At 46.0% G+C, this 48,847-nt stretch carries 19 protein-coding genes and 3 pseudogenes; 7 read left to right on the forward strand and 15 right to left on the reverse strand.

Features of this window, described 5'->3' with window-relative positions; genetic code table 11:
- Positions 1-323 precede the first annotated feature (323 nt).
- From AC4II3_RS06280 to AC4II3_RS06340, 13 genes and pseudogenes are all read right to left on the reverse strand, one after another.
- Positions 324-2,684 carry a pentapeptide repeat-containing protein gene (locus AC4II3_RS06280; protein ID WP_488006359.1) on the reverse strand — a complete coding sequence of 787 codons (2,361 nt, stop codon included), beginning with the start codon at positions 2,682-2,684 and terminating at the stop codon, positions 324-326.
- 19 nt (positions 2,685-2,703) lie between these two features.
- Positions 2,704-3,753: a DUF1822 family protein gene (locus AC4II3_RS06285; RefSeq protein WP_488006357.1), complete on the reverse strand. Its 1,050-nt coding sequence runs from the start codon at positions 3,751-3,753 to the stop codon at positions 2,704-2,706.
- A 163-nt stretch (positions 3,754-3,916) separates the two neighbouring features.
- Entirely contained in the window at positions 3,917-4,669 is a 753-nt protein-coding gene (locus AC4II3_RS06290) for a hypothetical protein (protein WP_488006355.1), read from the reverse strand.
- A 283-nt stretch (positions 4,670-4,952) separates the two neighbouring features.
- On the reverse strand, positions 4,953-5,306 hold the full coding sequence (locus AC4II3_RS06295; protein WP_488006353.1) for a ribbon-helix-helix protein, CopG family: 354 nt from the start codon (positions 5,304-5,306) through the stop codon (positions 4,953-4,955).
- A 693-nt stretch (positions 5,307-5,999) separates the two neighbouring features.
- Entirely contained in the window at positions 6,000-7,091 is a 1,092-nt protein-coding gene (hrcA, locus tag AC4II3_RS06300; protein WP_488006351.1) for a heat-inducible transcriptional repressor HrcA, read from the reverse strand.
- Positions 7,092-7,468: 377 nt separating this feature from the next.
- The gene (locus AC4II3_RS06305; protein WP_488006349.1) at positions 7,469-7,828 is read right to left on the reverse strand and encodes a rhodanese-like domain-containing protein; all 360 of its coding nucleotides are present in this window, start codon (positions 7,826-7,828) and stop codon (positions 7,469-7,471) included.
- Positions 7,829-8,194: 366 nt separating this feature from the next.
- Positions 8,195-16,891 (reverse strand): RHS repeat-associated core domain-containing protein, encoded by an 8,697-nt coding sequence (locus AC4II3_RS06310; RefSeq protein ID WP_488006347.1) that lies wholly within the window; start codon positions 16,889-16,891, stop codon positions 8,195-8,197.
- Between the two features lie 114 nt (positions 16,892-17,005).
- Positions 17,006-25,780 (reverse strand): RHS repeat-associated core domain-containing protein, encoded by an 8,775-nt coding sequence (locus AC4II3_RS06315; protein ID WP_488006346.1) that lies wholly within the window; start codon positions 25,778-25,780, stop codon positions 17,006-17,008.
- Between the two features lie 111 nt (positions 25,781-25,891).
- Entirely contained in the window at positions 25,892-33,928 is an 8,037-nt protein-coding gene (locus tag AC4II3_RS06320; protein ID WP_488006344.1) for an RHS repeat-associated core domain-containing protein, read from the reverse strand.
- A 29-nt stretch (positions 33,929-33,957) separates the two neighbouring features.
- On the reverse strand, positions 33,958-36,828 hold the full coding sequence (locus AC4II3_RS06325; protein WP_488006342.1) for a LamG-like jellyroll fold domain-containing protein: 2,871 nt from the start codon (positions 36,826-36,828) through the stop codon (positions 33,958-33,960).
- Between the two features lie 384 nt (positions 36,829-37,212).
- Positions 37,213-37,308 (reverse strand): annotated as a pseudogene (locus tag AC4II3_RS06330) (IS1 family transposase); the annotation flags it as partial.
- Positions 37,309-37,441: 133 nt separating this feature from the next.
- Entirely contained in the window at positions 37,442-37,627 is a 186-nt protein-coding gene (locus AC4II3_RS06335; RefSeq protein WP_488006340.1) for a transposase, read from the reverse strand.
- 222 nt (positions 37,628-37,849) lie between these two features.
- A pseudogene (locus AC4II3_RS06340) lies at positions 37,850-38,640 on the reverse strand (ISL3 family transposase).
- 352 nt (positions 38,641-38,992) lie between these two features.
- On the opposite strand from AC4II3_RS06340, the pseudogene tnpC reads away from it, so the two are divergent.
- The 3 genes and pseudogenes from tnpC to cysE all read left to right on the forward strand — a co-directional run bounded on the left by tnpC (position 38,993) and on the right by cysE (position 43,074).
- Positions 38,993-40,525, forward strand: a pseudogene (gene tnpC, locus AC4II3_RS06345) (IS66 family transposase).
- Between the two features lie 1,206 nt (positions 40,526-41,731).
- Complete coding sequence (locus AC4II3_RS06350; RefSeq protein ID WP_488006338.1) at positions 41,732-42,199, forward strand: hypothetical protein; 468 nt, start codon at positions 41,732-41,734, stop codon at positions 42,197-42,199.
- 110 nt (positions 42,200-42,309) lie between these two features.
- Positions 42,310-43,074, forward strand: coding sequence for a serine O-acetyltransferase (gene cysE, locus AC4II3_RS06355; RefSeq protein WP_488006336.1), 765 nt, complete (start codon positions 42,310-42,312; stop codon positions 43,072-43,074).
- Positions 43,075-43,156: 82 nt separating this feature from the next.
- Here the strand turns inward: cysE and AC4II3_RS06360 are convergent, their stop codons facing one another.
- Complete coding sequence (locus tag AC4II3_RS06360) at positions 43,157-43,741, reverse strand: Npun_F5749 family FMN-dependent PPOX-type flavoprotein (RefSeq protein ID WP_488006334.1); 585 nt, start codon at positions 43,739-43,741, stop codon at positions 43,157-43,159.
- A 166-nt stretch (positions 43,742-43,907) separates the two neighbouring features.
- Between AC4II3_RS06360 and AC4II3_RS06365 the strand changes: the two genes are divergently transcribed.
- Positions 43,908-44,126 carry a ssl0294 family protein gene (locus AC4II3_RS06365; RefSeq protein ID WP_488006332.1) on the forward strand — a complete coding sequence of 73 codons (219 nt, stop codon included), beginning with the start codon at positions 43,908-43,910 and terminating at the stop codon, positions 44,124-44,126.
- Between the two features lie 328 nt (positions 44,127-44,454).
- Complete coding sequence (gene rbp / locus AC4II3_RS06370) at positions 44,455-44,736, forward strand: RNA-binding regulator (RefSeq protein ID WP_488006330.1); 282 nt, start codon at positions 44,455-44,457, stop codon at positions 44,734-44,736.
- Between the two features lie 152 nt (positions 44,737-44,888).
- Here the strand turns inward: rbp and AC4II3_RS06375 are convergent, their stop codons facing one another.
- Positions 44,889-45,971, reverse strand: coding sequence for an ATP-dependent 6-phosphofructokinase (locus AC4II3_RS06375; protein WP_488006328.1), 1,083 nt, complete (start codon positions 45,969-45,971; stop codon positions 44,889-44,891).
- A gap of 268 nt (positions 45,972-46,239) precedes the next feature.
- Between AC4II3_RS06375 and fbp the strand changes: the two genes are divergently transcribed.
- Together fbp and tal are read left to right on the forward strand one after the other, a co-directional pair.
- Positions 46,240-47,319 (forward strand): class 1 fructose-bisphosphatase, encoded by a 1,080-nt coding sequence (fbp, locus tag AC4II3_RS06380; protein WP_488006326.1) that lies wholly within the window; start codon positions 46,240-46,242, stop codon positions 47,317-47,319.
- Between the two features lie 153 nt (positions 47,320-47,472).
- The gene (tal, locus tag AC4II3_RS06385) at positions 47,473-48,627 is read left to right on the forward strand and encodes a transaldolase (protein WP_488006324.1); all 1,155 of its coding nucleotides are present in this window, start codon (positions 47,473-47,475) and stop codon (positions 48,625-48,627) included.
- The last annotated feature ends 220 nt before the right edge of the window (positions 48,628-48,847 follow it).

Here is a 48,847-nt window from a genome sequence, read left to right on the forward strand (position 1 = left end):
TAGGAGAAGCGTTGTTAGATTTTGAAACCGAAGTGGATTTGACCAATTGGTTGAATCAGCCTTAGTGGTGCGTTACGGGGCGGACTATCTCAACCCTGGCTACAAGGTTGAAGATGAAGGCAAGTCCGCCCCTAACGCACCCTACGCTCTTGCTTGAAAAAGTTATTAGAATTTTTTACATTAACCAAAATACTTATATAGTTTATTCTCTCTTGCCTATTGCTAGCATGCCTATTGCCTAAAGTGATATATTCACAACTAAAATTAAAATACGACTAACTGGAACAATCTTATCTATTATCAACCTTACACTATACGTCACACTATAAATCTCTCCAACCCTCAATCGTTGCCATTAAAATATTCACAAGGGGGTGGTCTATAGCTTCCTTGAAGGCATCAACTCCTCCAGCTTCCAAGGCATTAATAACCTTTGCTTTCAGGGTAGGATTACTGTTGATTTCTTCAGCAGCCTCAGCGACAACTGTTAATTTTTCAATTTCGGTTGTGGTTGGGTTGGTTTGTGAGAGTTGCTTTAAGAGTTGCTGAATCTCTGCTGCTGCCTCTGCCAAATTTTGTTTTTCGGTTGGGGCATAGTAGTGCTGAGTGCCAACTATTTGGCTGTCATTAGCTGTTCCCGCGTAAGCAAAACCGATTGAAGAATTGCTCTGGTCTATGTTGAATGTACGCTCTTCTGACATAGGTTGATTGTCTACTTTGGCTGCGAAATCAATAGCATTATGAATAGGTCTGTTAGCCTGGAGCTTAATGATTTCAACTAGGTCCGCACTTTGATGACGATAAATCTGTATTTGTTCATCCTTAGCCTTTAATTCAGCTAGATATCTTTCCTTGAATATTTGAAGTGATAACTCATAGTTATGAATGAAATCATTTTCAATTTCAGCTTTGTTGAACTCCCTAGGTGTGTTTATGCGAATCACGATAGTACCATCTCCCTTATTCTCAATAGATTGAATTGCTAACTCCTGTGCCCCGCTTTCAACTTTTAGCTTCTCGAATGAGGGAATAAATACCTGCCAGTTAACTCCATTAATGAAAATCAAATCAAGCGTTTCTAAAACTTTTTTAAATAACTTAGTAAATTCTCCTGGAGCAAAGTTACCGGTATGGGGACGGCGCTCTTGTTTAGAATCTCGTAGATAAACATAATAACAAATTATCCCATCAAGATTTGTGGCACGATTGATATTCCAGTCTTGTATACAAGCCCCAGTCAATAATGCTTGTTCAAAGTTAGTATTCAACCCTTGAACTGCCGTTAGATTAGCTCCAGTCAGATTGGCTTGACTGAGATTAGCTTCACTGAGATTAGCTTCACTGAGATTAGCTCCAGTCAGATTAGCGTGACTGAGATTAGCTTGACTGAAATTAGCTTGACTAAGATTAGCTCCACTAAGATTAACGTTACTAAGATTAGCTCCCCTAAGATTGGCTCCAGTTAAATTTATTTTGATTAGGTCTGGAACTAACTCAGTGTTTCTTTCCCTCCACTGATTCCAAGCTTCTAGTCTTTTTTGATATAAAATCAGGTCTTCGTTGTTGGCTTGCTGCTGAGTGATAAAGCTAATTGGAGCAAGATCATTCCAAGTGGGAGGCAATTCTGCTGGATTCTGGAACAAAACTGGCAACCAACTAGCACAGGGAAAATCATTCTCTAATCCTTGCAGTTGTTCCCGTGCTTCCCTTACTGCAATATATAAAGAGTTCCCCCTTGAAAATGAATTGAAAAATTCCTTTAAAAACTTCTGAGCAACTCGATCAGTTACTAGCTCTCGCATAACAATAACTTGCGGGATATGCAATTCAGCTAAACTTTGTGCTAAACCTAGACCATCACAAGAGTTAAAAATAGCTATTTTTAATCCCCGTTCAATTGAGGCTTTGAAAGCATTTTTTAAATCACTAATTTTCAATCTATCTGTTTGGTTAGTATAAATATAGCCGCTCTTGCCATCTCCTTGGCTGTAACTATGCCCAGAAAAAAAGAGGATATCCCAGCCTTTTTCATCCCATAATGCCCTATCTAATTCTAGGCGTGACGGCTCAACCAGAAACGTAATTTCTGTATTAGGTAAATGTTCTAGTAATTCTCGGTCTGTTTCAAGATTAATTCCATCACTGTTTCCCAAAACAGCTAAAATTCTCACCCTATCCTTGATAATAGAAGAGACGGTGCGCTTAACTCTATCATAGGTTAATTCCGCCAAAGCAACCTCAGCATACCGGTAAAAATCAAAAATTTCCCACAGATGCCAGGGGATTAGTCGTAATTGAATATCTTTCACTTGGATAAGTACGCGAATTTCGTCAGAAGGACTTAAATTTTGCATAAATCCCTCTTTGATGACACGAAAATCTTCAGAATTAAGCCAACTATTTAGACTTTTTACCAAGTTTTTGGATAATTGTCGAAACTGATCTCTACTGATGATAGAAGTGTTTATCTCTGATTTCTTCTTCAAAGCGCGTACAGAAAAACCTAGGTTTTGGTATATTAAATGCCAGCGCTTATGGAGTTTGGCAAATTCTGGTATTGGAGCCAATTTTCCTAGTTTTTCTATTACTGTAAAAGTGCGATAATCTCCAATTTTTATAGTAGCTGAACAACCAGTTTCAAGGGTTCCCTCTCCTAAATTTATTACAACTAATTTTTTAGCCATTTTGTATATTATAAAAAAACTAAACCATAAACAATTCTGTCAAACTGAAATTACCACCATAGTCTATTTTAACACTGAATTTATCTCCATAATCAGCACTAAACCTTAGCTGGATGCCAAGATCACCAAGTTGTGATTGTGCTTCTATAAACGTTTCATCTGAGTCATCAAGTAAAATCATCTTGGTATTTTCTTGTAAATCGTTTAGGTTGCTGATCGCATATAGCTGTAGGCGAATATCTACTTCATTATTAGTTTCTCTAGCTACATGGACGACTAAAGCCATCTGGCATCCATTATCCCAGGTAATTTTTTTAACTCGATGGACTCCTTTGATGTGCTTAAGAGCATATCTATAAGAAGGTTGTACTGTGTCTAAAATCTCGTGCCATGGATGCCAATTTTGTTGCTCCGCCTCACGAAAGTCATTGCCCAACCAATTGTTCAATTTTATTGGCTTCTGATCAATTTCAGTCTGCCAGGTATTGAGCACTGACGTTTCAGGTTCTACCTTTAGCTCATCAATTGGCTCATGAAGAAGCAAGGAGTCTTCTAATGGCTGACGCTCTAACACTTGTTTGGAAGTTTCAGGTTCTACCTTTAGCTCATCAATTGACTCAGAAAGAAGAAAGGAGTCTTCTAATAGCTGACGTTCTAAGACTTGTTTGACTGACAAAACTGGAAAAGTAGAGCCCATAGAATTTAATTGTTGAGCATTTAAGGTTACAAAGGCTTCCAGATTATTAGCGATTGCACAACCCACCTCTTCAGCAACTTCAAAACCTGTAAGCTCTATAAGGTCGTATAATCGATCTTTCTCTAAGATGGTGTAATCGAGAGAGCATTCCTTTAGGATTCCCTTTACCAGAGAGAAAATTTCTCTAGCATCTTTTTCGCTTCTTATGATTTTGGCGTAATAAAAGAATTTAGCCATAGTCGCTTTGGCAACATAGCCCTCGATTCGTTGGGATTCAATAATTTCCAACAACTTTAGCGTCTGTTCCAAAAACGGATCTTGCTTGATCAGAAGACACATCAAGACACTTAAACTTACCAAAATCCTCATCATTGAACATCAATAGCAGTTCTCAAATGAATAAACTACAGTGAACACACCCAGTGAACACACCCAGTGAATCTTGGTTACACCAACAGCTCATTCTCAGCTGACCACCTAATCAGGAATGGCGGCTATTCAAGTCAAAACTGCTGTATGCATCTTGTAACTAAATTTAGTAGTCTCTGAATTTAGAGTCTTTCGGAATTTCAGGGTTGACTGAGGACTGTTGATCTTTTAGGAGCTTACGCAATCGCGCTGATTTAGACCCCTTTGATAGAGAAGACCGAGGTTTACGGTTGCTTGGATCTTGATCCAGCACCTGGTTTAGATTTTCGTTCATCTTCATCAATAACTCTTCCAATTCATCCAGACGCCTCTCTACATTGGAGTCAGTCTCAGGTACAACGGACATTTCAGTTTCTACCTTTGGCTCATAAATTGGCTCAGGAAAAAGCAAGGAGTCTTCAATTCGCTCAGGAAAAAGCAAGGAGTCTTCTAATGGCTGACGCTTTAACACTTGTTTGACTGACAAAACTGGAAAAGTAGAGCCCATAGAATTTAATTGTTCAGCATTTAAGGTTACCAAGGCTTCCAGATGATTAGCAATTGTACAAACCAGCTCTTGAGCAACTTCAATACCTGTAACCTTTATAAGGTTGTACAATTTATCTTTCTCTAAGATGGTGTAATTCAAAGGGCATTCCTTTAGGATTCCCTTTACCATAGAGACAATTTCTATAGCATCTGTTTCGCTCCTGCAGTTTTTGGCCTCACACAAGAATTTCTCCAGAGTCACTTTGGCAACATAGCCCTCGATTCGCTGGGATTTAATGATTTTCAATAGCTTTCTAGTTTCTTCCAAGAACGGCTCTTTCTCGATCAGGAGAGGAATCAAGGCACTTAAACCTATCACAACCTTCATCATGATTGAACATCTATAGCAGTTTTCAAATTAGTAGACTACAGTGAACACACCCAGTGAATGTTGGTTATACCAACAGCTCACTCTCAGCTTACCCCCTAATCAGGGATGGGGGCTATTCAAGTCAAAACTGTTGAGGCATCTTGTTACTAAATTTAGTAGTCCCTGAATTTAGAGTCTCTCGGAATCTCGGGTTTGACTGAGGACTGTTGATCTTTTAAAACCTACGCAATTGCTCTGCGTTAGACCCTTTTGATACAGAAGACCGAGGTTTACGGCTGCTTGGCTACTGATCCAACACCTGGTTTAGATTCTCCTTCATCTCCATGAATAACTCTTGCAATTCATCCAGACGCCTCTCGACATTGGAGTCTGTCTTAGGTACCGGGGAACCTCCCAGGGATTGAGTAACTCCTTGAATCGCAAGTGCGAGATCAGTAACATTGGTTTGTTTTCTGAGGTTCTCAACGGAGGCTTCTACTACTGTTAAACGCTCTTCTACTGAGTCATCGGTTTCCAAACCCTGTCTGAGCAGTCTGTTGATTAACTCTGTCACTGAAATGCCCATCTCCTCAGCGCGCTCTTTGAGGGCTTGTGCTAGGTCTTCAGATAGTCTGAAGCTAACGAGTTTCCTAGACATAACAATTTATTCACATTAACTAGTGATATACGTATTATAGCTTTTTTGGAGGCTAGTGATATACGTATTATAGCTTTTTTGGACGCTAGTGTGATCAGAAATTACTATGATATGGTTCCCATAACCCAGTTAATCTAGGTATTTAGGCTATTTTGAAAAAAATAGCCCCTAGGTCAGCCTGTCTGCTAGTGGCAAAATTAGCTATACGTATGATATACAAAAGATATATGTACATCACTTAAGGGGCCAAAATGAAACGTGCCACTCTCAGGAACCATTTCAGAAGAGCGAAAACTCCGATAGCGGTACTAAGCGCAATACTTGTCGGAGCTAACGCTGGGATTCAGATTTGGCTAAATTTAGATTTAAACAGTCAAATCCAGGAGATTATCAACAAAATCTCATCATATTGGGGCTTATTCTGAAACAAGCAGGAAAGATACGGACTTTCCTGAAGATCTACCTCCTAAACTCTGAAGAAGCTACAAAAATCTGTGACTTGCCCAGCCAGTGGCAAAGGGAATGGGTCGATTTGGGTGCATCTCTAGCTATGGTCCCTGTTTTAGGCAAGCAAATGAGTTGGGACTTAGAAATTTTTCAAGTCCCGTTGGGTATAGTAATTAGAATAATTTGGACAAAGAGCTCGAGGTCGCATTACCGATCAACGTCTTGCTGTTACCGTAACACTTCCCTTTACGCTGGTTGACTCAAGGCTTCCGTTAGATAATCTGCCGCTGCTTCCACTAATGCGATCGCATTTTCATAAATCATGCGAGTTGGTCCAATAATCCCTACACTTCCCACTGGGACTTTATCTTGCTGATAGTTAGCAGACACCAAGGTACAGCCACGCATCGGTTCCAAGGAATTCTCTGCACCAATCCTAATTTTCACACGAGACTTAAATTCCAACTCTTCCGGTACTTTAAAGATTACTGACCACAATTGCTCCTGTTCCTCTTCCAACAGATGCAGCAAGTCTAGAGTCTGGTCGATTTCCGAAAATTCTGGTTGACGCAACACCTCTGAGATGCCACGAATCATAATCGGGCTGGACTTAGGTACTACAGTGCGACGGGTCAACTCAGTTAATAAATTGCTTAAAAAATCCGCATAGCGGACAAATTCTCGGTCTAATTCACTCCAATCTAATGTCTCCAATTCCGTGAGAGTTCGCCCTCGCAGCTTACTATTCAAAAAGTTAGATAATATTTTTAACTCCCGCTCCACAATCGACTCATCAACGGTATTATCATCTTCTGAGTGGGGCAGATTCATCAATACCGACTGAGTTTCATAACTATCGGTAACTATAATCAACATCACCTGCCCTAGCTCTAGGTGCATCAACTGTAGATGGCGCAGGCGAGTAGTGCGATTGTCAGGGAAAGTAATTAAAGCAATATATCCACTGACCGTTGCCAGAATTTGAGCAGCATCCCTTAGCAACACCTCAAACTTAGCTTCCTCCCAGTTCAACTTGTCTGCCAGTAAATTTTCAACATACTGACTCAAGGTTTCTGACGGTTGAATCAGCTGGTCAACATAGGTTCGATAACCTGAATCAGAAGGAACCCTACCTGCAGAAGTGTGCGGTTGATATAGTAGTCCAACTTTTTCCAACATACTCATGCAAGAACGAATCGTCGCTGGACTGACACTCAGGTCATATTCTTGAACCAAGGCTTTAGAACCAACCGGTTCCGCCGTGGCAATATAGTGACGAATAGTCGCCCAGAGAATATGTTGTTGCCGACTTGTTAAACTTAATTGTTGGCGAGACATTTTGAACCAAAGCTGAACTTAATTTTAAAGGGAAAAAAGTCTAAATTAGAGGGAGGAGTTACCATTTAAGGTTATCAAACATACTAAAAATGGAATGTTGGCTAAAAGCTGGGTTTAGTTAAGCCTGCTTTAGTCCAAAATAGTAGGGCTGATAATTAGATATCCCAATCAATCACCAAAAATCAGGGTTGGTTTTGGTGCAGGTTGGAAGTATCTGGGATTTATCCATAGGTATGGCAGGATCTGCTGACCCAAGGATTAAGTTGGTTATTAATACATTTGCTCTAAGAATATTTGCTCTAAGAACATTTGCTCTAAGAACATTTGTTCTAAGATAGCAGAATAAACTCATAGCAGTAGTTAGCAGTGACCTGCAATTAGTAACGAGGAATGCTATGATCAACTATGATTGAGTATGCGTCAATACCCCCAGCTACATTTTTGACATTGGTGAACCCCTGACTGATTAACCACTGACACATCTGAGCCGAGCGCATACCATGATGGCACATGACCATGGTTTCAACGGTGGGGTCAAAGCGAGTAGAGATTTCCCCAGACCACTGAGCAAATTCACTCAAAGGCAGAATTTCAAAGCGTTCTATAGAAGCGATCGCAACTTCTTGCCGTTCTCGGACATCAATAAGCTGTAACTGCTCCGGGGAATCTGCCATCTGCCTTGCCAGTTGTTCAACACTGATTTCAACAAGAGGTTGATCAAACGATTGAGCGACCATAGGACGGAAATAGCTGTAACGCGCTTGTTTTCTTAGTTTTGACCTTTATTCTACCTCTAGTAATCCCAATTTCATTTATTTCCCCGACAGGTGATGGAGTGATCGGGTGCAGGGCTATTTCATTCTAAATAGGTCTTTGAGTGTGTTTTGGCTAAAACCAGCCCGACGCTGGGCTTGAGCCATGTTTTGAACTAAATGAGTGACGCATTTAGTTCAAGATTGAGTCAAAACTCCAGTTATATCATGTCCGGTTGAATACTTATACTTTGGGGAAAACAAGGCAGAGGGAAGAAGGCATAAGGTAGAAGTAAAGGAGTAAGGTTTCAAGGGTAATGGTTTTTTATAACTAATTATCCGAACATGATATTACCAAGGATAATAGTCTTCCGGATCGTTCGCCATATTCAAGAAATATTCTCCCTTGGGTGTTTTCCCGGGCTGATAAGAGTATCGGTATTCCAAGGCTCTAAAATTAATTTTTGCCAATTCAAACCAGTTCTTATTAAGTAAGTCATTACGCAACACTTCCCCCCAGCCCGGTTGCGGAGCCGATTGATAGATATCATTTGGATCAAAGGTAAAGACATACACTTCCTCCATACCCGGTTCCGCCACTGGTGAAATATTGAGACCGTAAACCTTTTGCAGTACATAAACCGCATATAGTGCCGAAATTCCCTGGGGCTTGTAGTGTCCTGAAGCACTATCGATCGTAATAACCTGTCCGTTCTGATCAATTTTAAACCAACCTGCTGCAAAAATCGGCGCTCCACCCCCGAGTTGAGAGTGGTTACGGATTTGTTCAAAGCCGTATTTACCCCTGCCGTCTGCCTCGAAACTTTTGTTAAGACAGATTGTCGGTAAGTACCGGAATTCGTGATTGGTATCTAAGGTATAAATGTACCAGCCCTGCTTCAACAGTTGACCGTCCTTACCAAGTGGTCGTCCATCACTTGTGGTATTGGTGAACCGGAAAGCCGCGTAATTGTTTAAGTCATAAGACCGCCATTTCAGGAAATCATCCAGTACGGAACCGCGTTTGACGTCTTGTGGTTCGATGCGTAAATCCTGACGAATTTGCTGGAGTTCAGCGTCCACTTTTTGGAGTTCATCTTGAGGAGGTTTCGGTTTGTAAGAACCAGACGATAGCCATGTGCGACGGTGCAAGATGACCGACAAACCCAATACCGCTAGACCCAAACTCCACCCGACTATTGTCCTGCAACTAATTCGGCCTGAGGGATCGATGAAGTTCACAGGGTTGTTCCCGGTGTAGCTATAGGGCGAGGGGAATTGGCTCGCCGGGTCGGGGGCGAAGAAGCGTCCGAGTTGGGGGTCATACATCCGTGCCCGATAATTGTAAAGTCCGGAAACCGCATCAAATTCTTGACCCGTATAGCGATAGGGGATGCTGCTATTTGAGGAAGTTCGCATGCTACCGCCAAAAGGCAGGTAATCATAGGAGGCAGTGATTTGACCTGATTCACCATTTACCACTCCCCTCACAGAACCCAAATGATCTGAAATCAAATAGAAGACATTGTCCCCACCCTTGTAGGCAATCATTTTTCCTCGACTGCCATAGATGTAGTAGGTCACCACATCCGCTTGACCGCTCTGTTTAAGGATCTCCATCAAGGGTAAATCATTGGTACCATGGAGGTACAATAAAGAGGAAAGTTCCTTGTTGCCTGAATCTTGGCACTTCGCCCAGGTACGGCGATTATTGCCGCCGTAATTATAGGTCAAGGAATATCCGTTACTCATAGCGATAGACGCAGTTAACTGGGTTACCGGGTCGTAGGCAATGCGATCGATTTCGAGGGACAACGATTGGGTGACATTACCATTCGTGTCGTATTGAAAGGTAACATTTTCAACTGTTTGGGTGGAAGTAAGGCTCACCTCATCCAAGTAAATATCAGGTCCGGTGTCACTACCTGATGCGGGTATTAGATAATTAATACATTCCAAAGTGACGTAATTTAAGTCCTCATTCAAACCAAGGTCAGATCGTAGCGCAGGGAGGTTGATTGGCTGGCTCATTTGCGACCAGTTTTCGCTAGTATCTTCCACAGCGGCCACAAGGATAGACAGGATTTGTCCCGTATCGGTGTAAAAACCAACATACCAACCCGCTTGACCATATCCTTGTGAAAAGCCAGCACTTGTTTTGATTTTGTAGGATAGAGAATAGGTGCCGTTGGGGTCTAGGTAAGTACTCAGTTTTAGACGCTCATAGTGCCCTAAACTTCCTCCTGCTAGTTTCAAGACTTTGCCCTGTTGACCATCGTCCACCACAGCAGACATGGAAGGACCACCATTGTTGCTGCCCCAGCACCATCCCGAAGCACAGGTGGGCGAGGTAGTCAGGGTTTCAAAGTTAAGGCTGTTATTAACTGTGGTAGAGACCTTGGAGACTTGGTTGTTCTGAGGAGGTTTGCTTGCTGTTTCCCGATAAGAATAGACTTCTTTGGTCAGTCCCCTTTGCAGACGGACAATGTTTCCATTGTTATCGTATCCCGCCTGATTATCATAACCAAAGCTGAATGTCCAAGCATTGTTTTGGTTATTGTTGGCGGATGTGAGTCGGCTCAAATGGTCGTAGGCATAGTCATACTTGAAGTTAGTCGGAGGAGATGACCATTTGTCAGGCTTGAAAGTATTTTGGATGCCAGTGATATTTCCGTTGTAACGGGGATTGGGTTGCGAATCGCCATAGTAACTCAAAGTCTGATTGAAATAAGGGTCATCCATGCTTTCAAGCCAGCCTTGGAAGTTGTAGGAAAATAACCGGTTAAAGCTATTGGGCGAGACCTGTCCCTGTGGATTGCCCTTGCCATTGTTCAAACTTTCTGTGGTGATGTTGCCCATTGGGTCGTAGGTATAGGCAGCATAGTATTTTTCCCCCGCATCAGCGAGATGAGACGGGTCAATGACTTCGGTTCCGGTTAAGGGATCGCCGACGGATGCCAATTGGCCTAAGCGATTATAGTAATAGCCGACTTGGAATTTCTGACCACCTGCCACGTGTGGGTAAGTGATTTTGATAACCCTGTCGAGATTGTCGTACTTATAATCGGTAAGATAGGTTTCACTGCCGAAGTTTACGACCTTATTTGTTTTCTGAACAATATTGCCACTGCTGTCATAGGAATAGGTCTCTACATCCGCGCCCGATGGGTTGTTATTAATCTGGACAATGGCGAGCCGTCCCAGCAGATTCTTTTCAGTCGGTCGGTTGGAGTCAGTGTCGTAGATGAACCTTTGGTACCACTTACCGGCAGCATAATTCGGACTAGTGTTGTCTTCCGGATGTGGCCATTCTTGATTGTTAGCCTTTGCCTTGAGGGCAGCACCGTTCGTTCCCCATTGGTAGTTACTGTCCTGGATATATCCCCGTTCTGTTTCACGCCCTAATTTATCGTATTGAATGTATAGAATTCGCTGAGGTATTTGAGCCGCACCGTTAGCATCTAGAATAAACCGTGGCCGATCGGCATTATCGTAAATGAATTGGGTAGTATGGGAATCAGGAGTGGTTCTGGAAATTAGCAACTTACGAAAATCGTAGGTTTGGGATTCCGTCCAATCAGACGCTTGAGAACCGTCCGGTGGATTGAAGTAGTTGGGTTGCTTCAAGGTCGTCAACAGACCAGCCCCATTGTATTCATAAAAAGTTGTTTGGTAGGAGCCATTTTCCAACAGCGTACGTCGAGCAATCATGTTGCCTGCTTGATCTGTTAAGATATAGGTTGGCACACCGTTTTGATCGGTCACTTTCTCCAGGTAGTAATGCTTCTGAGAGCCGGAAGGGAGAAGATCTTTCATGACACTGCCGTCACCGGCGGCAGTATTGCTCATGTAGTCATAACTCACCGTGAATTGAGTTGCATCGGCGTTCTTTTCCCTTGGCATAATCTGTGCCGTGATCCGAGAAAGAGGTGAAGTCTCATAGTGGATGGTGGTATAGTCATAGACTCCTGATGCCCCGTCGAGATAGTTTTGCTTGGTGAGCGGTTGACCTTGAGGATCGACCAAGTAAGTTCCTTGGTTACCTTCTAACAAAGCTGCTTGATTGTTGTTTTCCCCAACTCCCGGAGATGCAATTTTCAAAGAAGAAGTCAAGGGATTACGCTCATACTCAGGTCGCCCCAGTGCATCCAAGAAGGTTCCTGAACCGTCGGCGGGGTAATTCCCAGTCGGGATAGTATCATATCCCTGATAACCAACGGCCTGAATAACGCTACCGATTCCAGATAGGAAGGAAACCCCTAGTTGGGGGTTATTGAGCACAATCAGGTCATCAAACGCGCCTGCTTGTTTCAGGGTCAATACCGGTTTGCCTATGTTAGCTGCTGCTGCATTCCTTCGGTATTGATAGCAGAAGAGTTGGATGCCATTGACATAAAACATCGCAAACCCTTCGATAATCACTAAAACCCAATTTTCGCCGAAGCCGATCCCATGGCTTTCCGCTTTATTTTGAAGTTGGCCGTTTTCCATTTGGGCCAAACGCCACAGCTTGGCGTTGCCATCCCAGTAAACAAAGAGGTCTCCGTTACCAATGCCCGCAGTGCCTCCATCATCCGTTTCGACCACCACCCGCACGGCGAAGTTAGTGAATGCGAACAGGTTCAGAGTTGCAGTACCACCCAGAGGATGATTAGAAGGCGGGTTAGGTGGAGAATAGGTGAGTTGGCCGCCAGTGATGTTCCATGGGCCATCAGTGAAGCTCCAGTCTGAAGTATTTCCGTCATGGAAATCGTAATAGACGCTGTCGCTAGTTGTGACTAGTCGCAAGACACTGTTGGGGAAATCGGGGACAAACCGGTCTGAACTTGTCAAGGTACGGGATAATGCGGGTACAATCAGCGACTTCACCTTTTCCTGAGGACCCACTTGAGCGATAAGCCGCTGATAGCTGTCGTACAGATAACCGATGGTTTCCCCGTTGTTGCTTAGGGTGGCGGAGGTTCGTAAGGAATCAGGATCATAAACTGTAGCAGCAAAGGTTCCATTGACAGGAGAGAAACGCAGATTATCGACTAGTGTATACTTATTGGTGTTTTGGTTATAGGCGCGAATAACAATATTTAAGTTGACATTATTTAAGTTGACATTAGTAGGAAGCCCATTCCGTAAACTTACAAGATCTATGGTCTGTTGCACATAAATCCACTGATTCTTAGTATTTCCGATATCCAAATTCATTGTTGTACCCACTTGGGCACCGGTATCGACCCGATAAATATTGATCTCCCAGCGAGCCTGACCGTTTACTGGGTCAAAGCCGGATTCCGATTTGACCCAGCTGGAAAATACGTAAGAGCGGTCTTGGCTATTTGGCTGGAACTGTCGAATCGGTCCGATTTTTTGACCTGGGAATGCAGATAATTTCAGGCTGCGAGTGCCTGTGTGATAATCCAGGGTTGTAATGTTTTCGGTTAAGGTTCCATTTGAGGATGAAAACCCCCATCCCTGATCAGTTTCATAAGGTTCAAAATCATAATAATTTCCCTCTTGTGCTGAAGTGTCGCAATGATTGAAACGGGCAACGGGCAACCACCCTGACTTCCCATAAATTGTAGAGGCAACGACTCCGTCCACGTTGGTGTTCTTTGCCACTAGCCCGGTGGCTGTTCTTGCTAGAACCCTATGGGTATTGAGCCAATCCGAGCCAGGAGCCCTACTCCCGTTCCAGTCAGTAAAGGTTGCCCCAGCGGACAACGCCTCAAATGACTGCCAGGGTGCCCACTGCCCTGGTCCATGTCCCCATTCTTCCTTCCATGTCGTCACCGATATAGCTGTCACTTCCGGGGCTTGACCTGTGACTTCAGTTTTTTCAGTAGTTTGAATGATAGGTGCTAACAGGTTAAGAGTTCGAACTCTGTTGTATTCTTCCCACCAGTACTTAAATTCCTGAACTAAAAATTCCTGGATGCCAGCACAGTTGTAGTTTTGGGAACGAATTCGAATGACTAAACCCGTTTCGGCAGCGTAAGAGTAAGTTATGGGGCTAATAACGTTGTCTAGCATCGGCACATCTTTTATCAACCGCGTGTAGGTGCCGTTGCCATTTTGTCCCAGAGACTTAGTGAATATTTGCCAATATTTTTCAACTGAGGACTGCTTGGTTCCGCCGTGATCAAACACCTGCTCGGCGTACATCATGCCTTTGACGAGACTGTAGTACTCTTGGGTATTAGTCCCAGACGGAAATAGCAAAGCGGGTGTCTCGTCTGGCGTTAGACCGTTAAAGAAGTAAGTTTCGGTATAACCATAGGTGTTGAAGTTTGCGGCTTCACTGCCCTGAATTGTGGTGACTTTGTTAAACTGTGGTATGTAACCAAAGGCTCCAACCGTGGCATTGGCTTTGTCGTATTGGTAACCGGTGGTCACTGTTTGGTAGCCATCGTTAACCAAGATGCCAGTCACACCATATCCGTTTTGATTACCAGAGGTGGCTTCGGTTACCACGCGGTGGAGATTCAGCACCGACCCAGGGGTATCAAACGTGCCAGTATAGGTGACAAAAGCATTTAGACCCACCAAGGTTTCGGGTGGGTGTCCGTCGATATAGATCTTATTTCCGGTCAGCGTAATCGCTGCTTGTGTATTGGCGATACCACCGTTTTTGAGGGTATAAATGAAAGTATCCGCACCGTTTTGATAGATTAGATACCGGGATGCTAATAATTGTAGACTGGCGAGATCAGACCCTGTGGGTGGATTGGGTATGGTCAATTGATCTGAGAAAGAACCGTCAGGATTCCAATAGTAGACTTTGTTGTTAAATAGCACGAAGTTACTAGGAGCATTGTGGGTTCGGGGGGCGATCGCTCCCACTTCTCCATTGGTCCCAGTGGTACTCATTCCAGGGGGAACTGACCAACTTCCGGTATTTGGGTCATAAGCCACTAGATCATAGGTGTAGGTATTGGGAGCGCTGTTTTGCCAAACCCGCAGTACTCGATCGTAACCATAGGAAATCGATCGCAGTGCCTGTACGTTAGTGTAATTAATTTCTGTGAGATTCTTGGTTTGCCAGCAGAGACCGTCAAATCGAAACACAACTTGCCCCAGTGCAATGGTGCTCCCATGAATGACGGGAGCAGAACCGTTTTGCGATGTACCAACCTTGCCCAAGTTGTACGAGAACAATTCTGTAAAATCTCGATTCCACCAAAAGACCCGATATTGGGATTCCGTCACTTCTCCTGTGGTGGACATGCTTTCTTCCACGACGAAGGTTGGGCCTGCATAGAGATTCAACCCGGTTAAACCCGCAACCAATCGCGTCCGTGAAAAACCGTAAGCCTGCCAAGTTCCCAGCTCATCTAGGACGAAAAGGGAGATGTGCATAGGGTCACTTGTTTCAACCTCGGCAGTTCCCAGAACGGTCAACAGGTTGTATTTTGCAGTTGCTGCAAAGCGAGCGGGAGAAGCTCCTGCGGAAAGTTGCACCGAGTCGTCTGCCCAAGTCACACCATTCCAGCGGTAACGAAAGAGTTTCCCACTAGTTTGGCCCAATACACCGAGATAGCGATCGCCCGCCACCACTTGGGTCGGTTCACCTACGGCAAAATCGGTCGTAAAATAGTTCACCATATTCTGCCCAGAACCCACTTGGGGTTGAATCCATTCCCCCGCCTGATTGGGATTTTGGTGGTACAGGTAGATGTGTTGGCTGTTCTGAATTGCAAAGAAACCGTCCACGGCCAACAAAACAGCAGCATTGTAGGCATTAGCGTTAGTAACAGCCATGCTGCCCAGGTCTTTGAACAACCAGCGACCGTCCCAAGTATAGGCTCTCACGTTCAACGTGTTGTCGCTGCCGTACCACAGCACAACTGTATAGTCCGAGGCAAAAGCAAAGCGAGGCTGGCTATAGGTCACACCGCTTTTAGAGGGCTGCTCCATCGTCCTATTGCGACTGGACAAACCCAGCGTTTGTTCGCTGTAATGGTAGGTGATCGTGCCGCCTTCCGGCAGGGTTACGGTATTGATGGCACCGTAGAGGGCATGGGTAGTCCGATTGTAGATGTTGGTCGCATCTACTCCATCGGTACTGTTCTGGCCGTAATAGGTGAACTTGTATGCAGGCAAGGTATACCCGCCAGGGTTCTCACGGTAAATCGAGGTTAGCAATCGCTTTTTAAGCTTGCCTTGGCCAATGAAGGCAGTGCCGCCCGCAGCATCCTGATAACCAAATTTTACGGTTTCCAGCAAGGTGTTGGTTGCACTTTTGACAGTGATGGACTGGAGGTAACGGGTTTCGTAACGAGACTGATAGGCGTTGGGTGCCGAGGGGTTGGTGTGGGGATCTTGGTACTCGTCCGCTTCTTTTTCGCCATAGTTAAAGCTGAGAGACTCGCCTGTTACACCAATGACTTTGCTGAGGTAAGCAGCTTGGGTGTAGGAAAAGGGTGGGTTTTCAGTTTGGGAATGGGGTTTGACATCTTGACTGACGATTTCGTAGTGAAACTCTATCCTGTCGCCCCAACGATTTGTAATGGCATTGAGGTTCCAAGCCAATACAATTGCCGATTGTCCCTTAGTTTGGGTTGAGGAATCGATCCAATTGTCCCAAGCAATGCCCCATTGCAGGCTGTTGTTGACACTCTTCAGATTGCCGTAAAGGTAAGTGTCGCCATTCTCTCGGACAATCGTCCAGAGTTCTTGAGTAGGGTTATAGAGGATCTTCCAAAAGGAATAGTTGCGAGTCTCAAAAATCCAACTGCCATCGGTGTCAGTGCCAGTACGCACCAGCAGGCTGCTGGTTTCTCCGCCCAACAGGTAAAAGGTGTCGTCGGACAGGTTGGCGCTGTTTTGGCGATCTACGACAATGGTTTCAAAGGGCAATGTCCAGCCTAACCCTAGCACACCCGTGGGGGCGTCCAGGTTCCAAGTGGTAACAGTTTGGCGTACTTGGCTGTTGTAAAAGATGGAAAGATCCAAATTCAAGCCGTTCCGGCCCGGTCGGGTGATGAGATTGACCGGAAATCCGGAGGAACCGGTGAAAAGATTAACGCTATTTTGCAATGCATCTGATTGTATCATTATCAGTTCCTAATGAAATCCAGCATTTCTCAAAGATTTGCAAAACTCCATACTTTCAATCCCTCAGCCTGAACCTTAGCCTCCTTTGACCGAATCGGATTGACTTTACATCTGTTACAATTCGTCTCTAAATTCTGTGGATGTGTTTTGCAGATTTTCAATGGCTGCAAGGTAAGCATTGGTTGCATGGGCATCTAAGAAGAAACGGAGGGATGGGTACAGTGGAATTCCTTCAAAATGATAAGAGGTAAACCAAAGACCTAGAGCGGAAGTAGAACTGACTCTTGGATCATTGAAAACAAAATATCTGAGGCTTGTAAAATTCTGAGTTTTTGGGGTAAACATTTCCGCAAATTGTTTGTCGCCTATATATGGCATACCGAACGTAACTAAATGGAATCTTTGAATCTCGTTACGGAAACGCGGATCATCGTAGATATCGTTGATTGCAAACGTGGCATGGGTTGCACCTAAACTATGACCTGTAATATAAATCCTTTGAGCTGAATTGTTTCGTGTCATGAGGTTGTTCAAATCTGAAAGGATATTTGCTTTATGCTGTTTCCAGTAACTGTAAAAATAATTAGAAACCTTCGGAGAGTTAGGAGATGGATAAAGACTAATGGTACTTGCATTTCTCATTTGAAAATATACGTGATCTGAGATATCCGCCCGATCACTTCCCCGGAATGCTAAATAGATGTCAGGATTACTTCTGTTCTCTATTGCAAGGAAACCATTTAAACCTGGCCTCGTGGCATTTTGAGCAGACTCCGTAGAGCCATACCAATTTACAAGTTCAAAAGAGGTCTTGTTCAAAAAGTTGCTAACGTCGATTTGCGAGCCATAAACATGTTTGGCAAAAACAATAGATTGCCTAACCCCTTCTTTCTCTCTTGGGTTAACAGAGTAGGTAAAATAATGGGGCAAATAATAAACGGCCCAAAACAAACTCGTAAATAGTTGGGTTGTGAATTCTATAGCAAGTACTGCCCCAACTCTTACCATTGCTTTGGAGATCTCTCCTGTGGGATCTACTCTATTTATCGGATTATTCCCCACATAAGCATAGGAACAGGCATATTGCCCAGCTGGATCTGCCTCGTAAAAACGCCTCAGCCCAGGATCATAAAGCCGTGCATTATAGTTATAAAGCCCGCTTTCCACGTCGAATTCCTGACCCGTGTAGCGATAATTCGTACCATCTCCTCGACCAACACGCATCAAGCCACCAAATGGCAGGTAATCATAGGAATTTTCAACCCTGCCAGATTCTGCATCAACCTGCGATCGCGTCGAACCCAGGTGGTCTTTGAGAACATAGCGTAAGGTATCCCCCTGCTTGTAAGCCAGAAGCCCAGTGGAACCGTAGATGTATCTTGTTATTTGAGCACTTTGGCCTGCTGATTGGGTAATAACAAGTAAAGGTCTTCTGTCGATTCCATACAAGTAGCGAGTAGAGGTGAGAACCTGGTTACTTGAATCGGTGAATTTTGCCAAGCTGCGTCGGTTGGTGCTGCCATAATCATAAACAAGCTGCTTGCCGTCAGCGAGAGTAATGCCATCACTCAGACCCGTGACGGGATTGTAGTTTAGGGTCGTGAGTGAACGGGCCGGTGCAGCAGTGATGTTACCGTTGGCATCGTAGCCATAGGCAGGAGTGGTTACTGTTTGTTTGATAGCTAAGCTAATATCATCTAGGAAGAAAGGTGGCCCAGAGCCATTGCTGCTGGAGCGGATATAATTGATGCATTCCAGCGTAATCGTGTTGATTTCCTGGCCCAATCCCAAGGTGTTGCGCAGACTAGCCACATCAATATCAAGGCTAACTGGTGTTGTCGTCCAATTTCCATTGGTATCAGTAATGGCATTGAGGGGTGTTGTGACAATTTCTGCCGAATCTGAGTGAAACCGGAGAACCCAAGCAGCTTGACCGTAACCATTACCAAAATTGGCGTCGGTTTTAACTCGATAAGTCAGGGTGTAGGTGCCGTTGGGATCTAGATAGGTTTGGAGGCGGAGGGATTCGTAATGGCCCAGACTACCGCCAGCTAACCGCAACACCTTACCGCGATCGCTGTCCTCGACCACAGCAGAATCCGAGGGACCACCGTTACTGCTACCCCAACACCATCCATCTGCGCAAGAGGGCGAGTGGGTGAGACTGTCGAAGGAAAGGGTGGATTCAGCCGTGCTGGAAAGGTCATGGACTTGGTTATTTTGTTGGTTTTCCCTTGCAGCAGCGTAGTTGTAAGTGGAAGTCGTTACACCCCGTTTAACATGAGCCAAATTGCCGTTAGCGTCATATCCCACCTGAGCGTCAGGGCCAAATCTGACGCTCCAAGCGTTGTTCACATTGTTGGTGGCATTGGTTAAGCGGTTCAGGTTGTCATAGGTGAAACGGTATTGATAATCGGCTGGTGGACAAGACCACTTATCGGGTTTGTAGCTGAAAGCAGTGCTCGCAATATTGCCGTTGTAGTACTTGGTTCCTTCTGCTTGATAGTAATCAAGTGCTTCTGTGAGGTAGGGGTCATCAATGGAGGTGAGCCAGCCTTGTGGGGTGTAGGAATAGTTTCTGGCAAAGCTTTTGGGGGATACAGTGTCCTGCGGATTGCCCTTGCCGTTGTTTAGGCTTTCTTGAGCGATCGCACCCAAAGCATTATAGGTATAAGCCGCATAATACTTCTCACCAGCGTCAGCGGGATGAGCCGGATCGATCACCTCAGTCCCAGTGAGTGTATCACCAACGGAAGCCAATTGTCCCAAGCGGTTGTAGTAATAAGCGACTTTGAATTTCTCCTCTCCCGCAAGGTGGGGATAGTTGATTTCGATCAGATTATCGAGATTGTCGTAGGTGTACCTAGTAATGTAAGTACCACTGTCGAAACCAGAAATTTGGCTTTGCTGTTTGGTGATATTGCCCCTAGCATCATAGGCATAGGTCTCAGTTTCCACACCGGGGTCAGCGTGGTTGATCTGAACCTGATACAGCCGACCGAGTAGGTTTAATATGTCGGGTTGTTCTGAATTGAAGTCAAAGGTGAATTTCTTATACCAAGCCCCCTGAGCATAATTGGAGCTGGTATTGTCCTCAGTGTTGGGGAACGCCTGATTGTTGAGTTTATCGGTCAGGGTTGGACTGTGCCAGGTGTATTGACTATCCTGGATATACCCTTCCTCCACCGCTCTTCCGAGCACATCATAGCGAGTGTACAGAATACGTTGGGGACTTTGAGCGGCACCGTTTGCATCCAACAGGAACCGCACTCGACCCGCACGATCGAAGGCATATTTGGTAGTCCCAGTATCCGGTGTGGTCTTTGAAGTCAGCCACCCAAGGAAATTGTAGGTTCGGGTCTCCTGCCAATTGGCAGGGGCTGAACCATTCGGTGGAGCATAGTAATTGGGCTGTCTCACCGTTGTCAAACGACCCGCATTGTCATATTCAAAGAATGTCGTCTGGTAAGACCCGTTTTCTAAAAGCGTCCGCTCGGCAATGGTGTTACCCACCTGATCAATCAGCCGATAACTGGGTACACCGTTTTGGTTAGTAACTTGATTGATGTAGTATCGGTTTTCTGAACTGGAGGGCAGCAAATTGTTCATGACACTGCCGTCTCCCGAGGAAGACGTTGCCAGGTACGCATACCCCACGGTGAAATTTTCTGAAACGGCCCCTGTTTTTCTGGGCATGATCGTGGCAGTTACACGGGAGAGTGGCGAGGCTTCATATTGGGTAGCCGTATAATCGTACACACCGGAAGCACCGTCCAGATATTGCTGCTTGGTGAGAGATTGGTGATTAGGCTCCACAAGGTAGGTCGTCTCATTGCCTTTCAACAGCTCTGCAGCAGTAGCACCTACACTGGCCTCCAGTGGGGCAAGCTGTAAGGGTGCGTTCGAGGGATTGCGTTGGTAAGCAGGACGACCCAAATCATCCAAAAAGACACCTGAACCGTTGGTGGGATAGTGATCTCCGCTCTCCCCATAGCCTTCGTAACTCACAGTTTGCATCAAACTGCCTGCACCGTCGCTGAAGCCCACGCTTAGCTCAGGGTTGTTGAGGACTAACAGATCGTCAAACGCCCCGTTCTGTTTCAGAGTCAGTACCGGTTTACCCACATTGGCAAGGCTTGTATTCAGGTCGTAGGTATCACTGAAAAGCTGAACACCATTGACATAGAACATCACAAAGCGTTCGACAATCGCAAAAATCCAATCTTTCCCGAACCCTTGGGCATTACTTTGAGCAATGAGGGTCAACGAACCATCGGTTTGCTTGCGAGCTAACTTCCATAAAGAAGCACTGCCATCCCAGTAGACGAATACATCGCCATTGCCAATACCGGCAGTTCCAGTGGTTTCGGTGTTGACCCTGACCCGTGCCGCAAAGTTTGTGAAGGCGAAAATCTTGAGGGTGGCGGTGCCTCCGAGCGGGTCATTGCCACCACCACCCTGGGGTGGCGTGTAGGTTAGTTCACCGTTGGTGATTTCCCAACCTTCTGTGAAATCCCAATTTGCTGTTTTACCATCGTGAAAATCATAGTAAATGCTGTCACTTGTTGTTCTCAGACCCAAGGTGCTGTTAGGGAAGTTGGCTAAAAAGCGATCGTCAGACGTTAAATCCCGGGAGTAGGACGAAGCAGCCAGCCACTCAACCTTTTCCTCTGGTCCGACTTGAGCAATTAGACGTTGATAGGTGTCGTAAACATATCTTTGGGTTTGACCGTTGTTGCCCAGAATCGCAGTAATCTGGTGGGAGTGCGGGTTATAAACAACCTCAGAAAACGTGCCATCTACAGCAGAAAAACGGAGGTTGTCCACCAGACAATATTTAGAACTATTTTGATTGTAGGCTCTGATCGTAATGGATAACTTCACACTGGGGGGGATGTTGTGCTCTGAGCGCAGCTTGCCCAATTCAATGATTTGCTGCAAGTAAATCCATTGATCATTGGTATTGGTATTGGTATTGGTATTGGCAATTTCGAGCGTCAGGGTGTTACCCACTTGCCCATTATTATCATTACGGCGCACGGTTATCTCCCATTGGGCTTTACCGTTGGCTGAATTGAATCCGACCTCCGCCTTTGCCCAGCAGGAGAAGACATAAGCACGGTCTTGATTCAAGGGCTGGAATTGGTTGATTGGTCCAATTTTTTGGTCGGGATCAGGATTCAATCGGAGACTGCGCGTACCCGTGTAATAGTCGATCGTCGTAATGTATTGGCTCAATGTCTGGTTAGATCCTGTGATTCCCCAGCGACCTTCATCCTCATAGGGTTCAAAACCATAAGCATTGGCTTCTTGGGCGGCAGCATTAGCATTGGCAAAGTTGGCTGTGTTGAGCCATCCATCCTTCCCAACTATCACACTACTGTAAACTCCGTCTACATTGGTTTGTTCTGTAACCAAACCCGTTTGAGTCCGAGCCTGCACGGTAGAATTCAATAACCAGTTTGGATCCGGCGTGCCTGAACCATCCCAGTGGTTGAAAGTTGCATCAGCACTTAGAGCACGGAAAGTTTGCCAGGGTGCCCATCTCCCTGAACCGTAACCCCACTTGTCTTTCCAAGTGATCACAACAATGCCCGTGACTTCTTCCACCCCTTGGGCTGGAAGAACTGTTTTTTCAGTGGTTTGCACGATCGCTGCTAACAGGTTCAACGAGCGGTTTGGGTCATAAACCTCCCACCAATATTTAAAAACCTGAACAAATTGCTCTTCCACCATTTCATTGGTACCAGCCTTGTAATTGCGGCTGCTTGTTTGGGTCACCAAGCCTGTCTCGTTGCTGTAAGTGTTCAGAATTTGGTTGACCACATTGTCCAACATCGGAGTTTCCTGGGTGAGACGAACATAAGTGCCAACTCCAATTTGCCCCAACGTCTTTTGATAAACCCTCCAGTATTTCTCAGTAGAGGATTTAACTACCTCCTCTGAGTCAACAACCTGAGCAGCATAATTGAGACCCTTGACTAGACTGTAGTAATCCTGAGTATTGGTGTAGGTAGTATCCGATGGATAAGGCAACGCTGGAGTTTCGCTGGGGGTAAGACCATTAAAGAAGTAGGTACTGCTGCTACCGTAAGTCGGGGTTGTAGGGTCTTCGCTGCCTGGAACAATCGAGGTTTTGTTGAACTGGGGTATCAACCCCAGGGCATCTACCGTGGCATTGGTGACATGGTAGTCAAACCCGGTCGTCACCGTTTGATAGCCATTGTTGACCAAGATACCGATAACTCCGTATCCGTTCTGTTGCCCGGTTGCCTGTTCATTAACGACTGCATAGAGATTAAGGTCAGAATTGGCCGTCCCAAAAGTGTCTGTATAGGTTACAAAGGCTCGTAAACCCACTAGCTTAGCAGCGGAGGTGTTGGGCACATATATCTTCCCTGACAGGAGTTCTGGTGAGCTGGCATTGGCCACAGTGCCATTGTGGAGTGGGTAAACCTTGGTGTCTGCTCCACTCTGATAGATCAAATATCGGGACTCCAACAGTTGCAGACTGTTTAAGTCATCACCGGTCAAGGGATCTGGAATCGTGAACTGCTCTGCCCAAGACCCGTCGGGTTGACGATAATAAACTTTATTATTAAACAATACGAAATTGCTCAGGTAGTCGCGAGTGCGGGCAGCGCGACAGGCAACGCCCCCTGTGTTGCCAGCGGTGCTCATGCCCGCAGGAATCGTCCATTTTTGGGTATTGGGGTCGTAATTGACTAAATCATAGGTATAGGTGTTTGGGTCAGTATGGTAAATACGCAACACCTTGTCGAAACCATAAGACAGACTGTCGATCGTGGCCCCACTCGTAAAGGCAACTCTGCTGAGGTTCGTGTGGATCCAGGTCCTGCCATTGAAGCGGTAGAGTTGTTGAGCGATCGCAACTGTCGAACCGCGCACCACTGATTCATAGGGGGTCTGAGAACCGTCCAAGGTATATTGTCCTAAGTTCTGGGACAACAGTTGAGTGAAAGCACGATCCCACCACAACACTCGGTATTCGATTGTGGTCAATACTGGGTTACTAGAGGTACAGGTTTGTACCATAAAGCTTTCACCCGCATCGAGCTTCAATTGGGTAATATTAGTGATCAGACGGGCTCTCAAGAACTCCTGTTGCTGCCAGGTGCCCACTTGTTCGAGGTGAAACAGTGTCAGATGCATGGGATCACTGGTTTGAATCACAGAAGTTCCAGATGTCACGAGCACATTGCGTTTGGCACTGGCCGTAAAAACCGGATTGCTCCCACCCACTGTGAGCGTCATCAATCCATCATCAACCCAGGTCTCACCATTCCAGTGCCAACGGTAAAGTTTACCACTAGCACTGCCCAAGGCGGCAACAAAGGAGTCCCCAGCGACAAAAACAATAGATTCGGAGGGGTCGAAAGCAGTAGTGAAATAATTGACAGGGTTTTCACCTTGCGTCCCAGTGGCTTGAACCCACTCGCCTCTCTTGAAGGGATTGTGGTGATAAAGATAAACACGCTGGCCACTCTGAATCGCAAAAAAGTTTTCCTCAGCCAAGATGGAAACGGCATCGTAAGCATTGGCATTGTCTACGGGAATTTCTCCCAAATCGGCTTGGAGCCAGCGACCCTCCCAGGTATAAGCAAACACATGCATCACATGCTGGGTGCTATCGCTATTGACACCATACCAGGTTACAGTTGTGTAATGACGGCCAAAGCCGAAGCGGGGATTGCTGTAGGTGAAGCCTGTCTTTTCAGGACGATCGATGGCTGACTGCCGCGAAGACAAGCCAAGGGTTTGTTGACCGTAGTGATAGGTAACCACACCCCCCTCTGGCAAAGTCACAGTTTTGAGTGCGCCGTATAAAGCCTTAGTATTTGCATTATAAATTTGGTTGACATTGACTCCATCAGCCCTGTATTGCCCCCCATAGGCAAATACGGAACCTGGCAATCCATCACCATTAGGCCAGATCCGTTTGATCCCCGTAAGCAATCGCTTTTTCAAATGGCCATCTCCAAGAAAAGCCGTATTCCCGTTGCCATCGTCATAAATCAGTTTTTGGCTAAACAACAGCGTTCCATCTTGAGCCAAATAATCCACGGAGGCTAGATAGCGGGTTTCAAAACGGCTCTGGTAAGCGTTGGGTGGGGATGCGTCGGTGTGGGGGTCCTGGTATTCTTCCGAATCTTTTTCGCTATAGTTAAAAATAACAGCATTGCCCGCCATACCTGTGATCCCTTTCAGATAGGAGGCTTGGGTGTAAATCCGTCTGACCTCACTCCCCGAAGGTGCTGATCCCACGTACTGGTTGACATTTTCGTAGGTATAGGTAATAGCATTGCCCCAGAGGTCGGTCATTTGCGACAGGTTCCAAGCAACAGCAATGGGCGACTGACCTGGAATTTCGGCACTGGAACCCAGCCAGTTCTCCCAAGCAATGCCCCACTGTACCGTGTCCCGTCCACTGTTTTGGCCGCCATAGAAATAGCTGTTGCCGTCTTCTTTAATGATCTGCCAAAGTTCTCGTGCAGGGTCGTAATAGATTTTCCAAAAATGATAGTTTTGGGTTTCGAACAGCCAGCGGCCATCACTTGCAGTACCCGTACGAACCAGCAGGCTGCTTTCCCCACCAGCAAGCAAATAGTAACTGTTGTCGGAGGTAGAAGCACTCTCTTTGAGGTCTACTACGATTTGCGCTGTGCCCAGGGACCACCCCAAGCCCATAACCCCAGTGGGAGCTGACAAGTTCCAGGTCGTTGCGGTTTTCCAAACATTGCTGGAATAAAAAACCGGGACTTGCAGCTCCAAATTGTTGCCGCTAGGGTCTGAAATCAAATTAATATAGAATTCAACGCTGCCGGTATAGCGGTTGGTTCCTTGTTGGAGTTGGTCTGCAGTGATCATAAATAAAAACTCCCTCTATATTTTATTGGGTAAGAAGCTAGATTGTTTCCAATGTATAGAACTTTACTTAACCCTTTCTATACAAGGCTTTGGCCATTTCATATAGTGGAATCAATCCAACTTGACCGAGCCGATCGGATTGAGTTCAATATCAGTAGAAGGCACTTCCTGGTATTCTGCGGGACTCAGGCGGCCCAAACCACCAAGCCTGCCGGAAAACCCTCTCTGGAGAGACTCCCCAATCCTGCTAACCTTCCCCCCTTGGGCTGCTCTTTGACCAAGGAAGCGACCAAATCTTTGACCTATTCTCTGGCCTAATCCTATTCTCTGGCCTTGACTACTCAAGGAACTTCGGATTACCGAACCGCCAGTGGCCTCGGCCAAACCTGCCCCGAGACCTTCGCCTAGGAAGGAGGCTGCTGCACCGAGCCCTACAATGCCGCCAATGGCACCGGCAACGCCACCGAAGATGCTCCATCCAGAAGAGTGGCTCAACCCCAGTGGATCAATCAATGTCACGGGATCACCTACTACGTAAGCATAGCGGTTCAGAGTTTGGGGATCGAGAACATCACCAAAGAGAAAATCTCGCGATAGGAAACGCAATTGAATCGGCCTGTAGTAACGGCTTCGCATGTAGTAAAGCCCATTGCTGTCAGTAAGGACACCATCACGGCCATTGAACAGGAAGAGCGGCACTGCACCTTCCTGAGCCGCCAGTGCTCCGAAAAGACTGTAGGCAAAGCGAGAAACGACCTTGCCCGTGTTGTCGGTGAGTGCCAGGGTACTTCCCCGCTCATCATAGAGGTAAACTCGATAATCCCCCGATGTGCTTTCCTCAGCAATCAGGCCGATGCCGTAGACATAACGCTTCTGCACATTGCCTCCACCATCCACCGTTTGTAACACCTGATCCAGGGACTGGGAGAAGGGGCGGATCTGTCTTGGAGTGTCATTATCAGTTGGTGAAAGACCTCGACTTCCAGCAGGGTTCTCATAGATGCCTGCCTGGTTGAGAGCACGGTTGCTGTCGGCCTGCTCCAGATAAGGGGCAATATACTGGTTGGGACTCGTGACGTAGCGGATAGTAGTACCACCTACCACTGCTGTGTCACGCAGGCTGTCCACATCGTAGCTGTAGGTATCGCTGCCATAGGCAGTGATCAGATTGTAATCGTTGTAGGTAATGTTGGAGACATTGGGCAGGGCAGTGGTGTTTCCTGCATCATCATAGGAAATGTTTTGGCCGTCAATGGTCTCCATCTCGTTGCCATTGTTGTAGGTAAAGGTTGTGCTGCTAGGAGGATTATTGGGTGCGATCGGCAGAATTAAATCAGCACTCTCAGGCTCATTCAGCGCGTTCAGGGTGTAGGCAACTGAGGAAACTAAGCGGTCTTGGGCAGTATTGGCCAGCCCAGTGAGGCGGTTAGCCGCGTCCACCTGGAATTGGGTCGCGGACTGATTGGGGTAGGTTGCACTTTGTAGAAGACCAGTGGGGTAGTAGGTGTAGGTGGTGACACGATCGTGCCAATCCGTGACCGTATGCAGCCGTTGGAGGCCATTGTAACTGTAGGTCACAGTTTGAGCAGGGGTTTGCCCTGCAGCCGGATAAGTCAGGACGTGCAGCTTATCTTCCGGCGTGTAGGTATAACCAATAGTTTCCTGATATTGGTTAGTTCGTGAGGTAATGCGGTTCCAGTGGTCAAAGGTGCGGGTAACTTCGATCTGAGTTCCTTTTGTACTGTTCAAGCGGTTGCCATTGGCATCCAGGGTCTGGCGAATTTCAGTGCTATCGGAGAGGGTGATTTTATCGTAACGACCCGCAGGGTCATAGTCGTAAGTCAAGGTTTTACCATTTGCCTGCTGGAAGGTTTTCAGGAAGCCGCGTGGGTAATAAGTACGTAAGGTGGATTTGCCCAAGGCATCGGTTTCACTCAAGAGTTGCCTGAGGCCATTGAAACTAAGCACCGTGTTCCCAGCCCCAGCACCAGGGCCGCTCACCTGGGTCTGTACTAGGTTGTTGTTACTGTCATAGGAGTAGGTATAGCGGGTCTCCTGATTGTTGGCATCGGTGACTAGGGTCAGACGGTTCAAAGCGTCATACTGGAATTGACTGGTACGGGTTACACTGTCCTTACCTTCTACCAGGGTGATACGTCGGCCTAGGGCATCAAAAGTGGTGATGATCTGATTTCCTAAGGGATCAGTTAATGTCATCACTTCCAGGTAAGTGTTGTTGGAACTACTGGACTGGGTTACGTAGGTGACGGTAGTCTCATGGCCAGATTCATCGGTGAAAGCAACTGGCCGCCCCAGAGCATCAAAGACCTGCACGGTCTGGTATTGAGTGGAACTATCCCCAGACGTGGCTTCAGGGAAAGTGGTGGTGACCACCTGCTGATTGGTTTCGGTTTCTGCGTCCTGGCGCACGGTGTAGGCAATAGTGGTCACCTGATTATCACGGTTAGTATAAGAGATGAGCCGACCGAGCACATCATAGACTTCCACGCTCTGGTAGTCAGTTTCGTCACCTTCCAACTGGGGATATTTCAATGTCACCGAGGAAGGGAAGGGGGTACTATTTCCCTCAAACACCATGCTGTAGAGATAGGTGTAAATGTTGCCATTGGGGTCAGTGTGTATTTTTTGCCGATTAAGGGCATCGTAAGTGTAGCGCTCAATTACGGATGAAGAGAGCTGAACTGAGGTGAGGTTGTTGTTGCGATCGTAGCCATTCGTGGTCACCGACTGTACACCCGATGCTTCAGGAAAGGTTGTAGTGTGGAGTTGCAAACCTGGAAAATAGGTGTATGTGATCTGATTCCCCCCAGCATCCATTTGGATTTGGATCTGGTTCATAGCAGTCGGGTCATAGCGGGTGGTGTAAGCATTGGCACCCGACTGACCAGGCACCTGGATCTTTCGGGAAGTCGGGAACCCCATGTTGTTGTAGGCAGTGATGCGGGTTTGCAAGGTGTTGCCCTGACTATCACGGTACTCTAGGGAAGTGTTAAGACCCTGATTGTTCCATCCGTATTGGGTAACATTGCCCAGAGGACTGGTTTCCGTGTCCAGTTCATCCTGGTTATAGGTGTAAGTAAACACATTGCCTAACGCATCGGTTTGGGTTTGCACTAAACCTTTGACAGAACCAGATACATAAGTATAGGTGGTCGTACGCCCCAAGTAGTCAGTGACCTGTTTCAAAGTGTTGTCACTGTAGTACTCATAATGCATTGTGTTCCCTAGGAAGTCGGTCTGAGTCTTCACTAGGTTGTTGTCATAGTAGGTGTAAGCTTCGACTTGGCCAATGGGACTGGGATAAGAGATAGTCAGTAGGTTTAAATTACCATCATAAGTATAGGTTTTGGTATTGCCCACCTGTGTATCCACTTGGCTTGCAGGTCCCTCGTAGGTGGTTTCGGTCAGCCGATTGTTGAACGCATCGTAAGTATAGGTTGTCTGGTAAATGTTGCCGTCTTCCAGGGTCGTGACCGTACTGAGGGTATTACCATTAGCCTTGACGCTTTTGTAGACCGTCTGATAGCCCATATTGTCATCAACAGTGGCAATGACAATATCCTGATCCGCTTCGGTGGTCTCTTCATAGGTGATACTGATGCCATAGCGCTGGCTGGGTTGTGCCTGGGAAGCAGCATAGGCATTGGGATCCTGTTGGAACGTAACGCGGTACTTTGTTGTACCCCCGTCATCATAGGATTCGTACTCATTGTAGACAAAAACATGGCCGTTCTGGTCAGTGCCTGTTTTCATCAGTGACTTCTGCTCTAGACCCCCACTATTCCAATAGGTGTATGTGCGTGTTTTCCCCAGCGGATCGGTGTAAGTTACCAGGTCACCGTTGTCATAGGTATAGGAAATTTGTCTTCCCGTACTGTCAGTCACACCATTGATGCAACCATCATTGTTATAGGCAAACTGGAACCATTGGCCATTCTGGTTGTCGGTTACCTGGTGTAGTCGATTGCTGCTATAGGTCACAGAAATAGTATTACCGATGGGTGAGATAATTTGGGTTAGGGTTCCGTTTTGGCTAAATTGATAGCGGGTCTGGTTTTTAAGCGTGAGGGTATAGACTAAATTGGCACTAAAGTAGAGCCTCGTGCCATTATAAACACCATCCATCTGGTAGTTGCCTGTGATGCCGTTGGGAATCTGGAAGACATCAATCGCCCCACTGCCCCAGAGAACATAAACCTTACCTTCCTGCTCGTTCTTAGCAATACGAGTGTTGTAAACGTGGTTCCAGCGATTGCCCATTGGCTTACCGTCGTAAAACTCATTTTCGGCCTGGATGGGGGTGTAGGTGTTGTAGTAGGTCGTGAACTGGAGTGGGAACAGACCACCAAAAGCCAGATCAAGGTTATCGTAGGAGAAGGTACCTGTGGCCAGGTTGATGGGATCGCCACTAGAGGGGTGGTGAGGCTGATCACCAGGGCCCACTTCAGGCACTTTACCGGCCTCCACTGGAACCGGAGCGCTCCAAGGCCCCATCAGGCCATTCCTTTCTGCAGCCACAGAGATCTGATAGGTCTGATTTTTAGTAACCCCAGTTGTACTCTGAGATAAGGTGTTAGGGTTACTATTGCCAGGATCAAATTGGCGATCGTAGCCGGACGGACCAGTGATGTGAATTTTATAGGTAATACCGCTGCCAGAGAGATTATTCCAGGAGACAATGATGTCCACCGCAGCGTTCGTCGAAGCTTTAACGTTCTGCACCATTCCCGGAGCGTTGGCCACTACAGTGGCTTGGCCTGTGGGACCGATCGTCCCCCTAGATACAGCCTGTACACTAACCGTGAAGGAGTTACCGTCATTGATAGTGATGTTAGAGAAAGTCACACTTTTGGACGTGACAGTTTGAGTATCGGAAGCATCACCTGAGAGCACTGCTTGGTAGGAAACACTGCCAGTGGGATACGGTGATTCGTCAAAAGACCAGGTGGAAGTCACCGTCTTAGCTGCAGAATCCGTAGTGGGCGTGGTGACGATGGGTGCGACCATGTTTGGATAGGTGGTCACAGTCTGTTTTGTCCCAGAATAGGCCGTCATGAAGCCACTGGCCAACGATCTTACTTGCGCCCGATATTCCTTCCCTTGGGTCGTCGTGAAGGAGGCATCGCTGGTACCTGTCGTCATCTTGCTATAGACTACACTAGAATCACTCGTATCCAACAACTCTAGATAGTACATCTGAGCACCAACGACTGTACCCCATTCCACCGTGACATTATTGTTACTAACTTGATAAGTGACAATAATGTCAGCAGCGTTAAGTGAAGGCGGTGTATTTTCTAATCCCAAAGTTCCTGAGGACACGCCTCTGACCTTGACGGTAAAGGTATTGTCCACACCCAACCGATCGGTGAGATCAAATTGCCTTGCGTCCTGGGTGTTGGCAATATCAGGTTGCGTCACAATTGGATCAGTTCCAGTTCCCTGATACAGGTATAAGGTGTAGGTAACATCCAGAACAGCGGTTTTCTGAGCCTCAGTGCGAATATCATCCCACGTCACCTTGAGGGGGTTATTGGTATCATCAAACGTGAGAGTTGGCGCGGCTAAATCTAGAATGGTGGCTTGGGTGCTTACTGGTGCACTGATAGCACCTTCTGGCAACGACTTTGCTTTAGCTATGTAGACATCACCAACCTGAAACACTCCAGAATGGGGCACTTGATATGAGCTTTCGGCAGCTTGAGCAAAGTAAGTCACTGCATTGGCTTCATCACCTTGTTTGTAAATGCTTAGATAAACTTGTGTATTGCTGTTCCAACTCGCTGTCAGGGTTTGGGCAATTTGATCGTAAAGCAGCACTAGACTGATGTCGGTGGGAGTTACCACATCACTGGAAAGACCAACGGACCCTTCCGCTAGACCTGTCACCTGAACAGTCACCTTTTCTACCTCAGACATCGGCAGATAGTCCCATAAATTGTAAGACAGGCCGGGTTGATCTTTATCTTTATGTTTTTGCCGCGTGTCGCCAACAGTGACCTGTATTTGGTAAGTCACTTGCAAATTTGCATCTTTTTGTGCTTGGGTACGAATGTCGTCCCAGTTTGCCGTCAGGGTTTCAGTTCCACTGTCATTCCTATGGTCAAAGGTCACCGTTGGTTTAGCAAGATTGTGAATCGTAACCGAACTACTATCAATCTCAGCCATCGTTCCTTCTGCCAACGCCCGCATCGCAAAATCAAACTGTTGGTTCTCTTGCAACCCTCCCGTAGGTGCGGGGACTTCGTAAGTGGTGCGGGTATTGTCAAAAAACTGCTGGTCTGGTGGGTCTTGTGAGCCTTGCAAAGTGGCTTTGAGGTAGGCATGGGGTACCGACTTCCAATTTGCAGTGAGTTTCCCACTGGTATTGTCGTAGGCGTAAACTCGATTTAACCCCGGTGGTGTAACAATCCGATTAGGCGGTCCCTCGGCCCCCTCTTTCTCTGCCTTGACTTTGATAGTGTACAGATGGTTCTGCGGCAGATAGGAGGTCAAATTGTAAGTGCGGGTTGTCATTTCCCGCTCATCAACAATGGGTGTCTGATCGTTGTCCTGGAAAATCTGCAAATGATAAGTTGCTCCAGTGACCACCTCATCCCAATTCACCACCAGGGTGTTGTTCGTGCTATCGTAGGCATAGGTCAGCACTGGCCTTGCCAAATTGACGATGGTTACCGTTTGTTCCGTGCTCCATGTGCCGATGCTGCCTGCGGCCAATGCCCGCAGCTTGGTTTTATAAACTTCGCCATCCACAAACGGAATTTGGTCATGGGTGATCTGTATGGATGTTGTGCTGCCCAGCTCCCATTGCTGAAAGACCAGCGACCAGTTCTGGCCGTCCTGTTTATAGACTTCTAAGTAATAGTTTTGGGCATTGGCCACAGCATTCCAGGTCGCTTCCAAATAAGGGTCTCCAGTGTCTGGAACGATGTAAGCAAAATCCAGCCTGGGTTGGTCTAGCGTCACTTTGTCATTAGCTGGTCCATAGGAACTTTGGGTAAACGCTTCGACTTGCAAATACCAAGCATCATCACTTTGAAGCTGACTTTCCAAGGTGTAGCTAGTGTCTGACTGCACCGTTGGCGGAGATGCTGGCGTTGTACTCTCACCCTGATACAATGCCAGGCGATATTGCTGCGCTTGATCGATTGCATCCCATTGAGCGGTTAGGGATTGGTTGCTGCTCTCATAAGTGAAGGGCTGTAAAACCGTCTGACCCAGGTTGAGTGTCAAAACTTGCTTTTGAGCACTCCACGGGCTCGTTCCACCACTGGTAGTTACTTGAACCCTGGCCTGGTAGGTTTGGTTCACGTTGGCACCAGCGATGATGTAGGGCGAGGTGGTGAAAGTACCCGTTTGATGGACGCGGCATCCGGTAGTTTGCTGGTAATCGACCGTATATGTACCCCCACTCTCAGGGTTGGTAATGGTCACTGCCAATTGACTTTGCTGGAATTGCAAATTGGAATCTACAAAGGTAGCGCCACTCACAGTTCCTGCGTGTTCTGTGGAATCTAGCGCCCAGTGGAGTACCAAACCCGTCTTGCTGCTAGTCACCCGTTGTTGCAAATCAGTCATGATTTGCTCGTTGGTACGCACCGTACTCCAAAGCCTGAACTCGCTCATGTTCCCCTGAAATCCCACCTCGGACGTGGAGTCTCCTTGTCCAAGGACCAGATTACCGCCTGCTTGCAAACCATTCCCAGCAGTAAAGGACACAGCACTCAAGCTTTGATATGCAAGAAATCCATCCTTGTAGATTTGGATTTGGTAATGGGTACTGTCAGAAGGGGTTACAGTCACAGCAACCTGATGCCAATGGTTGTCGTTGAGAATCACTCCGGTTGCACCTGTTCCAGAGCTGCCAAATCCTACATCCAAATTCGTTGGGTTCTTGAACCAAAGGCGTCGGCTGTTATCCCCTGTCTGGTCATAGGTCAATAAAACAGCGTTTGCAACACTTTGGTCGGTCTTTACCCAAAAGGATATTGTCAGTGCCACCAGGGGAAAGTTATCTAGGTTGTCTTGGCGAATAGAGGCAGAACCATCGAATTGGGAGACTTTGCTGGCCGGATTGAGTTGACTGGTATAGGCCAACTCAAATTCTGGGGTGCTGGGAACCGTCATTATGATTTCTCCTTATATTCGTTAGAAGCCTAACTATCCGCGTGGGTCTGGGTCAGGATATTACCTCGGTCATCGTAGGTATAAGTGAGCGTTGTTTGGCTATCAGTCATGGTTTTTAGGCGACCGAGTGGGTCATAGGTGTAAGTGGTTTGGGTTGAGTAGGGACCGGAGACCAAGGAACTCCAAGGCCCTGTCATTTTGTCCCCGATCGCACGAACCTGGGCTTGATAAGTAGCACCGTATTCCAAGGTTTCCTCAAAGGTGACAGTGGTTTGGGTCGTCTCTTTGCGCTCAGCAACAGAACTATTTTTATCAAGTTGTGCTGTGTAGCCGGTAATGTTTGGATTGGTGACAGCATTCCAAACTGCCACGAGAGCTGTGTGGTTGTAATATAGCTCCAAACCGTTGGGCACCTGTTGAATGATACCCACGCCTGCACTCCAAGGCCCTTTGGTTTTCTCCGCCGTCCCTTGCACCTTTGCCAAATAGTTCTTGTTCTGGTCAAGATTTACCATCACGCTACCACTGTTTTCGGTCACGTCATTGCTGGCGACGACCGTTTCGCCATCGAAAATCGACAGCGTGTAGCCAGTTACCGCACTTTCATTGACCGCACTCCAACTCGCGCTCACCTGACTGCCATCGTAAGAGACCACCGAAATGGTCGCGGCTTCGACAATCACACCGACGCCTGTGCTCAAGGGTCCGGTGGTTTTGTCGCCGGTAGCCTGAACTTTCACGGTGTAGGTTTGGTTTGGGTCTAGCTCTACGGTGACCTCACCACTGATACCGCTGACCGCTTGCGACCCGACGATCGTTTCACCATCGAAAATCGACAGCGTGTATCCTGTTACCGCACTTTCATTGACCGCACTCCAATCGGCCCGGACTGCGCTGCCATTGTAGGCAACTTCCGAGAACGTCGGCACCCCGACAATCACCCAAACTGATGTGCTCCACGGACCACTGCTGGAACTGCTGTTAGCCCGCACTTTGACCTCGTAATTCTGCGTCGGCTCAAGATCAATATCTAGGGAGGTAGAGGTTGTATTGCTATACTTGCTTGTCACCAGGTTATCGCCTTCAAACAGGCCTATCGTGTAATTGATCGTGTAACCGGTGACCCCGGCCTGAGTGACGGCCGTCCATTCAGCAGTGAGTGTAGTGCCGCTATATTCAATGAGTGGCTTCAAATGTTCCGGTAGCCACCATCCATAAGCCATCTCCGTCAGTTGCCAGTTGTTGAGTGCTTGCAGTTTCGAGATGTCCTTCCCCGTATGATTATGATTCTCCACAATGGTAGTGTTGCGCTGATTATCCAACGACATGTCAGATAGTTGTTGTGGTGTACGTATCTTGGCCTCTACCAGCCACAAGTACATCAGCCCATGCCATGCGAGTTCGACGTTACTCTGTCCCTGTAATGACTGGATGCTGTCCGTGCTGTGTTTATTGAGTTCGACAATGAGCGTATTGCGCATGTCTTCCGGCGACATGTGGGTCAGTTCCTCCGCGCTACGCCAGCCAGCGGACAGAAGTACCTCACACACCATAGTGGTACAGGGGAGAATGGGGCTACCAGGGCTTATGTAGGTGACATTACCTACGGGCGAGGCGTTGTTGTGAGTAAATGAACTGTCGTTGCCGCTCTGGTCTGCGTATGTCCAATAACCAACCAATCCGGGTTCGTCGCCGGATACCGTTTGGTACATGTATTGGATAATTTGGTTCTGGGGACGGGCGGTGTTCCAAACTCTCACCTGATTTAAGTAACCGGTATAGCGGTTGTAAGGCTCTTGACTTTGGTCTGTAGCGCCCATAAGAAGCCGCAAATTGTTATTGACATTGAGGGGCGGGGTGGCATTTCCTCCTGGAGCACTCGACAGGAGCTGGCCGTTCATATAAAGTTTGAGGTTGGCACCTTCTCTAACAGCGGCAATATGGTTCCATTGGCCATTGGCAGCTGATGTGGCTTCAGAATTGACTTCGAAAAAACCAAAACCATTATCGGTCGCCAGTTTAAAGACCCCATTGGGTTTCAGAACCAACAGGAAACCACCAGACCCAGACCCACCAGATGTGCCTTTACGGGAAATCAGAGTGCCTGTGGAAGTAGTTTGAAACCAGGTTTCCAAAGTAAAGTTTCCGGTACCCCAGTCGTAAACATTGTAGTTCGGTGCGGCCATATAACTATTTTGGAGGCTCACCGCAGAGTCGTTGGCACCAGCTAACGGCGAGCCTGGCGTGACGTAGGAGACTGATCCCTGTGGTCTTGCATTATTCTTCACAGAGGAAGAGTCATTGCCGTTACCATTGAGTTGCCAATAGCCCACCAATCCCTGTTCATTGCTGCTGAGGATGCTGTACCTATTGAGATTCAGGTCACCCTGACTCCGGGCTATAGTCCAAACCCGCACTTCGTCAATCAGCCCCTCATAATGGTTATTGGGTTCCTGGCTTTGATCTGTGGCACCAATGAGCAACCGCAAATTGTTGTTGACATTCAGGGGAGGTGTAGCATTGCCCCGGTTAGTGGTTGGCAACAACTCACCGTCCAAATAGAGGTAGAGTTTCGCTCCATTTCGGACACCTGCCACATGATGCCAGTCACTATCAAAAACATTGGTGGCTTCAGAATCGATCTCGAAAAAACCGAAACCATTGTCTGTTGCTAGCTTAAGCTGTCCGTCGGGCTTCAGAACAAGAAGGAAACCTCCATTCCCAGCCCCTCCGGCAGTTCCTTTTCGTGAGATGATAGTTCCTGGGCTGCTTGGTTTAATCCATGCTTCAAACGTAAAGTTTCCGATTCCAAAGTCATAGGCGGAATTGTTGAGAACCACCATATAAGCGTTGTTTTGCAATTGAAGCGTGGAATTGTTGGAAACTTCAGTTTGATGCATTATTTCTCCTTCTAGTCATTGGTGACCAATTAAGCCTATACCCTGGAGTTTTGACTGACGTGCCCCTAGGACTTGTCCCCAAGATATCTGAATGAGAAAATCCTAAATTTTCCTCATCATCCTATCCTGGTTCATAGGACTTACGTCAGAAATGGTGAATTTATTAATAAAAATTGACATTTCTCTAAAGTTGATTCCTATTGACAGGCGATCGCCTCAAAATCGGCTCAGTCTTTCAATCCAATGATTAGTGAGACTTTGATAATCTGGAACCTGACGGGGGGACAACGAGGCATGGGAGTCTTATGTAGTCAATGAGAGCGTGCGCTATCCCAGAAAATTCGGCGTTGCTTAATAATAGAATGGTTAAGCAAAAATGGGAATTTAGTGAAACTTTAAATAATAACTAATAAGCCTGATTGATAACTTCAACATCTCTTCAGAATTAGAGTAACACAGAGTTCGTCGATGTAGCCTAGCGGGCTTAGTGCCTCAATGTAAGCATTCAGCCGTCAGCTGTCAGCTGTCAGCTTAAAATAAAGGCTCTTCCGTACTTGTTATGCTAAACTAACAGTTAAAAAGCCAGTTTAATAAACATCTCGAAACGAAAGTTTTAAAAATTACGAAATCCATAAGCCGAGCGCTTAATTAGCTTAAGTTTGTTATTAATACCCTCAACGAAACCACTGGTTGTTCTATGATCAAAGTAAGCAATTATCTCATCCAGCCATCGGCTAATCGTTTTTTGACTCTCGGGGAAATATTTTTTCGCTCTTGACAACCAAATCCCCAGTTTCACTAATCCGGTGTACCAATTACTAGTCTTCTAAAAAATTTTTCTGATTTTCTCTTTTAGTTCATGCATTTTTTTGAGATTAACAGATATTTTTTTGACTTCACTTAGTTGTTTTTTTTGTTATTTGTTAATATATTTTTCATTCTTAATTAGAGCATAATTACTTTTTTTTAGTACCTATAAAACCTTCTTAACCTTCGTTTTTGCTTGATCAGATTTTGCTTTTTATAGGGATTTTTTTCTTTGTTGCTTCTCTCTCTTTATTTCTTGATCTAGCTCTTTATTTATTTGTGCCATAACGTGAAATCTATCTGCAACTACTTGTGCATTTGGCATTAATTCAATCACTAAATTTTTGTAAGCAAGCCACAAATCAATGCTGACCTCTTCTATTTCAGTACCTCGACTCCCCATCCTAATAAAAACTTTCTCAATTCTTCTTGAGTACGTTTTTCTAAAATTGCTAATAGTTTTTTTGAATCTATATCTACTAATACAGCACAGTAATTTCCCTTTCCTTTCACCAGGGCTATCTCATCAATCCCTAGTCTTTTTAACTGGGACGGCTTGAAATCCGATAATCCTTCGGATGCATCTTTTAACATTCTTTCTATTTCTTCTGTCGTCACTATTCCTGCTTTTGCTACACTATGTATATTTTTTTCTAAAACTTCTTGTAGGGTTTTCTCTGCCAGCCTTTTTGTATAACTTCTCTTCTTTCTAACGAAATCCAGTTCTTCAGTAAACGGTTTTCTACATTGGATGCATTTGAATTGTCTTCTATTGATTTCTAAAAATACTGGTTTTTCTCCAAAGGGTAAATCTTTCACTATGTATCGATGATTTTGATGTAATCTACGACTTTTTGTTCCACAGCGAGGACAAGTACTATCTGAGTGGATTGATTCTACCTGTAAAATTATTCCGATTCCGACATGAACTCGGTGGGCTCTAACTTTCACCCCTTCCAGATCGAGAAGCTCTGTGAGCAGCTTTATTTCTTTGTAACTGCTCACCGCAAGTGAGCAATTCTATTGAGAAAAAGACAATCCCCTAGTGGATAGCTGCTCCTTTGGTACACAGTGTGTCAGTTCCAGCAAGATTCCATAACCCGAATTGGAAGGCTCGGATCAACAACATACACTCGCGAGATTGAGAATTGGGCGGTGGCCAATGGCTGGCTTGAGTGCGAGGAATGGGCGTTTTGTCTTTTGAATGATGTATATTAAAAGCTATGACTATGACTTACGCACTGACCGGCAACTCCGAGCATGGCCATAGCCCTTGAGCAGATGGTTTGAAGTTACCGTAAGACAGTGGAGCCTTAATAAGCGACAGTCTGTAAGTTATAGGTTTAAGTTATATGAAATAAGGCTCCACTGTCTAAGGTTTCGTCTGGCAAATACAGTGCTGCGAATTTATGAATGGCTAATCGAGCAAGAGCAACAACTGGTCAAAAAGCAAAGTCTGATTGAGGCGCAACAACGCCAAATCTCCGCACAGCAAGAGGAGATTGAACAACTAAAAGATTCTCTTGAGAAGCTCAAAAACCGTGACTCTCATGCGCAGTTCCGTTCCTCCTTCATCGGATCAACTGAAAAAGCCCAGCGACAAAAAGAAACGGAAAAAAGGAAAAAAACGTGGTCCATAGTACAATCATCCCGGGAAAACCCGCAATGGATTTGGTACTCCCGATCGAGTAATCACTTTGGAGCTGGAAAACTGTCTGGTCTGTGGAAGTTCTTTAGAGTCACTCGAAGGAGCAAAGCGAGAAAGTCCAGCAGGTAGCTGAAGTCGTTGAGCAACCAGTAGAAATCAGGGAATATCGCCGCCCCTTGTATAAATGCCCAAATTGTAGGTGGTCTGGTTACAGTTTGATGCCACCGGGAGTTAAAGAAGGATTCAGCTATGGGGGAAGACTTTGTAGTATCGTGGGCTGGTTGGGTTATGGCGGAAACCTGACATGGCGGAAACAGGAGTATTTTGCCTTTATATGTCTTGGGGGTTCCCATTTCTCAGGGGAGTCTGGCAAAAATGCAGCGTTGGTTCCAACAGAGCAAGTAACCTTCTTATCAACAGTGGCGCTCCTTACATTAAACAGCCGGGAGTTAGGTGATAAGATGAAACAACTTATTGTATAGATGGCATCAAGTATTGGTTATGGGTCGCTACCAGTGACCAAGTTTGCGCCTTGATGTTAGCCCCGACCCGCAGTTCTGCCGAACTAGAAAAATTGCTGGGCTCAGATTTTGAGGGAATACTCAGCAGTGATTGTTTTAGTGCTTACTCTCCACAAGGTGCAGCATCCTTCGCAGAAGTGTTTAGCACATCTGCTTAGGGACTTAAAAGCCTAACAGACTAGTAGATTTAAGGGCAATCGTGAGGAAAGCAACTATGGTCGAAGCCGTTTTGTGGCAATCAAGAACGGTTCATCGGGACTATCAACAGCGGATTATTGAGTCGAGAAGAGTTAGCAGGGTACAGAAGTGTCATAGAAACAAAATTAAAAGAGGTTTTGTCACCAGACAGTTACCCAAAAGCCGCCATCAGATACGATCAGGTTGATGAGGCGACTTGAACGTCATTGGGATGAGTGGTTTACTTTTTTGTCTCATCCAGAAGTCAAACCTGACAACAATGATGCTGAAAGAGCTTTACGCCCGCCCTATTGTTGTTCATCGAAAAGTTAGTGGTGGGGCTTGAAGCGATTGGGGTGCGCAGTTAGTAGCCCAAATGTTCAGCTTTTTGGAGACGATGCGATTGCAAGGAAATAACGCGTTCGCGAAGCGGTTCTTTTGGAACATCTCCCAATTGTGTGAATTATTGTCTTTGGCTGGTCGAAGTCCCCCAGGCAAACGAGTTTTACTCAAAATTAGAGTCTACTTAAAAACTCGAGAATAGGAGAATTGCTTTCGTGTTCTACCCCTTTGGTTGAGGTTAGCGTACAGCAAGGCGCTAACCGGTGTTTCTCAAGCTCATTTCTCAAATCCGCTGAAGTTGCACATAGTACGGAGTTACTAACCACAAGGGTTATACCTGATTTTTACTGGGATTGTTTAACCGGATTTGATATGACGCAATAGGTTTTTTGGAGCGTATTGGTGGTGATGGGCTCCCCCAATTGTCAGGAATGTGGGCGCAAAGCTGGTCTTTTTCCTCCTGGTGTTCACTTGACCATTATTTCAGCCCTCGCTTTGGCTCTTCATTTTCAATAAGGCTGTTCACCTGCGGTGAGCAGTTACATTTCTTTTTTATTAACCATACTATTAATCCCTTTTTGCGACTATTAATAGTTAATAATAAATCCGGATTGTTTGTCAAGTATTTTTAGTTATTTTGAGACTATCTTAAGTAGATAACTGTTAGTTTAGCATAGAAAGTACTGAAGAACCAAAATAAACCTCTTTAGGGAGAATTTAATAGTTCGAGATTAATGAGAATTGAAAGTCTGGGAAAAGCCCATCAGGCAAAGACTATAAATCCCATCGCAGCAGACTTAACTCAGATTAAACGAATGCTTACCTGTTTTATTCAAAAGCACCTCAAGTAGCTTGCGCATAGCGCATAAGCTGTTCGCGCAGCGTGGCCATTCGCGTAGCGTGGCTCAAAGGCCAAGGCCAAGGCTGATCCCTGAATACTTACATCCTATCTTCGTTTTAGTACTTATAATTTAAGGCGATTCGCTAAGTGGAAAGTTAAACTTGTTAATGGTTGAAAATTGTTAATGGTTATCTCAAATTAGGTTGACTAATTGTTGTTCTTGTAATTAGCGCGGTTTGCCAACCGGTATAACAAGTTTCAATGAACAAAAACTGAGCTTTTGACGCACCCGAACAGCCCCTTAGTCTCTGCAGCTTTTCCCGTAGCGCTTAAGCTGTTCGCGTAGCGTGCGCGTAGCGCTTAAGCTGATAGCTAATTGCTAAGGAATAAATTAACGACAAAGGTATCAATTAATAATCAATGTGGCAGATAGCAGAGTGTCACAGGTATTCCTATCAAACAACAGAGGTTTATAGGAAAATCTAAGTAAGTACTGTAATTTTTTATAGTTTACTCGTACTCAAATAGGGAGGAAATAGTCACAACTAGTCTTAGGAGGGTTTTGCAATGGTGCGACAAGGTGTTAGAGGAGTCATAGCTTTAATAGTAGCCCTCTATTCTACGCCCGTTTTATCCCAGACAGCGAATTTTGCTTCTTTAAACTTATCACCTGGTTTTTCCCCAAGTCAGGGACAAGTCAGTGGTCACACCGGTGGTGCTTACTCGTTGTCATCGATTGCAAATAGCGATCGCAACAATGATCCCTGTATCGGTTTTGGAGACCCTACTCCCGATCACGTGATGGTTTTGGAGGCAAATTTCTCCAGTTTAACTATAGGGGTCAACACAGGGGGAAACGATACCACTTTACTAATTCAGTTTCCCAACAATCAGATCCTTTGTGGGGATGATACAGGTTCTAAAAAAGATGCCAGCATAACAGCACAAAATTGGCCAGCTGGCACATACCAAATCTGGGTCGGTGCCTTTGAGGGAGGACAACGGTGGGATTACACCCTGACGGCTCAGGAGTAACCAGCAACAGATGCGGCACTTTCATCAGGGGGTTTCTTCCACTCGCTATTGCATCAAGACACGGTAAACTAGTTAGTAATTTGTTCAAGCATTAATTATGGTGACCCCTAGTGCTATCTGCCCTGATTGCTGACTTCCGTATTATCTTTGAGCGTGACCCAGCTGCTCGGAACTGGCTGGAGGTTTTGTTCTGCTACCCCGGTCTACAGGCTCTGCTGTTCCATCGCTGTTGTCACTGGTTACATGTGATTGGGATTCCATTCATTCCTCGAGTGCTGAGTCAGTTATCCCGATTTGTTACAGGTATTGAAATTCATCCGGGTGCCAAAATTGGTCATGGCGTTTTTATCGACCACGGTATGGGTGTGGTGATTGGAGAAACCGCCATTGTGGGAGACTACTGTCTAATCTATCAAGGTGTTACCCTCGGCGGTACAGGAAAGGAAAGTGGTAAGCGTCACCCTACTCTAGGAGAAAATGCGGTGGTGGGAGCTGGTGCTAAGGTGCTAGGGAATATCCAAATTGGTAATAATGTCCGCATTGGTGCTGGGTCAGTGGTCTTGCGAGATGTTCCTTCCGATTGTACTGTGGTCGGTATTCCAGGTCGGATTGTCTATCGTTCCGGTGTGCGAGTCAATCCCCTTGAACATGGTAGCTTGCCTGACTCAGAAGCCAAGGTAATTCGAGCGTTAGTAGACCGGATTGAGTCTCTAGAACAACAGCTACAAGAGTTAGCTCAGCAAAGATCTTCAATGGCATCAATGATATCTGATCACTCTTCAACACCAGATGCTCCAGAGAAGGGGGCTAATGCCCCATGTTGTGATATCAAGGATAAAGAAATTCGGCAGTTTTTGGATAGTTATGGGATTTGATCTAGTGGTTGAATGTTAGCAGGTTAAAGGTTGAAGGTTGTCCCTGCCGTTCCCCACAGAAAAACTTGATGTGACGCCGAAGCTAAGGATTAACAGCTTTTTGAAACCACTCCCCAGAACTGTCTTGGTAGTAAAGCCATCGGTTTTGGGGCAAACCCTGCAACCTGAGGTGATCAACCTTGACTGGTTCGAGCAATAGTAGGCAAAAATTTGGCAAAGGCTGATCTAGGGCAGGTGGCGGTGGGGAAAAGGCTTGTTGATCTGCTACTCTAGCAACACCAGGGTCAGGCCAAGCAAATTGTAAACGAGCTGCATCGGAAAGATTTTGCCAAGTCTGTTGGCGGACTTGTTTAAGTCCTTCGTCGGGATAATCAGCAGTGATCAGGGTCAACTGGCCTGCTAAACGAAATTGTTCGCGAGTGTTAGGAAAGTACCAACAAACTTCTCCCCAGGGATGATGATTAATATCGTGAATTTTCTGGCTACGGGTATCGGTAATAACTTTGAGTTGGTTGGAGTTGTCCAAAAAACCCCGAAAAACTACGGTGCGGTTAGCAGGATAGCCCTTGGGGTCAACCGTTGCCAGTTGAAAGTAACGAGCATAAGCTAGGCTCCGATTTCGGTGGAGTGCGCGAGCTAGGGGCGATCGCCAAAGAGCAATAGGCATTTTTTTTCAGACATAGCCCAGACAATAGCGCACATGTAGGATAGTTTCAAGCTCAGGATGGAACCAAGCCCCAAGTTGGCTGAGTAAACGTTAAAATCCCAATTAGAATCCCAATTTCATCAGCCTACAACTATTGGCAGCACAACCAGCACCAGGAGATCAACTCATGTTCCTTAATGAACTGACACCAATTTTTGAAGAATTTACTCAGCAGCCTGTCGCTTTTTTGGGCGGATTTTTTTCAGGAGTGTTCCGGCTGAATCTCTCAGATGATCCTCTCAAGAGTTGGTTAGAGGCTCAAAATGGCTCTGAGATATACACAGATGGTCATAACAGAAGCGAAAATGATAAAAATAAAGGTCCGCAGTCTATTTCCATTGATTAAGAGCTAATTCAACTATATTTAGCGTAGTTGTTTGGGGTCTAATTGGTGCTTAAGCACCACCCCAATACATTTTTTTGATGAATTATTAAATACTGTCAACTAGACAACCACTGATAATCCCGTAAGTGAGCTATCATGAAACGGTATTCACAAGTTCAGTGGATTCCTTTGGTAAAACTTTGATTTTGCTTCCCCCCCCTGAGGTGGTTGCCCACTGTCGAAATTTACCACTGGTTCGTCAGACATGACCGTGAGTAAGCAAAATACGTTGTACTCCGTTCTTCTGTGCCTCTGAACTTTAGTTCTATGTTCTGCCTCATCGATCGACATGACCATTTACGTCGGAAACCTGTCCTATCAAGCCACCGAAGACGACTTAAAAACAGTTTTTGGAGACTACGGCACCGTTAAACGAGTTGTTATGCCCACAGACCGTGAAACCGGCAAAATGCGCGGGTTTGCCTTTGTGGAAATGACAGAATCAGATCAAGAAGACTCAGCAATATCTCAGTTGGATGGTGCTGAGTGGATGGGACGTAGAATCAGGGTCAATAAAGCCAGACCTCGGGAAAATAATCGTAACGCTCCACGGCGCAATAATTCCTGGTAGTTGGTAATCAGCTGTGGAACATCTAATTGGTATAACTGATTAAGTGTTCTTTAAGAGTTCTCAATTTGACCGTTGACCGTTGACCGTTGACCACTAACAGTCAACAGTCAACAAGATTCATGTACTTAAAACGTTCATGATCTAAAAACTGTCTAATCTCCTAGACAAATACCCAATCCTCTAGCGGTTCTTACCAGAGTTCCGTTCGGATTCACAGCTTGATAATGCTTAATCGTTTCCTCAATCGGTACACTTACAACCTGGCGATATTGCCATGTAACCATCTGGTCATATCGTTCATTGGCGATTAAGTCAACTGCTGCCACACCGAAGGCTGAGGCAATAAAGCGATCAAGGGGTGAAGGAGTGGCACCCCGCTGGGTGTGTCCAAGAACTGTCACTCGCGTTTCCGCTCCAATGGCATTACAAATCTCTTGGGCTAGATATTGACCAATACCACCTAAGCGACATTCACCAAACCCAACATTACTCTGAAGCACCTCACCGCTTGCAGTGCGAACCGCCTCCGACACTACGATTAAACAAAAGTTTCGCCCTTGGTCCTGAAGCTGCTTGATTTTTTGGCAGACATTCTCAAGGGTATAAGGAATTTCTGGAATCAGAATAACGTCAGCCCCCCCTGCAATGCCAGCACTGATAGCAATGTGACCAGCATCACGCCCCATCACTTCTAAAATCATCACCCGGTCGTGGCTAGCCGCTGTGAAATGTAAGCGATCTAGAGCTTCGGTGGCAATGTTAACGGCAGTGTCAAACCCAATGGAGCGCTCGGTAATGGCAACGTCATTATCGATAGTCTTGGGTATACCTACCAATTTCATCCCCCCTTGTTGGGCAAGTTTGCGCAAAATAGCCAAACTACCATCGCCCCCAATACCAATTAGACCGTCTAGACCCAGTTGGTGATAACCATCAGCAATATCAGCGCTGCGATCGCATAGTGTGCCATCTGGCATGGGAAATGCAAAGGGGTCGCCTTTGTTAGTAGTGCCAAGGATTGTACCACCCATAGTCAAGATGCGATCAACCTTGTCCAAAGTTAGGTTAATCGCTTGAGGCGGATTTTGCATCAACCCCTGAGTAGCCCGACAGATGCCAAGCACCTCCCAGTTGTAAGTACCGACAGCTCGGTGAGTCACAGCTCGAATCACCGCATTGAGACCAGCACAATCTCCACCACTGGTGAGAATGCCAATGCGTTTAGTTTCTCCCATAATCTCCGTTTAAGGTTGCAATGCCTATGTTCAGATCAATTTGACCTCAGGTATAGGCTCTTAGACAAGAAAAATGGTGTGAAGATTTGATTTCTGTATTTCTTCTAAAGTTATTAAGGATCATTAAAAATGCCTCCCTAAGATAGAAAGTGAAGAGGACTAGGCACTGGGCCAATCGGTACTCTTGCGATGGCCAATAGGCCACGCTACGCGAACACCAAAATCTCTGACAAACCAAGCGCCCTAAGACCTAGGGAGGACAAAAATTATGGCAGAGGGAGCTGAACCTAGAACTCAAGAAAGAGCCCTGGATCGGGATTGTAAAACGTTATCCCGTCACGTTTTCGAGCAACTCCAAAGTTTTTCGATGGAGGCACAAGACCTAAGTGCCCTCATGAATCGCATAGCCCTAGCTGCCAAGCTAATTGCTCAACGCATGAGCCGAGCTGGTTTGATGGAAGGGGTGTTAGGATTCACGGGTGAAGTCAATGTGCAGGGTGAATCTGTCAAAAGGATGGATCTCTATGCCAATGATGTCTTCATCTCGGTATTTAAGCAAAGTGGTCTCGTCTGTCGCTTGGCCTCCGAGGAAATGGAAAAACCATACTATATCCCGGAGAATTGCCCAATTGGACGTTACACTCTGCTGTATGACCCCATTGATGGTTCCTCTAATATCGACACGAACTTGAATGTTGGTTCGATTTTTTCGATTCGTAAGCAAGAAGGAGAGGATCTAGACGGGGAAGCCCGTGATCTTCTCCAAAACGGGCGTAAGCAAATTGCTGCTGGCTACGTTCTCTATGGTCCTAGCACAATGCTGGTGTATTCCATCGGCACGGGTGTTCATGCCTTCACCCTCGATCCAAGCTTGGGAGAGTTTATCCTGTCGAAGGAAAACATTCAGGTGCCAGAACATGGCCCAGTGTATAGCACCAATGAAGGAAACTTCTGGCAGTGGGAAGAATCCATACGGGACTATATTCGCTATGTCCATCGCCATGAAGGCTATACCGCTCGCTATGGCGGGGCATTAGTGGGAGATTTTCACCGCATCTTGTATCAGGGCGGCGTATTTCTTTATCCCGGTACTGTTAAGAAACCAGAAGGGAAATTGCGTCTACTATACGAATCTTCTCCCCTAGCCTTTTTGATAGAACAAGCCGGAGGCGCTGCCAGTACAGGTACCGAAGACATTTTGGACACTGTGCCACAAACCCTCCATGCTCGTACTCCATTAATTATTGGCAGCAAAGAGGATGTAGCGTTGGTCAAGTCTTTCATTGAGGAAAAGGCAAGGCAGGCCCAAGAAAATTTGGAAGTGGCAGGGCACGTAGATAAGGGTTAAAAGGTTGAAGGTAAACCTTCAACCAACCTTCAACCAACCTTCAACCAACCAACCTTCAACCAACCAACCTTCAACCAACCAACTAACTCTACACCGAACCCGAAAGGCCAACAACCTTAAACCCTTGACAAATAACAAGTAAGGAGCTAAGCAATGACAACAACAGCAGATAATCCGATTTTTCAGATTGAAAAAAATTATGGTCAGAGTATCTGGATGGATAATCTGAGCCGCACGCTGATTGAGTCTGGAGAACTAAAAGAACTGATTCAAACCCGGGGAATTTGTGGGATCACTTCAAACCCAGCAATTTTTGAAAAAGCGATCGCAGGCAATGCCATCTACGATACTGATATCGAAGCCGGTATTCGTGCCGAGAAGTCGGTGATGGAAATTTACGAAACCCTGGTATTTGAAGACATTTCTAATGCTTGTGATATCTTCAAACCTGTATACGACGAAACCAATGGGTTAGATGGTTACGTCAGCATTGAAGTCCCACCCACTATCGCCAAAGATACTCAAAGCACGATTTCCGAAGCCCGACGCTATTACGAAGCTATTGGTAGGGAAAACGTGATGATTAAGATTCCTGGTACCCCAGAAGGCTTACCCGCAGTAGAGCAAGCTATCAGTGAAGGAATCAACGTTAATGTTACCTTGCTCTTCTCTGTAGAAAGCTACGTTGAAACATTCTGGGCTTATATTCGAGGTTTAGAAAAACGAGCGGCAGAAGGGAAAGATATTAGTAACATTGCTTCTGTAGCTAGTTTCTTCCTCAGCCGCATTGATAGCAAAGTGGATGCAAAGTTGGAAGAAAAAAGTGCAGGTGTCGATGACCCCAATTTGACAGCGAAGCTAAAGGGAATTGAAGGCAAAGTTGCGATCGCTAACGCTAAAATTGCCTACCAGAAGTACAAAGAAATTATCCAAAGCGATCGCTGGAAAGCTCTATCAGCAAAAGGTGCACAGGTACAGCGATTATTGTGGGCAAGCACCAGCACCAAAAACCCTGCCTACAGCGATGTGATGTACGTCGATGAACTCATTGGGCCGAATACTGTCAACACCCTGCCTCCCAATACCATCGAAGCTTGTGCCGATCACTGTTCCCCAGATAGTCGTATTGAGACAGGTGTTGAAGAAGCTTACCAAACCATCAACTCTCTAAACGATCCTGATGTAAATATCAATCTCAGCCAAGTTATGGATGAATTGCTTGATGAAGGGATCGTTAAATTTGTTAAGCCCTTTGATTCCTTAATTTCATCTTTAGAAAGCAAAGTCAAATTATTGGCTACAGTGTAATATAAGACGTTAAAGGTTGCCAGTTAATTTAGGTTGAAGGTTGTCGGGTGACAAAATCGCTTTGATAGAAAGCTGATGCAAAGTCTTAATCTTGGCCTTTCGGCCACCCTAAGCGAACACCCTTCAACCTACCCTAAACGGGAAGCCTGGGAAAGAACAACCTTTAACCTTTAACCTTTAACCTTTAACCTTTAACCTTTAACCTTTAACCTTTAACCTT

This window comes from Moorena sp. (genome assembly GCF_982860115.1).

Excerpts from the sequence above, each read along its gene's own strand:
- AC4II3_RS06360 (WP_488006334.1), bottom strand. The coding sequence starts at position 43,741 with ATGCCTATTGCTCTTTGGCGATCGCCCCTAGCTCGCGCACTCCACCGA.
- rbp (WP_488006330.1), top strand. The coding sequence starts at position 44,455 with ATGACCATTTACGTCGGAAACCTGTCCTATCAAGCCACCGAAGACGAC.
- hrcA (WP_488006351.1), bottom strand. The coding sequence starts at position 7,091 with ATGTCTCGCCAACAATTAAGTTTAACAAGTCGGCAACAACATATTCTC.
- tal (WP_488006324.1), top strand. The coding sequence starts at position 47,473 with ATGACAACAACAGCAGATAATCCGATTTTTCAGATTGAAAAAAATTAT.
- AC4II3_RS06325 (WP_488006342.1), bottom strand. The coding sequence starts at position 36,828 with ATGCATCAAACTGAAGTTTCCAACAATTCCACGCTTCAATTGCAAAAC.
- AC4II3_RS06285 (WP_488006357.1), bottom strand. The coding sequence starts at position 3,753 with ATGATGAGGATTTTGGTAAGTTTAAGTGTCTTGATGTGTCTTCTGATC.
- fbp (WP_488006326.1), top strand. The coding sequence starts at position 46,240 with ATGGCAGAGGGAGCTGAACCTAGAACTCAAGAAAGAGCCCTGGATCGG.
- AC4II3_RS06295 (WP_488006353.1), bottom strand. The coding sequence starts at position 5,306 with ATGTCTAGGAAACTCGTTAGCTTCAGACTATCTGAAGACCTAGCACAA.
- AC4II3_RS06315 (WP_488006346.1), bottom strand. The coding sequence starts at position 25,780 with ATGATCACTGCAGACCAACTCCAACAAGGAACCAACCGCTATACCGGC.
- AC4II3_RS06375 (WP_488006328.1), bottom strand. The coding sequence starts at position 45,971 with ATGGGAGAAACTAAACGCATTGGCATTCTCACCAGTGGTGGAGATTGT.
- AC4II3_RS06290 (WP_488006355.1), bottom strand. The coding sequence starts at position 4,669 with ATGATGAAGGTTGTGATAGGTTTAAGTGCCTTGATTCCTCTCCTGATC.
- AC4II3_RS06310 (WP_488006347.1), bottom strand. The coding sequence starts at position 16,891 with ATGATACAATCAGATGCATTGCAAAATAGCGTTAATCTTTTCACCGGT.
- AC4II3_RS06365 (WP_488006332.1), top strand. The coding sequence starts at position 43,908 with ATGTTCCTTAATGAACTGACACCAATTTTTGAAGAATTTACTCAGCAG.
- AC4II3_RS06350 (WP_488006338.1), top strand. The coding sequence starts at position 41,732 with ATGGTGCGACAAGGTGTTAGAGGAGTCATAGCTTTAATAGTAGCCCTC.
- AC4II3_RS06280 (WP_488006359.1), bottom strand. The coding sequence starts at position 2,684 with ATGGCTAAAAAATTAGTTGTAATAAATTTAGGAGAGGGAACCCTTGAA.
- AC4II3_RS06305 (WP_488006349.1), bottom strand. The coding sequence starts at position 7,828 with ATGGTCGCTCAATCGTTTGATCAACCTCTTGTTGAAATCAGTGTTGAA.
- AC4II3_RS06320 (WP_488006344.1), bottom strand. The coding sequence starts at position 33,928 with ATGACGGTTCCCAGCACCCCAGAATTTGAGTTGGCCTATACCAGTCAA.